A 57,196-nucleotide genomic window follows, 5' to 3' on the forward strand; every position below is an offset into this window, starting at 1 on the left:
TTTGGGAGAGCGAAAGCGCAACGAGGATGACTAAGAAAGCACGCATATGGAAGACCTAACGCTGGAGTTAAGCGGCGGCGAAGCCGTCCGCCTTGAACGAGATGTTAGACCGTTGCTGCCAGATCATTGACGCGCTGCTCTGTGAATGTCCAGTGGTCGGGGATACTGTCAGTTGTGCCAGAAGCATGAGCCCGACTGGCCCAGGCATGATGCTCGTAGAGAATTGTGTCGCCGCGACCCACGGCAGCTAACTTTAGCCATGCGCCAATCTCTTGCGGTGTGGCCAAGTACATACGTGGCAAAGCGGACAGCGCCACGTCTTTGAATTGCACTAGGCAAAAAACAGTTTTGTTGAAGTGACGAGCAAGCCAAGTGTCCACAGCACCGTGATAGTTAGCGTTGGATAGATAGGATTGAGTAAGCCCCCAAGCGCCATCTTTACTGCCCTTTACTGAAACCTTGAGCATCCGGCTCTTGTCTACCGCGACGAGGTCGTACTCTGGTTGGTTAGCGCCGTATTGCACCGAAATGTCCCAGCCGCATCGAGCAAATTGTGCTGCCGCAAATGCCTCTGCTGCCGTTGCGACGTGCCAAGAATTTTTCATTTAACGGCCTAACGCTGGAGTTAAGCGGCGGCGTAGCCGTCCGCCTTGAACGAAATGTTAGAACGCACTGCCGACCCTAGCACCACTTGCTAAGACCACAGTGAGGGCACTTGTTGGCAAGAGTGTTATACCGCAGGAGTCCAGGCTTGAAGAATTGCTTGTGACATCGTGGACATTGGAACGCGGCGCAGTACGAACTTGCCAGAGCAAGCAACGCAAACCACGACCAAGCTACAAAGCCTTCGTAGCGTGCAAACCTTGGAAACGATGCGACGAAGAGTAGAACTATTCCTGCTGCGAGCACACACCAAAAAAGCCTGTTTCGGAAGCGCAGAGCATTCCATTGAGCGGCATGCATGTCAGCTCTTCCCTTCAAGACCGCGCCCCGTTTGTTCTGCGTTCTAACGCTGGAGTTAAGCGGCGGCGTAGCCGTCCGCCTTGAACGAGTAGTTAGAGCCCATTGCCCGAGAGATAGGCCGGTGAGCGCAGCGCCGCTGAGTATTGCTCGCCTGATAGAAATGGCCAATAGGAAATGTCGCGACCGCGTGTGGCCCGATACGAATACATCCTGCCGGCGATGCCTAGTGTGAGTAAATTGGCGATGGCGAGCAGAACGGCTGCAGGGCGTGAGAGAACCGGCCAACCGTATGAAAGCCCTGACTTGAGAAATAGGATGCAACGTGCAGCGACCTCGCGCACTTGCGGAGAAAGCCGATCGCGCCCTTTGAGGCGGTACTGACGCAAATCGCAGTACATGAGCCAGAAAGCCTTGCTATAGATTTCACGAATTGCGGGATCGCTTGAGCGCGGAATGCGGTCGTCGAACTGATAGTTCGTGATGAGCCCCGCGACCAACGAGCGCGAGGCCTCCGCAAATTTTGATCGTGCCTGTACGTCAATCATGGGCTCTAACGCTGGAGTTAAGCGGCGGCGTAGCCGTCCGCCTTGAACGAACTGTTAGACCTGTGTGGTGCTAAGCGGAACCAAGCGGGCGATGGGTGGCATGGCGGTTGGAGTGCTCTGGCCGTCGATTGACCACAAGTCTAGCCCAGCTAGCAAACCATCTTGCTCAAACACATAAGCACCAAATAAGTGCCCATGCTCATCGCGCCACTGGTAGTCCGACAGGGTGCGCATGGCGGGATGGCTCGGTCGTTTGCCGTTGACCGCGAAGTCGATGCTGGCGCAGCCGCAACCACAAAGACTTGTAACGCGAGCCTGCTCAAGTTGCTCCAGGAACTTAGCGTTATCTGCGTCGCCATGCTCAAGCAGCCATTGAACGACCGAACGCTCCTCGGAGGTCAGCGGCCGATCTATCTCGATGTTCGATGATGTGTGGTTCACAGGTCTAACGCTGGAGTTAAGCGGCGGCGAAGCCGTCCGCCTTGAACGAGTAGTTAGGCATCAGCAGTGAAGCCCAGCTTGCGGAAGTCCGAAGCGCACACCACCGCCTTGACATAGGCGTGCTGCACTTGAATCTCGAAATCGATGGTGTCTGCATCTCGGACGATCATGTGGAAGTACGGTCCATTCGGGTCCACTGACTTGCAGTAAATGTAGGGGCCGAAGACTTCGCCTTGACGGAGCCACAAGCGGAACGGCCCGGCCAGCTCAGCTGCACCCAAGTCCGTAAGCAGCACCGCAATGTTGCGCTTTGTATTCGACATGCGCCCTTTCCTTGAAGCCTAACGCTGAAGTTGAGCGGCGGCAAAGCCGTCCGCCTCGAACGCCCTGTTAGGCACGTGCAGCACAATTACGGCGTTTGTAGCTTTATGGCCGACTCTCTTTGCGTGACGCCAAAGAAGTTGCCGGAATTTAGATACGTGACGTTGACCACGACACCGTCCTTGACGATGTAGGTGTACTCGATGACGCCACTGCCGCTCTTGGGCTCAATGTTGTATGTGAGGTAGTCGGAACCAGCAACACTCAGTGATTTGTCTGGCGTACCAACGTACTGAACAATCTCGTCCACAGCCACCTTGTTGAGTGGAAATTTCTTAAGGTAGGACGTTGCATGAGTGCCGAGCGTAGGACGGTAGACCCCGTTTGGACTTTTGTCTGAGGCGCTTGCTGCACCAACACCAATAAAAAGCAGCGCCAGGAACAAAACGAATTTCTTCATGAGTGCATCCCCTTGTTTGAAGCCTAACGCTAAGTAGATTTCAAATTGCAGTCTAATCCGGCAGCCTATCCCGTGTCATTGGGGCTGCTTTTGCCGTTGTATGCTCCAAGAACCAAGGCGTTAGCCTCCTGCGGGCCGTCTAACTCAGCAGCCTAATCCTGCAGTGTTTGGTTGGGCGAATCAGCGCTCAGGATGCCCTCGCTCTTCCGTCAGCCGTGTCAGTTCCGCCACCAGGTCCGCGCGCTTTGCCACGGCATCCAGCAGATAGACCTGCACGTCGTGCGCCGCGACGCTGGCGCGCAGGTGGCTGCCTTCGGCTACATCGATCGCGGCGCCGCCGAGCGCAGGCTTCCAGCGGCCGGCCTGCAGATAGTCGCTGACGTCGAATGGCGCGGTGGCGTCACCCTTGTTGAGCAGCACCAGCGCGATCTGGTGGGTGTCGCCTTGCTGGTACACGCGGTAGAACGCGGCCTGGTTGCCGACGAAGTGCAGTGGCAGCATCAGGCCGCGTTGCAGGGCGGGGGTGTTTTCGCGCAGTTGGGCGGTGCGTTTGAGCTGGCGGTAGATCGGGCTTTTCGATGCCGCGTCGATGCGTTGCTGGCCGTAGTAGTTGCGGTTGCCCTGGTGTTCGGCCTTGCCGCGCTCGAAGCCGGTTTCGGAGCCGTAGTAGATCGCCGGGATGCCGCGCGCGGTGAACAGCCAGTTGTTGGCGTCGATGAAACCGTTGTCGCTGGCGTCGAGGCGGGCCATGTCGTGGTTGTCGTAGAAGGTGACCAGCTCGTACGGGTTCTGGTACGGACCGTTGGTGAGGTACAGGCGGTCGAGCAGTTTCGCGTAGTCGCTGCCGGGGTGTTCGAACACGTCGGCGATGCGCCCGCGCAGCGGGAAGTCGAGCAGGCTGATGCCGCCGTTCTGTGGCCAGGTGTACTGGCCGATGTTGTCGGGGCTGTAGTCGAACGCCTCGCCGAACATGAAGAAGCCGGGGTGTTTCGCGCGGATGCGCGCGGCGAACTGTTTCCAGAACACGGTGGGCATGTGGCTGATGGTGTCGATGCGGAACGCGTCGGCGCCCTGGTCGGCCCATTGCATGTACGCGCCCGTGAAGTAGTTCAGCACGGCGGGGTTCTGGTCGTCGTTGTTGGACAACTGCACCAGGTCGTCGTAGGCGTGGTAGAAGCGGTGCAGCGGGTTGCGCACGGGATCGAGCCGGTACGGCGGCAGGTTCTGCTGGTCGGCGATCAGCTTGCCGTGCTTGTCGTAGATCTGGCCGAACATCGGCTGCGTCTTCGGCATCGTGAAGGCGGGCGAGCCGTGATTGGCCACGATGTCGAGTACGGTCTTCAGGCCGTGCGCGCGCATCTTCGCGGTGAACTGGGCGAAGTCGAGGCCCTTGCTGGGTAGGTGTTCGTCGAGCTTGTAGAAGTTGACGCCCCAGTAGCCGTGGAAGCCGGTCTTGCCGCGGTCGGTGAACTTCGAGCCCCAGCTCACCGGGTCGCCGCCGGTGAACGCCTCGTTCGGATTGTCCACGATCGGGGTGATCCATACCGCACCGAAGCCCATGCCGCGGATGTAGCCGGCGTTGTCCAGCACACCCTTGAAGTCGCCGCCGAGGTAGCCGATGTTTGCGCTCTCGCCCTTCGGCGCGCCGGCCACCGGGATGTCGAAGGTGCGGTGGGCGCCGCCCTGGTTGCGCTGGTCGTTCGACGGATCGCCGTTGACGAAGCGGTCGGTCATCACGAAGTAGATAGCGTTCGACGCGAACGGCGCATCGGTGCCGACGAATTCGGGCGTGGTGGCCGCTTGCGCGCAACCGCAGGCCAGCGTCAGCGCGCCGGCCAGCAGGGTCATTTTTTTGATCATGTCGGGGTTCCGGTGGCGGTGGCTGCAGACGGCGCGTAGACCGGCTCGCGCACGCGCAGGGTGAACAGGCCGGCGACCAGCAGGCAGGCACCGCCCAGCGCCAGTGCCCAGATCGGCTGGTTGTGGAAGCACAGCCGCAGCAGCAGGCCGAGCACGCTGGCGGCGAGCAGCTGCGGGATCACGATGAAGAAATTGAAGATGCCCATGTAGACGCCCATCTTCGCCGCCGGCAGGTTGTCCGACAGCAAGGCGTACGGCAGCGACAGGATCGAGGCCCAGGCGAAGCCCACGCCGACCATCGAGGCGAGCAGCCACTGCGGGTCGCGGATGACCAGGAACGACAGCAGGCCGGCGCCGCCCAGGCACAGGTTCAGCAGATGGCTGATGCGCAGGCCCCAACGGCGCACCATCAGCGGGATCACCACCGCGGCCAGCGCGGCGAAACCGTTGTACGCGGCGAACAGCACGCCGACCCAGTTGGCGCCTTCGTTGTAGAGGGCCGAGCCGACGTCGGTGGTGCCGTAGATCGTCTGCGTCACGCCCGGCGTGCTGTAGATCCACATGGCAAACAGCGCGAACCACGAAAACAGCTGCACCCAGGCCAGCCGACGCATTGCGGCGGGCATGTCGTAGAGATCGCCCATCACCTCGCGCAGCATGCCGCGGCTGCGGGTAAAGCCCAGCCAGACGAACAGCAGGCCGAACACGAGCAGGCCGCCAGCGAGCAGGTAGACCTCTTTCTCCAGCGCAAAATGCCCGATGGCGAACAGCACCGCGAGGCCGGCCACCAGCAGCGCCAGGCCGGGTCGCCAGGCTTGCGCCGCGTCCACCGCCGGCTTTTCCGCCACGTTGTCGGTGAACGATTGCAGCTGCGCGGGCGGGTATTCGCGCGTGCGCAGGATCGTCCACAGCACTGCACCCAGCAGCACCGCGCCGCCGGCGTAGAACGCGTACTTCACCGTGTCGGGGATGCTGCCGTCCGCGGCCACGTTGGCCACGCCGAACCGCGCCAGGATCCACGGCAGCGCCGAGGCCACCACCGCGCCGATGCCGATGAAGAAGCTCTGCATCGCGTAGCCGGTCGGCCGCTGCTGTGTGGGCAACTGGTCGCCGACGAAGGCGCGGAACGGCTCCATCGACACGTTGATCGACGCATCCAGGATCCACAGCAGGCCGGCGGCCATCCACAGCACCGGTGCGTTCGGCATCCACAGCAGGGCCAGCGAGGCGAACACCGCGCCGATCAGGAAGTACGGCCGGCGCCGGCCCAGCCGGTTCCAGGTGCGGTCGGAGAAGTGGCCGATGATCGGCTGCACGATCAGCCCGGTCAGCGGCGCGGCGATCCACAGCGCCGGGATGTCGTTCACGTCGGCGCCCAGGGTCTGGAAGATCCGGCTGACGTTCGCGTTCTGCAACGCGAAGCCGAACTGCAGGCCGAGGAAGCCGAAGCACATGTTCCATATCTGCCAGAACGACAGCGCCGGTTTGTTGTTCAAGAGGGTGCCGTCCTTCATGGGGTGGCGTGGCTGGTGGCGAGCGGGGCGATCAGCAGGGCGTGCACGTCGGCCTGGTTCAGGGCGCCATCGCTGCCGCCGCTGCCGCCGGTGTAGTGGGCGAAGTGGCCGAGGTAGCTCATGTTGAAACCCTCGTCGAGGGTGAACCGGCAGGTGGCGCCCGCCTTGGCGTCGAAGCGGCCCCAGGTGGACTGCTGCGTGCGCACGCTGTGCGGCATCACGATCGGCAGGCGCTGCTCGTCGCTGCCCGCGCAGCGGATCACCAGCATCTTCATCGCGGCGGTGATGCCGGTGTTGATCGGGCCGTGATCATTCGCGTAGTCGAGCGCGACGCGATAGTTGCCGCCGGCCGATGCGGTCCACGTGCGCGGCCAGTTTCCGACGACCTTCGCCACCTCGCCTACGCAGGTGGCGGGACTGTGCAGCGATTCCAGGCCGTGCGCATCCATGCGCGTGGCGCTGAGGCAAGCCAGGCCTGGTTGCCGCGCGAGATGGCCGTCACCGTCGACGCTGCCGTGAACCTGGCCGTTGAGGTAGAGCTGCACCTTGCCGTCGGTCGTGATCTTCCAGCCGTCGCCGTCGGCACGTAGCAGCGGTGCGGCAGGCGCGACGGGCGCGTACAGCGGTGCGTTGGTGCGCAGCGGCGCGTCCGGCACCTGCACGGCCTTGAGCGTTACCGTGGTGGCCGTGCCGCGTGTGCTGGTGCGATCGGCGACGAGCAGGTTGCCGGTGTATTTTTCCGGAAGCTGCAAGGTGATCCGGCGGTCGCGTAGGTCGAGCGTGATCGACCTGCGCTGGCCGAACAGCATCGGCACCAGCGCGGTGGGCAGCTTCGGCTCCACCCGGCCGTCTTCGCCGAGACCGAACACGCCTTCGGTGACCACCGCGAAATAAGCCGCCACCGACCACAGCTGCCGCGGCGAATTCACCACCGGGCCGCTGAGCTTGCCTTCGTCCACGTGCTGGCCCTGGGTGAGCAGCTCGTAGTTTTCCATGTTGGAACCGTACAGCGCGGCACCGCGCATCACCGACTCGATCTCGTGCGCGATGCGCGCAGGCTGCTCCGTCATGCGTGCGGCGCGCAACGCGTACGCGCTGACGAACGGCCAGATCGCGCGGTTGTGGTAGATCGGCTGATCGGAACGCTCGGGCCAGATCACCGGGCTGCCCGCGGGCCAGGTCGGATAGTTCGCCAGCGCCTGTCGTGCGCGTTCGCCGTCAGCCACGCCGCTGTCGATCGCCAGCGCGATGCCGAGCAGGTCGTAGCTGTCGTAAGGCGTGCCGTCGCCGCCGATGTAGCTCATGTACATGCCGCGGTCGGCGCGCCAGAAGTGCGCATTGATCGCTCTCTTCAGCGCCGCGGCCTGGCTACGGTAGCCGGCCGCCGCCTTCGTGTCGTGCCGCCCGTCGGCCCGCGTGGCGGCCAGCTGCAGCGCCTGGTAGTGCAGCACGTTGGTGGACAGCGCATAGGACTGCGCGATGAAGGTCACCTCGTCCGCGGTCCACGCGGGGTAGCTCTGCTCGCGCCAGTCGAGGAACGAGGTCTCGCCGCGGTACAGGCCGAACGTGGCGTCGAACGCATACTGGCGGTCCTGCGCCAGGGTGGCGCCGAGCGCCTTGTCGACGTCGCCGGCAAAGGCCTGGTCGCCGAGCAGGTGGCGCGCGCCGAGGAACCACACCACGCGGTCGGTGCTGATCGGCCAGCTGCCGCCGGAGCCGGTGTCCTGCATCGCGTACAAGCCCTGCGGCGCGGACGGAACGCGCACGTCGGACAGCTTGAACTTCAGTCCGTTGCGCGAGCGCGCCGGGTCGAAACGCCACAGGCCCAGGTCGATCGCGTAGGACAGGTCGCGCGTCCATACGTACGGCCACTTCAGGCCGGTCACGAAACACTGGCAGGGAATCGGCTGGCCGTGGTCGAACGCGCCGTCGCGGATCGCGCTGACCGAATCCAGCGCCAGGTCGTCCTGCGCCATCGCGAACAGGCCGTCGAACAGCACGCTGGCGGTCTCGCTGCGCAACGGCTGCGCTGCGATCACGCGCTGGCCGTACGGCCACGCCAGCGTGTAGTGGTGCTGCGCGTCGCGGCTGATGGCGACGTGCACGCCATGCCAGTCCAGCCCGTCGTGCCAGGCCGGCGCCGCTGCGCTCGCTGCCAGCGCGGCAGCCAGGACGATGCTCAACATGCGCGTGCCGCGCGTGGCCCGCGTTGGATGATGTGCTCGATCGACATGTCCCCTCCTGCAGCTGTGGTGTCACGTCAGGGTTTCGCCCTGCGGGCGCAGCATGCCTGTACATGCTGATTGGTGCGGACTACCGCATGGTAGATAGCGTCGCACTGCAGCAACCAGCCCATGCATACGTATTCATGGGCGGGTGGGCCGGCGCTGCAGTATGCCTCTCGCCACACGAGGCCATGGCCGCGTGTGCGAGTTGCGGGGTGGACAGCGCCTTGCGCCGACTTGGGCGACCTCAGCGCAGCTCGACCACCACCAACCCCTGCACCGGCACAGTAACCTCGAACTTGCCGTTGCTCACCTTCATCAATTCCGGCACGGCCAGCTTGCCGGCTTCGCGCAGCTGGGCGATCTGTTCGCGGCTGGGGGAGTCGGGGCGGCCCATGCGGTCGAACGCGGCGACGGCGTTGCCATGGGTTTCGTCCACGCGCCACACGGTGGCGTGGGCACCGGCGGGCAGGTGTCGCACGTCGATGCTGAAGTGCTTCGGCGTGCCGACGGGTTCGCCGGGCGTGTAACTGGCGGTGTTGCCGACGGGCGGAGCGTAGTTCCACAGCGCGATGACCACGCTGCCGTCGTCGCGGCGGGTGGCCAGGGCGGAGTCGGAATCCACCGCGAGGCGCTGGTCGCCCAGCTTGTGCAGCATCGCGAACGCGTTGAACGCGGGCTTGGGAATGCGGTTGGCGGCGATCAGGCCGAAGCCGCCGTAGAACGGATTGCGTACAATGCCCTGTTCCTCGAATACGTCGGAGAACGACCAGTAGCTCATCGCCTCGACCTTGCCGGCGCACAGACGAATGGTGTTGGCGAGCCACGGCCCCATGAACACGGTGTCGGTGACGTTGGGCAGGTTCGCGTAGCTGGCGTTGTACTCGCTGAAGATGAGCGGCATGTGCGGGTAGGGCGAGGCGGCGATTTCCTTGTGCACCTTGTCCACCGCACGGCAGACCATGTCGGCGCGCGGAATCTTCTCGCTGGTGCGGAACACGTTGTCGGCGGTGTCGTCGCCGTAGACATGCGTGCTGACGAAATCGACCGGCACGTTGTTCTTGTGCGTGTGTGCGAGGAAGTCGGTGGCCCACGCGGCCTGCGCGGTGGACGGGCCGCCCACGCGGATGCGCGGATTCACCGCCTTGAGCGCGCGCACGGTGTGGTCGTACAGGGTGAAGTAGGTGGACTGCTGCGGCTTGCCGGCCCAGAAGCCGATGTTCGGCTCGTTCCACACCTCGAAGTACCAGCTGGCGACTTCGTCGATGCCGTAGCGCTCGACCAGGTGTTGCGCCAGCGCGCCGATCATCGCGTCCCATTCGGCGTAGTCCTTCGGCGGCGCGACGTTCGGGCGGTACCAGAACGCCTGCAGCGCGGCCGGGTCGGAAGTCAGCTCCGGCGGCATGAAGCCGAGTTCGACGAACGGCTTGAAGCCGTGCTCGAGCAGGCCGTCGTAGATCTGGTCGACGTAGGAGAAGTTGTAGGAAATCTTCCCCTGCGCGTCGCGCTGCACCAGGCCCACGTCGTGGTCGAGGATGCCGTGGAAGCGGATGTAGCCGACGCCGGTGGCCTGGTGCACGGCGTCCAGATCCTTGCGGTAGTCGTCGCGCAACGCGAGCGAGGCGCGACCGGAGCCGAGCATGTGTTCCCAGAAATGTGGGAAGGGCGTGCCCTGCGCGCTGGCGTCGATACGCAGGCGGGTGGTGGTCGCTGCGGGCGGCGCGGCGCTGGCCATACTGGTGAACAGCAGGGCGGCGGTGCAAACGGCCAGGGCCAGGTTTCGTAACCGTGCGGAAAAAGTCATGGCGGGATCCTGTTCGACGGTCCGGAGCGGGCCGGGCGAGGCCTGCAACCATCGGGATGTAAACGTTTACATCCCGATGGAGTTTCCTACACGTCGGGGACCCGAGTCCAGCCATCCGCCGCTGGATTCCGCAGGGTCGAACGCGAGCTCGCGGCGACGGGGCGAATCCGCCCCGCCGCCATGAAACCGGCCTACTGCGCCAGGATCGCCCCGTAATGGCCATTCACCGTCACGCTGACCTGGCCGTTCTGCACGGTGTACTGGGTGCCCGAGATCAGCTCGGTGACCGTGCTGCCGTTGGTCATGCTCAGTTGCCACACCGGCACGGTGACGGTGTGCGACACGCTGTCGTTGTTCAGTGCCACCGCGATGCGGTTGGTGGCGTCGAAGCGGCCATAGGCATACAGCTTGTTGGCATCGTCGGTGAGCAGGGTCATGAACGAGCCGGTGCGCAGCGCCGGGTAGGCGTTGCGGATGGTGGTCAGCTTCTGGGTCAGCGCCACCGCGCTGTTGGTGATGCTGCCGGTGCTCCAGTCGAAGGTACGCCGGTTGTCCGGGTCGGCGCCTCCCTGCATGCCGTACTCGTCGCCGTAGTAGATCGTGGGTGTGCCGACGTAGGTCATCTGGAAGAACAGCGCGAGGTAGGTCTTCCAGATGTCGCCGCCGGCGCGGTTGCCGAAGCGGGTGATGTCGTGGCTGCTGAGGAAGTTGCTCATCGCCTGTTGCACGTTGGTCGGGTAGTTCGCGCGGGTGCCGTGCAGCCAGCTGTCGAACTGCGAGACCGGGATGCTTGCCGCGTTGCCGCCGTAGTCCTGGCCGGTGATCCACTCCGACACCGGCTGGGTGAAGCCGTCGTAGTTCATCGCGCCGTCCCACTGGTCGCCGCCGCTGGTCCACGGACCGGCATTGCCCCAGAACTCGCCGAGGATATCCGCGTTGGCGTTGACCGATTTCACCGCGCTGCGCAGCTCGGCCATGATCTGGTGGTCGGTGGCGTCGCTGCCGTTGCCGCCGCCGGCGTCGAGGTACTGCGCTGCGTCGAGGCGCCAGCCGTCGATCGAATAGGGCGACTTCAGGTAGGTCTTCACCACCGAGCTGGTGCTGCCGTAGATGGCGTTGCGCACCACCGAGCCGCTGGCACCGTAATCCAGCTTGGGCATGCTGGAGAAGCCGAAGAAGGCCGAGTAGGTGTTGGGCCAGCTCTGGAAGGTGTAGTAGCCGTAGGTCGGACTGGACTGCGACTCGTAGGCGCCGGTGATGCTGGTCCACCAGTTGTAGCGGTCGAACCACTTGTGGGTGTCGCCGGTGTGGTTGAACACGCCGTCGAGCACCAGGTAACCCTTCGGTCCGTTGCTGGTGCTGTGGATGTCGGCGCTCAGCGTCTGCAGCGTGCTGTTGCTGCCGAACGCCGGGTCCACCGTCATGTAGTCCTCGGTGTCGTACTTGTGGTTGCTCGGTGAGAGGAAGACCGGGTTGAGATAGATGATGTTGGCGCCGACCGTGTTCTTGATGTAGCCCAGCTTCTGGTCGATGCCGGCCAGGTCGCCGCCGAAGAATACGGCGGTGTTGCAGCCGCTGACGTTGGCCACCACGCTCGACCCCCAGGCATGCTTCTCGGTGGCGCAACCGGCGTAGGTGTACTGGCCGTTGCTCACGTCGTTGGCGGTACTGCCGTTGTAGAAACGGTCCGGGAAGATCTGGTACATCACGCCGTTCTTCATCCACGCCGGCGTGGTGAAGCCGGGCAGGATGAAGAAGTCGCCAGAGGACGGTTCGGCGGAAGTGGTGCCCGTGGCGTTGAGCCAGGCCACGGCGCTGCCGTCGTTGATCTGGAAGCGGTAGTACTTCTTCGAGGCGCTGGCAGGCACGGTGCCCTTCCAGTAGTCGAAGCTGCCGGTGGGGTCGTTTGCCGTCCAGCTCATCGCCACCCAGTGGAACGCGCCGTCCGCACTGTCGTAGTACTTGATGTTGGCGCTGCTGATGTCGCCCTTGAAGGTGCGCAGGGTCAGCGTGACCGCCTGGGCGGAAGTCGGCTCGACATGGTTGTCGTAGAGCGGGCCCTGGTCGTGGAACAGGCCGCTCCATTCCACGTTGTTGTCGTTGCTGGCCGCCCGCGCCTGTTCATGGATGGCCGGTAATGCATAGAGCGCCAGCGCCGCGGCGAGCGCGCACGCCAGGGTGGATTTCGAGCCGTGTCTTGCGTTGCCTTGATTGCCCATTGAACATCCCTCCGCAGGTGAGTGGATCCGGCGTGCCCGCAAGGGAACGCCGGGGTTCTTGCGCTTTCAGGAAACCTGGAACAGCCGGCCGGCCCTACATGGCGATCGTGATGTGCGCGGCGCGCGCTGCGGCCACCCGTACCCAGGTGACGTCGCCGTAGCGGTCGTGGCCGCGGGCCCAGCCTTCGCCGCCGCTGTGCTGCAGGGCGTCGAGGTCGGCGAAGGCTTTCAGCTGGCCGACGCTGGCGGCCGCGGCTCCATGGACCTTCAGCAGGTAGAAGCGCAGCGCCGGCTTGAAGCTGCCGCTGACGGCGCCGAGTTCCAGCTGGATCGCGTGGGCGCGGCGCTGCGCCGACAGCGGCTGCAGAAAGTACGCGCCGTGCTCGTAGTCGTAGCTGCTGCCGTCGTCGTCGTAGTAGTCGAACGTGCTGCGCTGCGCGGCGGGGAACACGTCGACGTCGAGCTGGGTCAGCGGCTGCTCGCCCACGTAATCCTCGGGCGGCCGGGTCGGGATGATCGCGCCGTCGCGGACGAACAGCGGGATGTCGCTCCACGTCTTGCTGTCGATCGCCAGGCGGATGCTGCGGCCACCTTCGTAGACCTTGCCGCTGAACCAGTCGGTCCAGCGCCCGGCGGGCAGGTAGATGTCCTTCGCGGTCTGGCCCTGTACCACCACCGGCGAGGCCAGCAGCCAGTCGCCGAACAGCCACGAGTCGACGTCGTTGCGCACGTTCGGATCATCCGGCCAGTCGAACAGCAGCGGGCGCACCAGGCCGACGCCGGTGGCGCGGCGCGTGTGCTCGTAGCTGTAGATGTAGGGAATCAGCGCGTAGCGCAGGCGGATCGCCGCGGTGGCGGCCTTCTCCGCGACCGGGCCGTACACCCACGGCTGGCGCTTCTGGCCGAGCTCGCCGTGCACGCGGAAGATCGGCGTGAATGCGCCGAACTGGATCCATCGCGTATAGTTCTCCGGCGTCGGCGTGCCGTCCTTGAAACCGCCGCCGTCCATGCCCCACTGCATCGCGCCCACGTTGATCGCGCTGAGCATGCGCGCGCGCTGGCCCGCCATGCTGACGAAACCGGTGGGGATGTCGCCGGACCACAGGCCATAGGCGTAGCGCTGCGAGCCCAGCCAGAAGTTGCGGTTGATCGACCACACGCGCTGGTTCGAGACGCCGCGCTGGCTGTCGTAAAGCGCGCGCTGCATGTTCATGAACTCGGTATCGCTGCCGGTGGTGTCCGCCTCGTCGTTCCACCAGCCCACGATGCCGTCGTCGTAGCCGTACTTGACCGCCAGCTTGCCGAACCAGGCGCGCGCGGCAGGTAAATCGAAGTCGATGTTCTTCACCGGCTTGTGCGAGAAATAATCGTCGCTGACTTCTTCGCCAGGCACCCAGAAACCGTGCGCGCTGGCGTAGCGTCCTTCCACCGTGTCGACGTGGATGCGCGGCTTCATGATGCCGGTCAGCTTGATCCCGCGGGCATCCATCTGTTTCTTCAAGGCGCCGCTGGGGCCGTCGGGGAATTTGGTCGGGTTCCAGCGGAACTCGCCGTAGTCGTCCTCGCCCCACGCCTTCCAGTCGAAGTCCAGCGTGATGTTGTCGATCGGGATGTGCTTGGCGCGATAGGTGTCGACGATCTGCAGCAACTCTTTCTGATCGATGCCCCACTGGCTGTTGGTGAAGCCCATCGCCCATTTCGGGAACAGTGGCGTGTGGCCGCTGAGCTGGGCCAGCGCGCCGAACAGCTGCGTCGGCGTGCCGAGCAGGATATAGACGTCCGTATCCTTGCGCGGGCTGGTTGTGCCGATCGTGCCGGGCTGCAGCGTGAACGTGGCGCCGTCGCTGTCCAGCAGCACGCCGTAGCCGGCGCTGCTCCACACGAACGGTGCGCCGGCATGGCCTTGCTCGCCGGCGCTGGCCACCTGCTCGCCGCTGCGCAGCATGCCGGCGGAAGCGTCTTCGGTGGCGTTGTAGCCGCCGATGCCGTACAGCGCGTCGTCGGCGGCGTGCTGCGCCTTCAGCTTGCCGTGGCGCAGGGCATCGACGTCGATGCGCAGCAGCGTGCGTTGCCGTGCGTCGTCGATGCGCAGCTGGCGATGCTGTCGATCCCAGTGGACCGAGGCAGCGGCGGAAGCGAGGCTCGCGCCGTCGGCGTTCTGTGTGCCGCGTACCTGCGCGAAGTGCGTCGGTGCGGCGGCGGGGTCGAGCACCAGTGCGGGCGTGCCGGCATGGCGGCCGGGTTCGAAATGCACGCGCACGATGCCGGGCGCGATGAAGTGGACGTCCAGCCGGTCGGCACCGAAGTCGATCGTGATGGCGTGGTCGGCGAGTTGGGCCATGGGAGATGCCTGTGCAGTCTGCGCGGGGACGGCCGCAGCGATGCCGCCTGCCGGAGCCAGGGCGAGGCCAAGCCACAGCCAGGCGGCCAGGGCCGGGCCGGGTTTTGCGGTGCGGGTGGGGGGGATGGTCATGGCGGGCTCCTCGCGGGTCGCGGGTTCAGTCCAGGATGGCGCTGGCGTAGGGCGGCAGTGTCAGCCGGCCGCGCCGCAGCGCGGTGCCGGCACGACTATGCCGCAGCACGTGGCGGAAACGGGTGTCACCCAGCGGCACCTGCTGCGGCTGGCCGGACAGGTTGTGCAGCACCAGCACGCGGCTGCCGGCGTCGTCGAGCTGCCACGCGGCGATGTGCGGATTGGCCAGCGGGGGTGCGGTGAGCGTGCCGTCGCGCAGCGCGCCGATCTCACGGCGCCAGCCGATGAGCATGGCGTAGTAGTGCAGCAGCGAATCGCCGGCCTGCTGCTCGGCCTCCACCGAAACGTCGGGGCCGTCGCCGGCACTGAACGTTTTCCAGCGCGTCTCGCCTGCGCCGCGCGGATCGCGGTGCCAGCGCATCGGCTCGCGCAGGTCCGGGTCGGGCTTCTTCCCGCGCATGCCCAGCTCCTCGCCGTAGTAGACGAACGGCTGGCCGGGCAGGGTGAGCAGCATCGCGGCGGCCATGCGCATGTGCTGCGCGTTGCCGCCGAGCTGGCTCATCACGCGCTCCTGGTCATGGTTGGACAGGAACGGCGCGTCCACGCCGGATTTGCCGGTGACCTTGCGGTAGACGGCATCGGTGTGTGCCAGCAGTGCGCCGAGATTGCCGGCGCGTTCGCTACGCGCGCTGTCGATCAGCTGCGTCGCCAGCGGAAAGTCGAACACCGCGTCGAGCGGCTTGAAGTACGGCGCCAGCTCGTCGGCGGAGTCGCGGGTCACCTCTCCGACGACGTAGGCGCCGGGCGCGACCGCATCCAGACCCCGGCGGAATTCGGCCCACCAGGCGAGGTTCTTCTGCAGCGTGAGCGGATTGTCGGCATCCGCCTTGAAGTCGTAGTAGATGTGCTGGGCGGCGTCGAGGCGGAAGCCGTCGACGCCTTTCCTCAACCAGTACTGGCCGAGCTTGACCATTTCCTTGCGCACCGCCGGCGTGTCGTAGTCGAGGTCCGGCATGTTGCTGGAGAAGTCGCCCAGGTAGTGTGCCGTGCCGAGCGCGTGCCAGGCCTGCGAGCCGGCGGCGTCCGCGGCGTGCAGGTCGGTGTGCGGGCCGGCCCAGCTGTACCAGTCGTGATGTGGATCGGCGGGGTCGCGCGCGGCCTCGAACCAGGGATGCCGGTCGCTGGTGTGGTTGATCACCAGGTCGATGATCACCTTGATGCCGCGCTGGTGCGCCTCGCGTAGCAGGCGCTGGAAATCGGCCATCGTGCCGTACTGCGGGTTGATCGCGTAGTAGTCGGTGACGTCGTAGCCGTGGTAGCCGGGCGAGGGATTGATCGGCATCAGCCAGATGCCGCTGACGCCGAGCGACTTGAGGTAGTCGAGCTTCGCGGTGACGCCGTTCAAGTCGCCGGTGCCGTCACCGTCGGTGTCGTACCAGCTGCGCACGAAGATCTCGTACCAGACGCCGGAGGGTGCCGCTGCGACAGGAGCGACGGGCGCGGCCGCGCCCGTCGCGGAACTGCCCAGCGCGAGCAGGGCGACGAGCAGGGATGCAGCGATGCAGCGGATCATGGCTGGCCTCCGGCTACGGTGGAACGCCGCAGCGCTCATGCGGCAAGGCCACCGGCCGCACGCGCCACGAATTCATGGTGCGGCGGTAGCGTGTTCTTTGCGCGGCCGACCAAGGTGCGGATGTCGGCGAGGAAACCGTCCAGCTGCTCCGTGGTCAGCGCGTCGGCCAGCGGGTGGTGGCGCTGCGGCTCGATGCGTTGGCCCAGCAGTACCTGCAGCCAACCGGTTTCGGTGAACAGCTCGTCGGCCTCGCGGAAGATCATGCCGGTGCGGCGGAACAGTTCGATGCGGCGCGCCAGCGCCGGCGGGATTTCCATCGCGCCGCACTGCTGCCAGAACGGCGTGTCGGTGCGCTCGGTGGCCTTGTAGTGCAGGATCAGCAAATCGCGCACGCGCTCGTACTCGAAGCGGGTCTGGCGGTTGTACTCGTCCACCAGCTGTTGCTCGCAGTGGCGGTCGGGGAACATCGCCAGCAGGCGACTGATGCCGGACTGCACCAGGTGGATGCTGGTCGATTCCAGCGGCTCCATGAAGCCGGCGGCCAGGCCCAGCGCGAGGCAGTTGCGGCTCCACGCCAGTCGACGCATGCCGGTGACGAAGCGCAGCGGGCGCGGATCGCCCAGCGCTTCGGTTTCCAGGTTCGCCAGCAGTTGGGCGGCGGCTTCGTCGTCGCTGATGAAGCGGCTGCAGTACACATGGCCGTTGCCTACGCGGTGGCGCAGCGGGATGCGCCACTGCCAGCCGGCCGTGCGTGCGCTGGCCTGGGTGTACGGGCGCATCGGGCCGCCCGGGGCGCTGGCCACCGCCAGTGCGCGGTCGCAGGGCAGCCAGTGCTGCCAGTTTTCGTAGCCGGTGTTCAGCGTGCCTTCGATCAGCAGGCCGCGGAAGCCGGAGCAGTCGATGAAGAAGTCGCCCTCGACGATCTCGCCGTTGTCCAGCTGCAGCGATTCGATGAAGCCGTCCTCGGCGTGCAGGCGCACGTCGACCACCTTGCCTTCGGTGCGCTGTACCGCGCCCGGCGCGATGTGTTCGCGCAGATACTGCGCGTAGCGCGAGGCGTCGAAATGATAGGCGTAGCGGATGCCGCCGAGCGGACTGTCCGGCACGGCTTCCAGCGGCGCGAAGCGGTTCTCGGCGGCGGCCGCGGCGTTGAGCGAGTACGCCCACAGGTCCGGCGTATCCGCGCGGCTGCGCTCCTGCACGGCGCGCAGCCAGTAGTGGTGGAACGGCGTCAGTCCCAGCGGCAGGCCGAGGTCGCCGAAGGCGTGCAGGTAGGAGTCGCCGAGGCGGCCGAAGCCGTTGAGCTGCACGCCCAGTTTGTAGGTGCCGTGGGCGAAGCGCAGCATGTCGTCCTCGTCGATGCCGAGGAAGCGGTTGATGTGGCGGATCTGCGGGATGGTGGCCTCGCCCACGCCGACGGTGCCGATCTCGGCCGATTCGACCAGGCGTATGGCAACACCCGCTCCGAGCGCCTTCGCGAGCAGCGCCGCCGCCATCCAGCCGGCGGTGCCGCCGCCGACGATCACGATGCGGCGGATGCGGGGATCGTTCATGTCATGACTCCTCGGCGTCCTGTCTTCGCTGCCGCGCCGCCGTCGCTGCGGGTGCGCGGATCATGAAAAAAAAGCCCCGCCGGAAAACACACAGCGGGGCACCCTGGGGAGGTAATGTCGATACGACTTACTGGAACTTGTACGAGACGCCGATATCGTAGCGGCGGCCGTAACGCTCCCACGTCAGCACCTGGCGCGGGTCGTCGTTCTGGTAGGTGATGAAGGTCTTGTTGGACAGGTTGGAGCCCTGCACGATGAAGGTCAGGCCCTTCAGGCTGCCGCTGTCGATGCTGTAGCTGACCTGGGCATCGTAGGTGCTGCCGCCCTGGATGGTCTGCTCGATGCGGGACGCGCTGATGCCCGACACCTCGCCCAGGAAGCTCGAACGGTAGCTGTCGCTGATGCGGGCCTCGAAGCCGCTGTGCTGGTAGTACAGCGTGGCGTTGGCGACCCACTTCGACAGGCCCGGCACGGTGATCGGCGTGCTGTTGCCGGCGAACACCAGCGAGCTATTGGTGCGGTTGCCGGTGAGGATCGTGCCGAAGCCGTCGAGTGCCGGCGTGACCAGGTTGAACGGCAGGTTCAAGGTCACCTGGCCGCCCTTCACGTAGCCGTGGCCGTCGTTGGTCGGACCGGAGACGATGCCCAGCGGCGTGCCCAGCTGGGCCTGCTGCGTCGGCGTCAGGCCGAACGGCAGGAACGAGCTGAAGTCGTACAGGAAGGCTGCGTTCGGATTGATGTAATCCTTCAGCTTGAGGTAGTAGCCCGACAGCGCGATGTAGCCACCGCCGCCGCTGCGGCAAATGTCCGAATTCTTCGCATCGCTGGCGTTGCACTCGTAGCCGTTGCCGCCGGAGAAGTAGTGCTCGTAGCTGACGTTGTAGTTGTCGGCCATGGTCGGCTTGAGCTTGGCGTTGCCGCCCGAGGCGCTGAAGTACGCCTGGCTCGGATCGGTGTTCTGCAGATGGGTGAAGTTACCGCTCACCCCCAGGCTGGCGTTCATCTGATCCATGCGCGGGCGGGCCAAAGTACGTGCGGCGCTGACGCGCAGGTCGTCGTTGTCGCCGAACCCGAAGATCAGGTTGGCGCTGGGCAGGACCTTGGTATAGCTGGTGCTGCCGACCACCGGGATCAGCGTGATCGCGTTGCCGGTGATCGCGCTGCCCGGCGCCACGCGTTCGCCGGTCGAACGCTGCGAGGTGTGCTGTGCCTGCACGCCGACGTTGCCGCGCAGGCTGACACCGCCGAGGTAGGTGTCGAGGTTGAACTGCAGGTACGGGGTCAGTGTCTTTTCGCGCACGTTCCAGTTCGGCGGCATCGCCAGCGACGAGCCGAAGGTAGGCACCTGCTGCAAGGTGCCGTTGTCGATCAGGTCGAACGGGTTGTAGCAGAGCTGGTTGGCGATGCCCATCCACGACAGCGGGGAGCACGACGTACCGCTGAACGGCGCGGTGGTGACCGCGTTACCGCCGCTGATGGTGCCACCGCCCAAAGTGAGGAAGCTCTGGTCGATGTGGTAGCTCTTGTCGCGGGTGCTGTGCGCCACGCCGAACTCCATGCTGGAGAACGGACCGCTGGAGAAGCTGCGCTCGGCGCTCAGGCGCAGGTTGGCCAGGTAGTCCACGGTGTGCGGCGCATTGATGAAGCCGGCCTGCACCACGTCGTTGCCGCCGCCCCAGCCCTGCGGATCGGTCAGCACGACGCCGTTGGTGTAGTCCAGCGACGGGGTGAGGTAGAGCAGCCCGTTGCTGCGCTCGACGAAGCCGAGGGTGTCGGTGGCGCCGTTGGCCGGAGTGAAGCCGGTGCCGGAGTAGCTTTCGAGGTTGATGTCGCGGCGGGTGGCGCGCGAGTAGTTCGCGTCGAGGTCGGCCGTCCAGTCCTCGTTGATGGTGAACTTGTTGTCCCAGTTGAAGTTGTAGACCCGGGCGCTGGTGCTGTTGTAGTCGTTGCGGATCACCGGCTTGACGCTGCCGTAGGTGCCGTTGGTGATCATGCCGTTCTGCACGGTGCCGCCCGGCTGCAGTTGCGCGGAGCCCCAGAACAGCGGGAACTCCATGCCCTTGGCCTGCTGCACTTCCTTGAAGTTGTCGTAGGTGAGGTCGACGACGCCGTTGTACCAGTCGTTCGGCTGCCACTGCACGGTGGCCAGCACGCCGCGCCGCTTCATCGTGTCGGAGATGCCGTAGTTCTTCGCGCCGCCGACCACGGCGTTGCCGTTGGCGTCGGTCGGATAACCCCATGGCGCCTGGTGCTGGATCTGCGCGGGGTTGGATTCCATGTCCACGCCCAGGGTGACGCCGAGGGTGTGGTCGGCGAACTGGTGCACCCACACGCCGTTGACATTGTAGCCCTTGTCGCTGACGCCGGGGCCACTCGCCAGCTGGGACATGTCGTTCCAGATGTAGTGGGCATTCAGCGCCGCCTCGGGGCCGCTCTTTTCCAGCGGGCGGATGGTGTGCATGTCGACGGTGCCGGTGAGGCCCTGGCCGATCAGGTTGGCCTGCGGGGTCAGGTGCACCACCACGTTGTCGAACCAGCTCGACGGGTACTGGTCGAACTGCACGTCGCGGTTGTTCGAGGTCGAAACCTGCTGGCCGCCGTTGACCAGCGCGGTGGAGAAATCCGGGCCGAGGCCGTGGATGGTCAGCACCTGCGGGCGACCGCTGACGGTCTGCACGGCGAGGCCGGGCAGGCGGCCGAGGGTATCGGCGATGCTCACGCCGGGCAGCTTGCCGACCTGTTCGGCCGATACCGCCTCGACGATGCTGCTGGCATTGCGCTTGAGCGCGGTGGAGTTCTCGATGCTGCTGACGAAGCCGTTCACCTCGACGGCTTCCAGCTTCTTCGTCTTGTGCTTGCCGTCGGTGTCTTTGCTGTTCTTGTCGGTCGACGACGGCTGGGCCTGGTCTTGCGTGTCCTGCTGCTGACTGGCCGAGGGTGCGGTCCCGGCATAAGCCGTGGCGCAGACGCCAAGGCACACCGATGCAATCGCCATCGCCAGCACGTTATGTTTCAGAACCATGTACTCCCCTCCCACAAAAGGTGTGTCGCCGTCGATCTCGGTTGTTGGACTCCCCCCGCGCTTTCGTCGGCGACGACCGTCGGCAGGTGCGCCGTCGAGATTTTCGGCGGCGTGTTTGCATGGTAGGCCGGCATTTCCGCAGCGAAGCATTTTCTGCATACGTATTCATGGTGGGCGCCCCGGCGCGCTTATCGCAGTGCAGCATCGCGTGTCCGGGAGGCGGGTACCAGCGGCGCGAGCCGCGGTGCGACTCGGCATTGGCGCGTGACGCATGAACCACCGCCGGCACACCGCGCACGCGGCATGCCGCGACTGCAGCACGAATGAATACGTATGCACATCCGTGCTGGTCGCAACGAAGCTGCGGCTAAGCTGATCGGCATTCAACGACGGGCGTCGAATGTGCCCGCCTCATGCTGCGGGGACATGTTCAAATGAGTGATGCACCCTGGTGGCGCGGAGCCGTCACCTACCAGATCTATCCGCGCAGCTTCCTGGATACCGATGGCGATGGCGTGGGCGATCTGCCGGGCATCATCGAGCGGCTCGACTACGTGGCCAGCCTCGGTGTGGACGCGATCTGGATCGCGCCGTTCTTCCGCTCGCCGATGGCGGACTTCGGCTACGACATCGCCGACTATCGCGACGTCGATCCGCTGTTCGGCACGCTGGCCGACTTCGACGCGCTGCTGGCGAAGGCGCATCGCCTCGGCCTGAAGGTGATGATCGACCAGGTGCTCAGCCATACCTCGATCGAGCATGCGTGGTTCAGGGAAAGCCGCGAGAACCGCGACAATCCGAAGGCCGACTGGTACGTGTGGGCCGACGCGCGCGAGGACGGCAGCGCGCCGAACAACTGGCTGTCGCTGTTCGGCGGCTCGGCCTGGCAGTGGGAGCCGCGCCGCGGCCAGTACTACCTGCACAACTTCCTCGCCTCGCAGCCGGACCTGAATTTCCATCATCCCGACGTGCGCGCGGCCATTCTCGACAGCGTGCGCTTCTGGCTGGACAAGGGCGTGGACGGCTTCCGCCTGGACGCGATCAACTTCTGCTTCCACGACCGCGAGCTGCGCGACAACCCGCCCAAGCCGAAGGAGAAGCGCGTGGGCCGCGGCTTCAGCCCGGACAACCCGTACGCGTTCCAGTACCACTACTACAACAACACGCGGCCGGAGAACCTGGCTTTCCTCGGCGAGCTGCGCGCGCTGATGGACGGCTACCCCGACGTGGCCACGCTGGGCGAAATTTCCTCGGAGGATTCGCTGGCGACGATGGCCGAGTACACCCGCCCCGGCCGGCTGCACATGGGTTACAGCTTCGAGCTGCTCACCGACGACTTCAGCGCCGCGCACATCCGCGGCACGGTGCAGGCGCTGGAAGCGCAGATGACCGACGGCTGGCCGTGCTGGGCGATCTCCAACCACGACGTCGAGCGCGTGCTGACGCGCTGGGGCAGGGATCGGCCCTCGCCGCAACTGGCCAACCTGCTCACCGCGATGGTCTGTTCGCTGCGTGGTTCGGTGTGCGTCTATCAGGGCGAGGAACTGGGCCTGACCGAGGCCAAACTGCCGTACGAATCGCTGCAGGATCCCTACGGCATCGCGTTCTGGCCGCAGTTCAAGGGCCGCGACGGTTGCCGCACGCCGATGCCGTGGAACGAGGCCGACGCGCATGCCGGCTTCAGCCGCGGCATGCCGTGGCTGCCGGTGCCGCAGGAACACCGCGCGCTGGCGGTGAGCCGGCAGGATGCCGATCCGCATTCGGTGCTGAACGGTTTTCGCAACTTCATGCATTGGCGCAAATCGCAGCCTGCGCTGCGCTGGGGCGAGATTGCCTTCATCGACACCGTCGATCCGGTGCTGGCGTTCACCCGCCGTCTGGACGGCCAAACGATACTGGTCGTGTTCAACCTGGCCGACGCCGAAGTCGAGATCCGCCTGCCTGCCGCATTCGGCAGTGCGCATCCGCTGGAGGGGCACGGCCTGCTTTCCGGCCATTTTCACGGCAACCAGCTGCAGTTGCCTGGCTATGGCGCCTGCTTCGCCAGCGTGGCGTGAGACTCGCCATTGCCGCGCGAACACAAGGAACCGGCGTGACGCGGTGTCGGCGCCTGCCGTGTCTTGTGGCAGCGCTGCTGCTGGCTGCGTCGGCCGGAACGACGATGGCTGCGAATCCATCGGCGCTGCCGCAGGCAAGCGCCCTCTCTCCCGGCAACGCTAGGGGGGAGAGTCGGAATGAGGGGGTGCTCCACCTTCTGCTCGATGCGCCGGCGTTCGCGCCGGAAAAAATCAAGCTCACCATCTACCTGCCGCCCGGTTACAGCCGGACCGCCCGCCGCTATCCGGTGCTGTACGCGAACGACGGCCAGGACATGGAGGCTGTCGGCCTGCAGTCGACCCTGGCGCAGCTGTATCGGGACAAGGCGATCCAGCCGGTGATCGTGGTGGCGATCAGGATGCTCGCCGATCGCGCCAGCGGCTACGGCCTGTCCGACCGCGCCGCGGCACGCAGCTTGGTCGGCGGTTCGCCGATCGGTCCGATCGGCACGCGCGCGCAGGATTATTCCGCCTGGGTCGCGACGGCGCTGGTGCCGTATGTGGACGCGCACTACCGCACGCGCCAGTCCGCGCGCGGGCGCACGATGCTGGGCTGGTCGCTCGGTGCATTGAACGCGTTCAATCTCGGCTGGCAGTATCCGGAAGTGTTCGGCCAGGTCGGCGCGTTCTCGCCCTCGTTCTGGCTCGCTGCGGATCGCGGCAGCACCACGGTGGTGCAGCACACGCGGCTGGCGCAGGCGATGGTCGATCGCGGTCGCAAGCGCGCAGGCTTGCGCATGTGGTTTGCGGTGGGTACGGCGGAGGAAACCAAGGATCGCGACGGCGACGGCATCAACGATACCGTCGACGACACGCAGGACCTGCTGCAAGGCTATCGCGGCGCCGACGGCTTTCGCCTGCGCGGGCTGAAGCAGCTTGGCTATACGGTCAACATGGATGTCGCGAAGCATCCGTCGCGTCATGCCGACGCCACGCTGTTCCTGCTGCCCGGTGGCGTGCACAACCAGGCGTCATGGAAACGGATGCTGCCGGTGTTTCTGCGCTGGGCCTACGGCCGGCACTGACTGGCCACCGTTGCTCCTCCCCCTGCACGCAGGGGGAGGAGCATGGCAAGAGCCTCGAACTTATTTCCGCTCGGCGGCGCTGGTGTCGCGGGTGCCGCGGAATTCGGAATCCTTGCCCCAGTTCGGCCACTGGTCGGAATTCGCCAGGTCGTGGCCGACGGCGTAGAGCAGTTGCAGGTCGCGCGCCATGCCGGTGAACGACCAGTTGGCCTGCCATTCGTCGTCGGGCTGGTGATAGCGTTTGGCGGTGTAGTCGTCTTCCGCCGCCTTGCCGGCTGCGAGGCCGCCGTCGATCCAGTCGTTGCCGGAGCCGAACGAGATCGCCGGTACGCCGCGCTTGGCGAACGAGAAGTGATCGGAGCGGAAGAAGTGGCCGGCCTCCGGCTTGGGGTCCGCCGAATAAACCATGCCGTAGTTCTTCGCGTCGGCGATCAGGTCGTCGAGCAAGTCCAGCTTCGCGCTGCCGGAGATGGTGAAGTTGCGCGCCGGGCCGTGCGGGTCGAGCGCGTCCATGTTGAGCACGCCCACGGTGGTGGCCAGCGGGTACAGCGGATTGGCGGCGTAGTACTCGGAGCCGAGCAGGCCCTTCTCTTCGGCGGTGACGTTGAGGAACACCACCGAACGCTCGGGTTTCGGCCCTTGCGCGAAGGCACGGCCCACTTCGATCAGTGCCGCGGTGCCGGTGGCGTTGTCGACCGCGCCGTTGTAGATGCGGTCGCCGTTGGCGTCGGGTGCGCCGACGCCGAGATGATCCCAGTGCGCGCTGTAGATCACGGTTTCGTCCGGGTGCTTGCTGCCCTCGATGCGGCCGACGATGTTGTGCGAGGTGATCACGCCGGAGTCGACCTTGAAGTTCGCCGACAGGCTCTCGCCCTTCAGCACTACCGGTTTGAAGTCGCGCGTCTGCGCCTGCTGCTTCAGCGCGTTGAAATCCAGCCCGGCGTGCTTGAACATCTGCACCGCCAGGTCGCGCTGGATCCAGCCTTCCAGTTGCGGGTGCACCGCCGCCGGGTTGTCGCGCACGATGTCGAACATGGTGTTGGTGTTGGAGTTCTTCACCGTGGCCCAGCCGTACGAAGCCGGCGCGGTTTCGTGGATCACCAGCATGCCCAGCGCGCCCCGGCGCGCGGCTTCCTCGTACTTGTAGGTCCAGCGGCCGTAGTAGGTCATCGCCTTGCCGCCGAAGTCGCCCTTGCCGGTTTCGAAATCCGGATCGTTGATCAGCACCACGGCGATCTTGCCGTGCAGGTCGATACCCTTGAAGTCGTCCCAGTTGCGCTCGGGCGCGGTCACGCCATAGCCCACGAACACCAGCGGGGCGTTCGCGATCGCCACGCTGGTGGAGCCGTCCATCGGCGCGCGCACGGCGATCTGCTCGCCCTGGGTCAGCGCTTCATGCTTGTCGCCCAGGCTCAGTTTCAGCGCGGGCGTGCCGACGATCTGGCTGCGCCGCAGCGGCACCGCCTGGGTCCAGCTGCGCTTGCCGTCCTTGAGGTCGCCGCCGGGTTGCAGCCCGGCGGCTTTCATCTGCGCCACCACGTAGTCGATGGTCTTCGCCTCGGCCGGCGTGGCCGGGCCGCGGCCCTCGAAGGCATCGGAGGACAGCATCTTCACTTCGGCGGACAGCCGCTCGGTGCTGAAGGTCGGTGTGTCGGCGGCCTGCGCGACCGAACACGCGGCCATGATCAGTGCGGAAAGGAGCAATCGCTTCACGGGCGTCACCTGTAGAGGGAAGGAACCCGTCGATAGTAGTGAGGCGAGGTGCGTCGGTCCATCCGGGCGGCGTGCCATTGGGTCCGAGGCATGTCGAGCGACAAGGCTTGCTATACGTCCGGCCGGCTTGGCGCGGCTTATGGGTTGATAGCTCGGACATCGCCAAGGGCACTTCAAATGCACCGCTTTTTGCCGTCACCCCTGCGAAAGCAGGGACCCAGTGCGTCAGGCTTCGCTGGATGGCCAGCTTCGCTGTTGCAGGGCTCCTCCTGCTTTGCAGCGGTGGCGAATTTGAGGAAGGGGTGTTCGAGGTGTCTTAAGGGTCGACTAAGGGAATACCGCTACTGTACGAAGGCAGCGTGCGCATGTCTGGCGGCGAAGAGCTCCATCCGGCGCCGCGTCATGGCGTTTCCTTTTGGCCGTCCATATGACACCGGTTACGGATGGTGCTGCGGTGCTGCGTAATGAGACGCGATCATTGCGAGGGGCGTGGGTTCATGAGAATTGCGTTAGTCCGGAGCGTGAGTGATGCCTGTCGATTTCGGGAAGGGTCCAGGAAAGGTGGGCTGTCGTAACTTGCGGGAATCTTCCTGGTACCGATCACTCGATGAATAACGTTGCCGAACTGCCACAAGGCGAGCAGCCATCCATCCATGCCAGGGTGCGGCGCGGCGATGCGCTGCGGCATCGCGCCATCACCCTGCTTTTTGGTCGCCTGTTTTCCGCCGTGGGCAGGCAGCTGTGCGAGCCTGGCCAGTTGCCGACGCGCGGCATCCATCGCGTATTGATCTGCCGGCCCAATCATCGACTCGGCAATGCAGTGCTGATCAGCCCTCTGCTGGCCGAGGTCGAGGCGCTCTATCCCGGGGCCGAGATCGATCTGGTCAGTGGTGGCGAGGCAGCGCGGATGCTGTTCACCAACCGCTTTCAGGTGCGTCAGGTCTTCTGCCTGCCGCGAAAGATCGCCAGGCACGTGTGGCAGACGATCGTGCTGCTGCGGCAACTGCGGCGCAGCTCCTACGACCTGGCGATCGATGCGTGCCATGGGTCGCAGTCCGGTCGCCTGTTGCTGGGCGTCGTCAAGGCTCGCTTCAAGCTCGGCTTTCCGGATGCCCGGGCGAATGCCGGTTCGCTGTGGCACAGCCTGTCTTGGCCGGATCATCTGGCGCATCGCAGCGTGTTTCTGCTGCGTACGGCGTACGCGGGGAAGGTGGACCGGCCGTGCGAGACGCTCAATTTGCGCCTGTCCGAGGGCGAGCGGCAGCAGGCGGGCAAGGCGCTGGCCGCCGTTCTCGGTGGAACGCAGCCAGCATCCGGACGCCCGGTTGTCGGCATATTCGCCAATGCCACGGGTGCCAAGCGTTACGGCGAGACATGGTGGACGGAATTTGTCGATGCACTGCTGGCCTCGCAGCCGAACCTGCTGATCGTGGACGTGGTGGCGGAACACGGTCAGGCACAGCTTGGCGGAGATTTTCCTTCTTACTACACGCGCGACTTGCGCCGCCTGGCCTCGATGATCGCGAACATGGACGGCTTCATCAGCGCGGACTGTGGTGTGATGCATCTGGCCGTTGCCAGCGGCACCCCGACTGTCGGCCTGTTCTCGGTGACCAGTTCGTCGAAATATCGCCCGTATGGGCGCAGCAACACGGCCATCGATACCGGCGGCATGAGCGCGGCCCAGGTGGCCGGCATGGTTTCGGCGTGGCTTGCCCTGACCTTGCCGGCCGAGCGGCAATCCACGCTGCCGCTGATGGCATGCAGCTTGTAGGGCGCGGCTGATACATGGGGAAGCGGCACGCGGGATGCGTGCTCCGCCCGCCCATGTACCGGCGTTCACTTGCCAGACTCAGTAAGTACCGACCACCTTGCCGCTGGTGGCGTCGATCTTCAGCTTGACGTGGTTGCCGGCGGGATTGTCGGCCTTGGCCTTCCACATGCCGTTCTCGAACTCCACGTCGCGCACGTGCGTATAGCCCTGGGTTTCCAGCGACGCGCGCACGTCCTGCTTGCTCAGCTGCGACACCTGCTCGTCCGGGTACACCTGACCGGTTCTCGCGTCGATGCGCAGATCCACCCGGTCGCCGTTCGCGCTCTTCGCCTCGGCGTACCACATGCCGTCCTTGAACTTCAGGTCGTGCACCTTGGTATAGCCTTGCGCGGTGAGTTGGCCCTGCACTTGCGGTTCGGTCATGGCTTGCTGCGCCGTCGCGGCGCCGGAGACTCCCAGCGCCAGCGTCCCCAGCGCCAGGGTGAAAGTCAGTGAAGCGAGCTTGTTCGTCATAGGGGAGCACCTCGTTGCCTGTGGAAGGCCCGAGTCTTGAGCAGGCCAATTCAACCTGCGGTGAACACGGACCGTCGCCGCCGGCTGCCGTTCAGGCATGTGACTTTTGCGTCAACGATTTCCGGCTTGGACGTCCTCGACCGTGCCGGGTTTTCTCCAGTTGGTTATAGTTCGGACTGGTTCGGAGGCGTGGGGTTTCGATGAGCGATCGTGGTCAGGCACCGTTCCGCTCCGGCGAACGATCTTCGGGACCGCAGGGCACCCGGCTTTTTTCCACCGAGGCATTGCGGCAGTACATCAGCGATGCCGCGGACGGGGCGGATGGCCGGATCAGCGCGCATGAACCGGTGCTGGAAGGCAGCAGCCCCGGCATCGAGGGGCGCCGCTTCACCCTTCGCCCGGGCCGGCAGGCCATCGGCCGCCGGGGCGACAACGAGATCGTCGTCGACGACCTCAGCGTATCCGGCAACCATGCCTGGATCACCAACCAGCAAGGTCGCTGCGTCATCGTGAACACGCTGTCCACCAACGGCACGTTCGTGAACGACCGGCGCATCCACGAGGCGGCCCTGCGTCACGGCGATCACATCCGGCTGGGGCAGGCGGAGTTCGTGTTCCTGACCCGTGAGCCCGGCCTGCCGAAACCCGCATTCCGGCGCTGGATCGGCGCAATCTTGCTGCTTGCCGTGCTCGGCGCTCTGGGCGTGCTGGCATGGCGGTTCCTCGGGTCGCCGTGAGCGAGAGCCCCATCCCGCAGCAGGTCGGCCGCTATCGCATCGAGGGCATCCTCGGCGAAGGCGCGATGGCTGTCGTCTACGCCGGTTTCGATCCGGGCATCGAGCGCAAGGTGGCGATCAAGTGCCTGCACCGGGAGGTTGCCGCCGATCCCGCCTATCGGCGCCGGTTCCGGATCGAGGCGCGCGCGGCCGGCCACCTGACCCATCCGCACATCGTCACGATCTTCGACGTCGGCGAGACCGACGATGGCCGCTCGTACATCGCGATGGAGCGCCTTTCGGGCGAGACACTCGCCAGCGCGGTCGCCCGCGAGGGGTTTCCGTCGCTGCCGGTGATCATCGACCTGGTGGGGCAGCTCGCTGCCGCGCTCGACTATGCGCATGCCCGTGGCGTCCTCCACCATGACGTCAAGCCCGAGAACATCATGCTGACCGATGGCTGGGGCTACGCCAAGATCAGCGACTTCGGCATCGCCGAACGCCGCGGCTCGCCGCGTGACGCCGACGGGCTGCCCGCGGAAATCGGCGGCACGCCGGCCTACATGGCACTGGAGCGCCTGCGTGGCGAACGGGCCGACGCGCGCAGCGACCTGTTCTCGCTGGGCGTGGTGCTGTACTGGCTGGTCACCGGCAAGCTGCCGTGGCCGGACATCGGCAACGTGCAACAACTGGTCAGGAAGCGCCTGCGCTCGCCGCGCCCGCCGATCCGGCCGCGCGATCCGGCGACGCCGTCGATTTTGATCAGCATCGTGCGCACCTTGCTGGCGCCCACGGCGGAGTCGCGCTACCAGCGCGGCGCGGAGGTCATCGACGACCTGCGCCTGGCGGCGCGCGAGTACGAGCGCGCGCGCGAAAATCCGTTGGCGACCCGCATCATTTCATTGCGCCTGCGCTGGGCCAGCAGCCTGGGCGCCATCCTGAGCCTGGTGCTGATGCTGGGGCTGGCGGCGATCTACGCCAAGCAGAGCGCCGCGGTGAGCGGGGTGGCGCTGGATTTCGGCAGCTCGATGGGCCGCATGATCGCCAGCGAATCGGCCGAGAACCTGCTGCTCGACGATCACGCCGCCACCCGCGCCCTGGTCACGGACGTCTCGCGCAACCAGCAGATCCACTACCTGGCGATCGCCGATCGCGCAGGCGACGTCATCGCCAGCACGCAGCAAGAGGAAGTCGGCCGCAAGCTGCCCGCTCCACAGGGAATGGAATACCTGCCGCGATCGGGCGATATCCAGAGCTATCTCAGCCGCACCGCAGGCGACCCGGCGCAGGGCGGGATGCTGCTGTTCGACGTGCCCATCCATTACCAGGCGAAGGTGGTGGGTGACCTGCGCCTGGGGATCAGCAATGCGGCCTTGCGCGCGGCGCAACGGACCACGCTGTGGGTGATCGCCATCGTGCTGGTGCTGACCCTGGCGGCCGTCGTCGGTGCGGCCTATTGGCTGTTCCGCCGGCCGCTCAATACGCTGAACCTGCTTGGCGATGCGCTGCTGCGGGTGGCGCGTGGCGACTTTCGCCATCGGATCCGGTTGACCCGCCGCGATGAATTGGGTCGGCTGTTCGCCACCTTCAACCTGATGAACGGCGCGCTGCAGGCCCGGCAACACCGGTCCGGGGAGCCGTCCGCGCCGGCAAGCGCCGGTGTGGACGTGACGCGGCCGACGCGGATCATGTCGGTGACGGCCGATGAAGGTGGTGGCGGCGAGGCCTGAGCCGCAGGTCAGTACTGCTTCAGCCGCTGCTTGAGTTCGAGTGCCCGGGTACGGTAGACGATGGCCGGCTCGTAGTCCGGCGCGATCGTCAGCACCCGATCCCACAGCGCGATGGCCTGGTCCAGTTGCTGGTCGCGGTACAGCACGATCGCGCGCTCGTGGTACGAGTCCAGCAGCTGCGTTCGCAGCGCCGTCGCCCCAGCTCCGGCCGGCTTCAATTGCGGGTCGATGGCCAGCGCCTGATCAAGGCGGGCGAGCGCCTGATCCTTGTGCCCCTGGCCGAGCAGGGACACGCTTTCGCTCTGCAGCCGGCGCGCTTCTGCCGCCGGCGATTCGGTGCCGCGCACGATCGCCGTCGGCATCGTGGTGGCGGCCGGCATCGCGCCCGCAGCCGCGGTGTCGGTTGCGGCAGACAGCGGCATGTGCAGCGTCTCGCCGGCGCGCAGCATCGAGGGATTGGTCGAGCCGTTGTAACGGGCCAGGATCAGGAACCGGCTCGGGTCGCCAAGATAGCGGCCGGCCAGGGTGCTGTAGGAGTCGCCCGGCTGCACGACGTGCGCGCGCCAGCGTTCGCCCAGCGCCTGGCGGGGATCGGCGGTGAGCTGGCGCAGCATGGCCTGCGCCGCGCGGTCGCCCGGGTGCTGTTTCAGGTACTGCCGCAACGCTGTCTCGCCCTCGGCGTAGTGGCCAAGCTGAAGCTGGTTGCGGATGATCGCAGCCAGCGAAGGCTGCCGGGACGTTCCCGCCGACGACGCAGGCGATGCCGTCGACGACTGCGACGGAGTGACCACCACCGTGGAATGCCCACCGCGCAACGGAGCGCAGCCGCCCACGCCCAGCGTAGCCAGGGCCACGGCAACCAACACCGCCCGAATTCGCGGTTGCCGGTCGCTGGCGCCAGGCGGCAGTGCGTGGATGTCGATTTGCATGTTCATCGTCCGGCAGTCCCCTGTTGCAGCATCCGTCCCGGAAGGGTGGAGCGCACCGTCGGCAGCGCAGTATAGCTTCGGTCAGCGGGACTGCTGCGGGGTGGCCGCACAGTTTGAGACACGGAGCGGCGCACCTACGACTTGCGCGTGCGCCGGGGCTTCGCCTGCGCCGCCACGATCAGCTGCTGCAGGTAGGCAATGCCTTCCTCCTCGGGGAAGAACGCCACCACGTCCGCCACGCTCAGCTCGTGCCGCTTGCGCAGTGCGAGGAACTCCTCCCGCGCCATCGCCAGCCGCTGCGCCGCCGCGGCCTTCTTGCCGAGTGGCTTGGCCGGCAGCTGCTTTTCAACCTTGCGTTCGAGCTTGGCGAGCTCTTCCTGGAACTGGCGGAAGTCGTATTTCTGGGTGGGCATGAAGTTAGGGACACTATCGATGGGTGCCCCGATTTTCGCACGTCGGCGCGCTGTGGCGCAGACGCAGCGCGTTCGGCGCCGGCGATGCCTGCGCGCCGGCAGCGGTACCTTCGTGTGGTGCCGGTGTCAGCCCGCCCGGATTCGGACCAGGACGAAACGCCGGACAGCGCGTGCGGTTGATCGGGATCGGGCAGCGGCGATGACAGATCGCGGCAAGGTGCTGCACTCGCCGCGGAACCGACGGCTCAGGCCGTCACCGGTTGCCTGTCGCGACGAGGCAACGGCGCGGGGCGTTGCCCTGCGAATCGCGTGCAGCGCTGTAGGCTTGCGAAAAAAGTGTGGCGAATCGTTCACCCGAACCCGTCGGGCGTCGCTGCGGGGATGCCGGGGCCTTCTGCACGACGCTGAGACGGAACGGCGCTATGGTCGCGGCAAGTGGTGCTTCGGCCGCGCTGACGGCGTAGCTTGCCAATGTCTTGCGGCATCTTGCGTATCGCTGCCGCAGCCGGTCGGCTAACAGCCGCTGTGTACTGCCCGCGATGTCCTGCTTGAGATCTTCATCCATGGCGGCTTCTCGAAAGAGAACCCAAAGTGGTTCGATGCATGGCAAAGCAGCATCCGTGCCAATGCCTGCAATTGTGATCATCATCACGCAATATCGCGAGTTGAGCATGGTAGCGATGCGCACTGCGCCTCGGTGCGGAACGGCCCGGGATGGTGGGTCTGGGGGCGCAGACCCCGGATTTTGGCAGGCCCGATTTTCCCGTGGCGAGCCGGTGCAGGCGTTGCCTGGATCTGCGCAGCGGAACACCATCCGCCCCTGCCGATGGATGATCGACGATACAAAAGTTGTCGACGAGTGACCCAAAACGGTCAGGTGCCACGGCCGTAACCTGCGGACTGCCGTTCGTGGCGAGTGGCTTGCCGGTCGGTCCGGCTGCATGCTGCAGGCTCGCCCATTCGTACCACCGGAAGCGGCGGCGAGAGCACGAAAGCAGACGCTCGTGCGGCCCCGCGCCAAGAAGCTCTAACTTTCTCTCGCGTAGCGACTGGGAGGCTGGCCCACGTGCCGGTTGAACGCGGCGCTGAAAGTGCTTGCCGAACTGTAGCCGACGCGTTCGGCAACTTCGGTGAGCCCGATGTCGTGGCGTCGAAGCAGATCCTTTGCGACCACCATGCGCCAAGCAAGCAGGTATTCCATCGGCGGCAGCCCCACGGTGCGCGTGAAGCGCTTGAAGAACGCCGAACGCGAGAGCGCGGCTTTTTTCGCCAGTTGGGCCATCGTCCAGGATCGCGCAACCTGTCCGTGCATCTGCTTCATTGCTGGTGCGAGTCGGGCATCGGCCAAGCCGCGCAGTAACCCCGGAGGCGCATCCTCGCCCGAAGTCGTCCGCAGCGCTTCGATCAGCAGAACCTCCACAAGGCGCCCGAGCACGAGGTCCCGGCCTGGTCTGAGTCCACTCGATTCCTCCCCGACAAGTCGTACCAGCACCGTGAGCCTCTCGACGCCGCGCACATGCACCACCGCAGGCAGCAGAGACACCAGCACACCCGCATCGGGCGAATCGAAGACGAAATAGCCGCCGAGCAGTCGGACATCCGGTTTTCCGCCGCGTGTGCCGTGACGAACTTCGCCTGTTGGTGCGGGCGTCACCTTCGGATCGATTCGCTCGGGCGTCACCGGCTCGAACCCGGACATGGTGAAGCCCGGCGTCGCCGGCAGGAGCACGAAGTCGCCTGCTTCAAGTGTGAGCGTGGGGTGGCCGTCGACGGCGAGCAGGCAACTCCCCTCGATAACGGCACAGAAGCTCGGTTGACCGAAGTTCGAGTAACGGACACCCCAACGGCCAGCGCCGCTGATGGTCTTCGAAAACACCGTGCGGGGCTGAAGCAGGGCGATGATTTCCGAGAGGGGATCATTCATGGTTGGACGCTCACGAGTGAAATTCGGACGCTTCATGGTAGAGCGTCCAGTGCGTCGCCGCTATCGTGACCATCACACCAAACCCAAGGAAACCAACGATGAAAACGGTCCTCATTACAGGCTGTTCTTCCGGCTACGGGCTCGAGATCGCCCGCTATTTCCACGCGCAGGGTTGGCAGGTAGTCGCCACCATGCGAACGCCGCGCGAAGATGCTCTGCCCCGCTCGGACCGACTCCGTGTTCTGGCGCTCGACGTCACGCAACCCGAGAGCATCGCGGCTGCGATCGCGGCGTGCGGGCCCATTGATGTTCTCGTCAACAACGCAGGCATCGGGGTCGTCGGGGCCTTCGAGGCCACGTCGATGTCCACGGTGCGCGAGGTGTTCGAGACCAACACCTTTGGCGTCATGGCGATGACGCAGGCGGTATTGCCGCAATTCCGTGCGCGGAAATCGGGCGTGGTGGTAAACGTGACATCGAGCGCAACTCTGGCGCGGATGCCGCTGGCGGCTGCTTACACCGCGAGCAAGGCGGCAATCGAGGGGTTCACCGGTTCTCTGGCGTTCGAACTCGAATACTTCAACATTCACGCCAAACTGGTTGAGCCCGGTTACGGCCCGACGACACGTTTCACGAGCAATGGCGGAGCGCGAATGGAAGGTCTGATTCCGGAAGCCTACGCCCCCTTCGCGGCCCCCATCTTTGCTGCGTTCGGGCAGCCGACGGTACTAACGAAAGAGTCCGATGTGGCCGAAGCGGTATGGTGTGCCGCGAACGATGTGTCGGGACAACTACGGTTTCCCGCCGGCGCTGACGCGGTGGCGCTGGCTCAGTCAAGATAAGCGACGGGGCGGTGCCGGGCACCGGTGTCGTCGTCCCTGCCTCGGCATATGGCAGTCTGTTCTCAGTGCAGTCGCGTGGAGCATCCCTGACAGCCCGTGCGCTGGCTCTGCGCGCACTGACGGGTGTGATGGTCTGGCGAAGGAACAGCAGCGCTACGCAACGACGCGATCGGCTTGGCACAAGGGCTGCTTGGGCACCTGCCTGCACTTGGCGGCACAGAAACGCACGGTTTACCGTTTACCAAACGTTACCCAAAGATTTTTCGTGATCGTTTCCATCGATCGTTCGTCGAGCAAGGGATGAAAAATCTGGGGCAATGGAGTGGTTTCCACATGACGCTGCCGGTTGGTTCCGGCACCCGCCTTCTATTTGAGCTTGCTCGCGAAATACCGGCATAGGGAACCGCTGATGCCAACCAACAATTCCGCTTCTTCTATAGATGGCGATTTGCCCTCTTGCAGATGCCGTCCGAAATTTGAACTCCATCCCCAAGCTTTCTCGACCACGATATCCAGTGGTGCAGGAAAAAGGTCGCGGCGTCGGGAAACAATCGTTCCCAGCGTGTCTTTTGACTCGCCAACGTCGCGCGCCACACACTCCAATGCAGCCATCGCATGTTGGATGGCTCCTGTTACATCGGGTTCTGGGCGACGCGACAAGTCACGGATGGCTTCGTGGAGTTCGTATGCAGATGTGTGCCGATTGACCGCGTTAAGTTGCTTGGCAGCATCTTGCAAGGTGTCCTCAAAGACTTCCGTACCTCGATACTCGATGATTCCGTTACTGAGCTGCCACCCCAGGCCTGAAAAACGAAAGTAACGATTGAGCTCGCCTTCAAACAGAGCGTGTCCGTGTAGACCACTGACATCCCCAAGAAAAGCGCCTATGTTCGGGTGAGTCACTAGGTATCTATAGATGATTTCGATGATGTCGTAGGCATGAAACCAATCGCAATCTCGCAAATAGCCGCGAACTTCCTCATCAATATTTGGCGTCTCGCTCCAGTTATTGGCGTCGGGTGCGAGGAAAAGAGCGTCGCACACGAGCCGCCGCAAGTCGCTGGGTTTCAAACCTGACCGATAGGCCAAGCCGATGAGCGTCGCGCGCAGAGCTTCGGGCGCCTCGTGTCTTGCGGTGATTTCAGCATCGGGCGGATACAGTCCGTTGCGTTCCGAGAAGCGTGACATAGCGATGCCAAAAAGTAAGTTGGCATCATGCTACGCCATCCGCACTCGCTGATTCATTCGAAAAGGCTCTTCTCATTAGATTTAGGCTGGGGGCTCCTGGCTAGCTGGCGGTTACGATCTAGCATGGTTGCTGCGTATCATGCGGTGATAGACCAGTGGCATAAGCCTCACAAACTTAAAGGTCCGATTTCGCCGATGACGCCACATCGGATGAGGCGGGACGCCACTGACGTCCGAGTAAGGAGGGGATGAAATGATGAAGAGCACAATGCGATGGATGGGCGTTCTCGCTCTGTTGAGTATGGCCGGATGTTCGTCGCAGAACCTGTCGGGCACGTATATGGCACGCGATGACCACGGCGCTGCGTTGCTCCAACTCACCGAGAGCCAAAGTCAGCAGGTGATGGGGAGCATGGTTCTCATCCAGGTCAAGCCCAATGGCCAGGCGGAGCGCACGGACATCAGCATCACGGGTGGGACCGTGGATGCGAACGGGCACTCGCTGGTGCTCACAATGAAAGCCAACGAATTGTTGAGTCTGGCGCGCAACGTCAGTGGCCAGGTTTCAGACGCGGGGATCGACTTGGCGATGCCCGGAGGCAATGCACATTTCTCGCCCGCTAAGTCCCAAGAGTTCGACGCAACGATAAACGCGTTGGTTGAGGTCGGGAAACAGCGGCGGCAACTCCAGGACCGGGCCAAGCAGATAGCCGAGGACGTCAAGCGCGTTTCGGAACTCACGCAGGCATTGAGCGCATACAACACTCGTATCCTATCAAGCACGCAAGGCCCCGAAATCGCGCGGCACCAGGAAGAACAACTGGTGGAGGCTGCCCGGAAAGACCATGGTCTCATGCAGGATCTGGAGGCCAAGCACCAAGATTACCCTGCAGGCCAGGTGCGCTTTCGTATCGGGCAGCTTGCCTTCCAGATGGGGCAGATCAAGTTTCAAGTCGACCAGGTGCTTCAACAGGGGAGTGAACACTTATCTGAGTTTGATAAGGGGCTCGCCAACAGCCCGTGTTCTGCCTCTGCCAGCATCGACGGATGTGATCGCCTGGCGAAGGAACGGCAACGCTACGCAACGACGCGAGCCAAGGTGGAAAGCAACCTCGCGCAACTGTCGAACGACATCCAGAAGAACGAAGCGGCGATTGACGCCATCAACAAGCAATAGGCGTCAATCGGGTCACCAAGGACATGGGGCGCCAACATGGTTGTTCATTCAATGCTGTTGCTGACTTTACTGATTTGGCCCTGGCCCTGATGCCATGACTCTGGACCAAATGCCCGTCATAACCGCTGTGCAGGAGCGCGACATCGATCTCTTGCTCCTGGAACAGCTGCACGCCAGCCCAGCATTCGTTGCTTGGTGGTGTGAACAGTTGGAACTGGACGGCGCCACGTTCGACGGTGTTTGGCACAGTGTCCACAACGCAGACGGCGAAACCGACGTCTTGCTCCGCGTGAAGGTGGGGAGTGAGCGGGTTGGTGTGCTGATCGAGAACAAGGTCGCTGCGTCGGAACAGCACGAGCAGGACCTGCGCTATCACCGCCGAGGGGCACAAGGGATCGCGGACGGGTGGTTCGATCGCTATGTCACCTGCATGTGCGCACCGCAGACTTATCTCGACGGCTTGGCTGAGCACTCGCAATACGTGGGTCGGATTGCCTACGAGCGGATCGCTGATTGGTTTTCACAACAGAATGATGCCCATTCGGCCTGGCGCAAGCGAGTCATAGATGAGGCTGTGAAGCAAGGCCGGCGCGGTTACACGAAAGTGGTTAACGATGTGGTGACCGCTTTTCATCGAGATTATTTCGCGTACCTATGCCGCACCCAACCCAACCTGCGGATGAACCCGCCCGGCGAACGAGGCGGGCAGGGCCACTGGATCATCCTTTGGGTGGAAGGGTGGCCGGCGCGTATCCGGCTGAACCACAAGATGAAGCGTGGCTCCATCGGCGGTTCCGTTGAGCTGGGTCTTTTCGGGTTCAGCCAGGCAGACATCGTGCAGCGGGTGGGGCAGCTTCCACCGGACGTCGTGCCGATCACCACGGGGCAATATGGGTCGCTGGCCATTCGGGTGCCCCCACTGGATTATAAGACGCCTTTAGCGCCGCAGATCGCAGCATTAGATGAAGCCTTTGCCACCATGCAGCGGCTTGGCGTATATGCCAAGTTTTTCACCTGATGAAATGGCCGTCTAAATGCGCTGTCGGCATGTTCGAGCACAGGTTTGCAGAGCGTCAATATTCGTCGAGCATTCGTCGAACAGGGGATTATTACGCCCAGCAGGGGCTAATTCGTCGAGCGGGGAAAAAATTTCGTCGATCACTTTTAAGTCCCCAGTCAGCTGTTTTGACCGTAACCCAAACGTAACCCACAAAAGAAAAGGCCCACTTTCCGAAAATTCGAGAAGTGGGCTAAATCTTTGTTTTATCGCCATAAAAATGGTGGCCGGGGACGGAATCGAACCGCCGACACGGGGATTTTCAATCCCCTGCTCTACCAACTGAGCTACCCGGCCGGGAACCTGGCGATCAGGGACGACCGCGAGGGTTGTCGATGATGCGTGGAGCCGCGCATTAGACCGAATGCGCGGCGTTTCGTCAAGACTCGTGGTCGGGCGGAGTGAAGCCGGCGGCCTGGGCGAAGTCGCCGCCGAACAGGAATTTCTCCATCTGTTCGCCGAGGTATTTGCGCGACTTCGGGTCGAGCGGATTGAGCCGGTATTCGTTGATCAGCGTGGTCTGGTGGGCCAGCCACTGTTGCCATGCGGGCTTGGATATCTCGGCGTAGATGCGCTGGCCGAGCGGGCCGGGCCAGGGGGCGAAGTCGAGGCCTTCGGCGTCGATGCCGAGCTTGGCGCAGTGGATGGTACGGCTCATGGTTCGAATCCTGGTGGGGGCACCGTAGTGGTGAGTGCAGCTTGCGGATCGGCTCAGGCGTTGTCGTTGATCTGCAGCAAGAGGCTGCGCACCGGTGCGGGCAGGCCGAGTGCGTCGAGTTCGACGGCGCTGCACCAGCGCAATTGCGGATTATCGGCGATGCCGCGCTGTGCTGTCGCGCGATCGAACAGCAGCGGCTCGATGTCGAGCCGGTAATGGCTGAACACGTGGGTGAATGAGGCGAGCGCCTGCGCGTCGTCGATCTGCGCGTGCTGCTGCGCGATGCGCCAGGCGCCGTCCGGGTCGCTCGCTTCGGGCAGGCTCCACAGGCCGGACCACACGCCTTGCGGACCGCGTCGTTCCAGCAGCACGCGGCCGTGGCGGTCGCGCAGGATCAGCATCACGGTGGCGCGGGTGGGAATGGATTTGGGCGGCTTGCGGCTGGGCAGTTGCGTGGTGAGGTCGTCGCGATGGGCGATGCAGTCGGCGGCCAGCGGACAGTCCGCGCAACGTGGGCGCGAGCGCGTGCATAGCGTCGCACCGAGATCCATGATCGCCTGGGTGTAGTCGGCGACGCGGACCTCCGGCGTGTGCGCTTCGGCGTGTTGCCACAGTTGCTTCTCCACCGCGCTTTCGCCGGGATGGCCGTGGATACCGTGGTAGCGGGTCAGCACGCGCTTGACGTTGCCGTCGAGGATGGCGAAGCGCAGGCCGTGCGCCTGCGCCAGGATCGCACCAGCGGTGGAGCGGCCGATGCCGGGCAGCGCGATCAACGCGGCGAAGTCGCGCGGCAGTTCGCCGCCGTGCCGTTCGACGCAGAGCTGCGCGGTGCGATGCAGGAAGCGCGCGCGGCGGTAATAGCCGAGCCCGGACCACAGCGCCAGCACGGTGTCCTCGTCGGCGGCGGCAAGGTCGCGCAGGGTGGGCAGCGCGTTGACGAAGCGCTCGAAGTAGCCGACCACGGTGGCAACCTGGGTCTGCTGCAGCATCACCTCGGACAGCCACACGCGATAGGCGTCGCGCCGGCCATCATCGAGCGCGTGTTGCCACGGCAGGTCCTTGCGGCCGTGCCGGTCGAACCAGCGCAGCAGGCGGGTGGCCAGGGGCGCGCTCATGGTTGCTTGCTGGCGGCGGGTTTCGCCGGTGCGGCTGCCGTGCCGGCCGGTGCGGGCACGGCGTCGCCGGCGCGGATGGTGAGACCTTCGATGCTGATGCCGCCGGCTTCGAGCTTGGCGATTTCCGCGTGGCCGCTGCCCGGCGGCACGCTCAGTTGCGGCCCTTGCGGATCGCCCAGCTGGCTCCACCAGTGGGCCAGCGCCAGCGGCGGCAGGCGCAGGTCGGCGTGGTTGGCGGGGCCGTCGAGTTTCAGCGCGAGCAGCAGCGGGTTGCTCTGGTCGGCGGGGGTCAGCAGCAGCGAGATGTCGTATTGGCCGGCGCTGGCCTGGTCGAGCTTGCCGGCAAGGCTGGCGGCGGCATCGGCGGCGCCGTGCCAGCGCGCATTGCCGGTGAGCGCGAGCGTCATCGCGCTGCCTTGCGACAGGTGCAGGGTGATGTTGTTCAACTGCAGCGCGTTGCCTTCGATGCGCGGCGTGGCGGACAGCCGCAGTTGCAGCGGCGTGCCCGCGGCGGTGACGGCGGACAGGCCGAGCGGGAATGGCCGGCCGGAAATCAGGCTGCCGGCTTCGAGCGAGACGTTGCCGAGCAGCACCTCGTTGCCGCGCACCACGCTGCCGTGGCTGATGCTGACGCCGGTGTCGATGCGCGGGATGTTCGGCGGCGCGTCCTCGGGTTGCGCGGGCAGGGCGGCGAGCCATTCCTGCAGCGCGTCGAGGTCGACCCGGGGCGATTCGATCTGCAGTTGCGAGATCACCGTGGGGCCGCCAAGCACGGTATGCCATGGCAAGACCAGCTGCCCGTGCGCGGCCAGCAGGATCGGCGCACCGGCGCCTTCGGCATTGAGTGTGATGCCATCCAGGTCCAGCGCCGGCCGCGGGAACAGGGTCGGGCTGGCCGGGCTGGCCAGGTTCAGTTCGAGCCCGGCGGTGCGCGCCTGGGTCTGCAGCATGCGGGTGAAGCGCTCCGGCTGCAGCAGCAGGTAGACGGCGACCACCGCCGCGAGCACCACTGCCAGCACGAAGCCGCCAAGTGCCAGCAGGATCAGCCGCAGTCGGCGCGACATGCGTTCAACCTCGCCTGCGTGGTTCAGTCATGGCCTTGCGCCTCGCCGCCGAGGCTGGCCGGCAGCAGGCCGTCGACGAAGGCCGCCGCCTCGAACGCCCGCAGGTCGGTGGCGGTTTCGCCCAGGCCGACGAAACGGATCGGCAGGCCGAACTCGCGCGCCAGCGCAAACACCACGCCGCCCTTGGCGGTGCCGTCGAGCTTGGTCACGACCAGGCCGGTGACGCCGACGATTTGGCGGAACTGGCGCACCTGGTTGATCGCGTTCTGGCCGGTGGTGCCGTCGATCACCATCAGCACCTCGTGCGGCGCGTCGGCGTCGAGCTTCTTCAGCACGCGGGCGATCTTGCCCAGTTCGTCCATCAGGCCGCCCTGGGTATGCAACCGGCCGGCGGTGTCGGCGATCAGCACGTCGGTGCCGCGCGAGCGCGCCGCCTGCAGCGCGTCGAAGATCACGCTGGCGGAGTCGGCGTCCTGGCCTTGCGAGATCACCGGCACCTGGTTGCGTTCGCCCCAGGTCTTCAGCTGCTCGACCGCGGCGGCGCGGAAGGTATCGCCGGCGGCCAGCATCACCGCGCGCCTTTCGTCGCGCCAGCGGCGGGCCAGCTTGCCGATGGTGGTGGTCTTGCCGGCGCCGTTGATGCCCACCACCAGCACCACGAACGGCTGCTTGCCGCGCACGTCGAGCGGCTGCTCGACCGGCTTCAACAGCGCGATCAACTCCTGACGCAGGGCGGCCAGCAAGGCGGGGGCGTCGGCGAACTCGCGCTTGTGCATGCGCTTGCGCAGACCCTCGACCAGCTCGGTGCTGGCCTCGACGCCGACGTCGGCGGTGATCAGGGTGGTTTCCAGTTCGTCGAGCAGGTCGTCGTCGAGCTTGGGGTTGCGCACGAACAGCGAGCCGAGGCTGCGCGCGAATACATTGCCGGACAACCGTTCGCGCCAGCCGCGTATGGTCGGCGCCGGTTCTTCGGCGACGGGTTTGCTGACCGGCGCCACGAAGCGCTCGGTTTCGGGCTGGGTTTCGGCGGGCGCGGGAATTTCCGCCAGTGCTTCGTGCAGCGTCGGGTCGCCGCTTTCCGGCACGCTGGCGTCGGCAGGTGCCTTGGCGTCGGCTTGCTGCGCTTCCTTGCCGGCAGGTTTTTTCTTCCAGAATTTGAGCATTGCGGCCGTGATTCAAAGACAATGGGCGGCATGCTAACACTCCAATCTGTACTGGCCGCTGAGGGTCCGGTCGCTGGGGCCGCGGCCGCATGAGCGGCGGGCGCAAGACCGCGGCGGGGCGGATCCGCATCATCGGCGGCAGCCTGCGCAATTCGCGGCTCGACGTGCCGGAGCTGCCGGGTCTGCGGCCCACCCCCGAGCGGGTGCGCGAGACGTTGTTCAACTGGCTGGCGCCGGTGATCGACGGCGCACGTTGCCTGGATCTGTGCGCGGGCACCGGCGCACTCGGCGTCGAGGCGCTGTCGCGCGGCGCGGCCGGCGTGCAGTTCGTCGAGCGCGACGCGCGCGCTGCGCAGGCGCTGCGCGCGAACCTGGCGCGACTCAAGGCCGACGCCGGCCAGGTGACGGCGCTCGACGCGGGCCTGTTCCTGCAGGGCGCGGCACAACCGTACGACCTGGTCTTCCTCGACCCGCCGTTCGCACTGGACCTGTGGCCGGCGCTGGCGCGGCAGCTGGAGCAAGGCGGCTGGCTGACTGCGCAGGGGTGGGTCTACGTGGAATCGCCGCGCGGCGATGCGCCGGTGCTGCCGCCGAACTGGCAGTTGCACCGCGAAGGGCAGGCCGGCGAGGTGTGTTTTGCGCTCTATCGGCGCGCGCTTCCGTTAAGCTAGGGTCAATACCATCCGCCGTGTCTGTCTCGTGAGCAAAACTTTGGGCAATCCGCGCCTGGCTGTCTATCCGGGAACCTTCGATCCGATCACCAACGGTCATACCGACCTGGTGACGCGGGCCGCGCCGCTGTTCGACAAGGTGGTGGTGGCGGTGGCCGACAGTTCCAGCAAGGGACCCGGCTTCAGCATCGGCGAGCGGATCACCCTGGCGCGGCTGGCGCTGGCCGACCTGCCGAACGTGGAGGTGCGCGGTTTCGACTGCCTGCTGGCCACCTTCGTCGAGCAGATCGGCGCCGGCGTGATCATTCGCGGGCTGCGCGCGGTGTCGGACTTCGAATACGAGTTCCAGCTGGCCAGCATGAACCGGCATCTGATCCCGCAGGCGGAGACGCTGTTCCTGACGCCGGCGGAACAATACAGTTTTATCTCCTCGTCGCTGGTGCGCGAGATCGGCCGCCTCGGCGGGGATATTTCCGGTTTCGTGCATCCGGCGGTACAACAGGCCATGCGGCAGCGCTGGCAGAAGGGCCGGACCGGCCACAACAAGCAACCCGAAACGGAAGGTGATAACCATGCGTAAGTTCGCTCTCATTGCTGTCGTCGCGCTGGTCGCCAGCCTGGCCCTGAGCGCCTGCGGCAAACACGATGACAGCCAGCAGGCGGGCCAGCAGGCCAGCCAGCAGGCGACCAAGCCGACTGATCCGAACGACACCAAGGCGTGGAACGCCTATCTCGGCCAGATCGTGCAGAACAACATGCAGGGCATGAAGGCCGACCGTCCGTACCCGTACCTGGTGCCGGCCGGTGATTCCGAGGAAGCCGTGGCCGGTCGTGGCCGCCAGTTGTCGAACGTGCAGGACACCGTCGCGCGCGGCGTGCTGCCGGGCAACATGCTGGTGTTCGCCGGTCCGGATTCGGCCAAGACCGCCGACCTGGTGGCCGAGGCGTTCAAGGATGCCAAGCCCGGTTCGTTCAAGGACGTGATCATCCTGTTCATCGGCGACCAGGCCGACCAGCAGCGTGTCGACGACGTGCTGAAGCCGACCGGCGCCACGGTCCGTTTCGTCGCGATGTAAGCGCGGTCGCCGCGCCGGCGGCGCCGGCGCAGCTCCGCAGCAGCGCCCTCGGCCTTGCACGAGGGCGCTGGATGCTTGGTCGCTGCGAGGTCGCCAGCGCACCGGCACGCTCTCCCCAGGCGTCGCACCCCAGCATGTAGTATCGACCGATGTCCCTGAAAATCCTCGACACCTGCGTCAATTGCGACGTCTGCGAACCGGCTTGCCCGAACAAGGCAATCTCGCTGGGCGAGGAGTTTTACGTGATCGACCCCGCGTTGTGCACCGAGTGCGTCGGTCATCATGACGAACCGCAGTGCGTGGTGGTGTGCCCGGTCGAATGCATCATCAGCGATCCGGACCACGTCGAATCGCGCGAGCAGCTTGAACTCAAGTACCGCCACCTGATGGCGAAGGAGTCCGCGGCATGAGGTTTTCCATGAGCTGGCGACGGCCGTTGTCGGGCGTTTTGTCGTTGAGCCTTCTTCTGGTCGGCGGCGCCGCATTTGCCGCCGATGGCGCGCCGAAGACGGCGCCGGCTGCAGCGACCCGCGCCGCGCAGCAGCGTCCCGGCCATGCGGCCATCGCCAGCGCGAACTTCCATGCCACCGAAGCCGGCCTCGAAGTGCTGGCCAAGGGCGGTAACGCGTTCGATGCGGCAGTCGCGGTGGCGGCCACGTTGTCGGTGGTGGAGCCGGAGAGTTCCGGCATCGGCGGCGGCTTCATGGCGGTGCTGCACCGGGCAAAGGACGGCCGCAATGTCTTCATCGACGCGCGCGAGACCGCGCCGGCTGCGGTGAATCCGAAGGATTACCTCAACCCTGACGGCAGCCCGAATCGCGATACCGCGCTGAAGGGGCCGCTGTCGGCCGGCATTCCGGGCCAGCCGGCCGGCCTGGTGCTGATCGCCAAACGCTACGGCCGCCTGTCGCTGCAGCAGTCGCTGGCGCCGGCGATCCGCATCGCCCGCGACGGCTTCGAACCGGATGCGCGCCTGCGCGGCGCGATCGCCAGCATGCAGAAGGACCTCTCACGCTGGCCCGCTTCGGCGGCGAAGTATCTGCCGAACGGCAAGCCGCCGGCGGAAGGTGCGATCTGGCGCGACCCGGACCAGGCACGCACGCTGGAACTGATGGCGGCCCACGGCGACGACGGCTTCTATCTCGGCGAGACGGCGCAGAAGCTGGTTACCGCGGTGCGTGCGGCCGGCGGCAACTGGACGCTGGCCGATCTGGCGAACTACCGGGCGAAAGAGCGCACGCCGATCAGCGTGGACTATCGCGGCTACAAGATCATCACCGCGCCGCCGCCGTCGTCCGGCGGCGTGGCGATTGCCGAGATCCTCAACATCCTGTCCGGCTACGACCTGACCAAGATGGACCAGGCCACGCGCGTGCACTACATCGTCGAGGCGATGCGCCGCGCGTTCCGCGACCACAACGATTACCTGGGCGACCCGGATTTCGTGCAGATGCCGCTGGACATGCTGTTGTCGCCGTACTACGCCGACGGCCTGCGCCAGGGCATCCTGCACGACAAGGCCACGCCGTCGTCGATGCTGCCGCGCGCCGAGGCGCCCGAGCCGGGCATGCACACCACGCATTTCTCGATCATCGACGCCGACGGCAACATGGCCGCGGTGACCTCGACGGTGAACTACACGATGGGCTCCAGCTTCGTTGCCGCCGGTACCGGCGTGCTGCTGAACGACGAGATGGACGATTTCGCGCTGGTGCCGAACAAGCCGAACGTGTACGGCCTGCTCGGCAGCGTGGCGAACGCGCCGAAGGGCGGCAAGCGCATGCTGTCGTCGATGTCGCCGAGCATCGTGATCGGCGCCGACCGCACCGCGGTGATCGGTTCGCCCGGCGGCTCGACCATCATCACCCAGGTGCTGGAAGGCATCCTGCATTTCATCGACGGCGAGAGCGCACAGCAGATCGCCGCGCACAAGCGCTTCCATCACCAGTACCTGCCGGACGTGGTGAACGTGGAAGAGGGCACCTTCGACGCCGCCACCAGCGATGCGCTGACGAAGATGGGCTACACGCTGAAGCCGCGCGAATCGTGGGGCTTCATGAACGTGGTCACCTGGGACCGCAAGACCAACCAGCTCGACGCCGCCAGCGACCCGCGCCGGCCGTCGGGGCTGGGCAAGGTGCAGTAAGGTCAGACCATGGAACTGTTCTCGCTACTCGGCAATTCGCAGCAACTGGATGGCGGCGCCATGTTTGCTCGGCCCATCCATGGGCCTCGCCCTGCGCTGCGCGCAGGGCCGCCTGCGGCGTCCGGATTCGTTCCAGACGAATCCGTGGCAACGGGATACTGATTTCGTCATGAAACTATTCTCGCTACTCGGCAACTCGCAGCAACTCGATGGCGGCGCCATGTTTGGCAATGCTCCGAAGGCGCTGTGGTCGCGCTGGATCGCGCCGGATGCGGAGAACCGGATTCCGCTGGCCTGCCGTTGCCTGCTGGTGAAGGATCTGGACGGCCGCAACGTGCTGTTCGAGACCGGCATCGGCGCGTTCTTCGAGCCGGCGTTGCGTGAGCGCTATGGCGTGGTCGAGTCGCGGCATGTGCTGCTGGACTCGCTGGCCGAGGTCGGGCTCACTCACGAAGACATCGACGTGGTGGTGCTGTCGCACCTGCACTTCGATCACGCCGGCGGCCTGCTGGCGGCGTGGGAGGAAGGCCAGCCGCTGCGGCTGCTGTTTCCGAATGCGCGCTTCGTGGTGGGCGCGGAGCATTGGCGTCGTGCGCTGAAGCCGCATCCGCGCGACCGTGCCTCGTTCGTGCCGGAACTGCAGCCGTTGCTGGAAGCCAGCGGCCGGCTGGAACTGGTCGACGGCGAATATTCGCGGACGCTGGGCGAGTCGGTGCGCTTGTTCTTTTCGGACGGCCATACGCCGGGCCTGATGCTGGCCGAAGTCGGCGGCGTGGTGTTCTGCGCCGACCTGATCCCGGGCCGCTTCTGGGTGCACCTGCCGATCACCATGGGCTACGACCGCTGGCCGGAGAAGCTGATCGACGAGAAGCGCGTGTTCCTGGAAGACAAGCTGGCGCGCGACGTGCGGTTGTTCTTCACGCACGACCACGCTTGCGCGCTGGCGCGGGTGACGCGCGACGAGCGTGGCCGTTTTGGCAGCACCGACGAGCAGCGCACGCTGCAAGGTGTTCCGCCGTATCACCAGGCTGGAGCGGCTTGATGGACTTGCGCCAGGGAATATCCATGCGTGGGCTGGGGTTGAACGTCATCGGCGCCCTGCTGGTACTGGCCGGGATCGGCCTGGTGGCGATGACCGCCCGCAGCCTGCTGAACTACCGCGCGGTGGCCAGCCTGCATGGTGGCGAGGTGATCGATCTTGGGGCGAATGCGCAGCCGGGGGCCGGGCAGCACGGCTCCATGGTGCGCGTGGTCGGCACGCCGGCCGTGGTGGAGGCGCCGCACGATCCGGATTTCAACCTGCGCGCGAATACCCCGGTGCTGGTGCGTCACGTGGAGATGTTCCAGTGGCGCGAGGTGCGTGTCGGCAGCAACGTGCATTACGAACTGGACTGGGTCGACCACCTGCTCGATGCCAATCACTTCGAGGACCCGAAGGGGCACGCGAATCCGGTCGGTTTCCCGGTCAGCGGCAAGCAGTTCGATGCCGGCCTGGTGCAGATCGACGGGTTCAAGCTGGGGCCCGTGCTGCTGCACGCGATACCGGGTACGCAGCGGATCACGCCGGATCCCGGCTCCTTGCCGGAAAACCTCGCGGCGAGTTTCAGCCGTTACCAGGATTACCTGGTGACCAGCGCACGGCCGGGCGATCCGCGGCTGGGCGACGTGCGGGTGAGCTGGAACGAAGTGCCCCTGCAGGTGCTGACCGTCGTCGGGCGCATCGACGGCGACCGGCTGGTGGCGGCCACCGACGCCGCCGACGGCAAGGGTTACGTCGTGCAGGTCGGCGACGTGCCGGTACTGGACATCTTTCCGGATTTGCCGGTTCCACCCGAGTTCGTGTTGAGCTGGCGGATTCTGGCCGTGCTGCTGGCCTCGCTGGGCGCGTTCCTGCTGCTCTCGGCCCAGCGCGACCGGCGCGATCCGCAGCTGGCCCTTGGGCTGGGCGCGCTGGCCGTGGGCATCGTGGCCAGCGTGTTGTGGCTTGGCGACGATGCGCGGACCATGTACGGCTGGCTGGCGTTGACGGTATTCGGCCTCTTGCTTACCGGATGGCGGCTGCGCCGCGCACGCTAGCGTGCGACCGGCAACCCGGCTCCGCGCTTGCCTTTACGCCGTAGCCGGCTTTCCACTGGCGGAGGCGAAGACCTGATCGGCCCACTGCGTGGCCCCCAGGTAGATCGTGGCCATTCGCTGGATGCGCTGCGGCATGGCGTGTTCGCTGGTCAGCTCGCCGGCTTCCCAGGCGAGGATCTGTTTCAGCAATGGCGCAAACGGGCCGCCGCGGCCGGTCAGCGCGTCGCTGATTTCAGGTACCAGCCGCAGATGGGTCAGCAGGAATTCCATCGGTGCGCACATCAAGGTGTCGAGCAACGAGAACAGGCCCACGGTGAAGGCCATCTCCGGATGGCCGTTGGGCATGCCGCTGGCCAGCTTCTCGCACATGTGGGCACGGATCAGTGCGGCGCGCAGGAGCTCCGGTGGGCGATCGTCCATGCCGCACATGGACATGGTGTCGATCCAGTTGCGCATGCGCGTGACGCCGAAGAAGATCGCGGCCTGCTGCACCGACTTCAGTTGCCGCGGCAGCGCGAAGTAGGCCGAGTTGACGCAGCTGAGCAGCTTGTAGCTGAGCACCGCGTCGTCGCGGATGATGTTGCCCAGTTCCACCGGCCCGGGATTGCTTTCCTGCAGCACGCGCATCAGGCGCAGCATGCTCAACCGGTTGGCGGTAAGCACGGGCACCGCGACCGGTTGCGGGATCAGCAGGTAGCGTCCCTGGATCGCCTCAAGCGGCAATTCCATGCAGCGTTCGTAGGTCGGGTGGTCGTTGACCTGGCCGGCAATCACCTGGATCCCGCGCAGGCGCAGGTGCTCGGCATGCTCTTTCAGCCGCTCCGGCGTCAGGCGGCTGGCATCCAGACGGACCAGCTGCACCATCTGCAGCAGCATTTCGAGCGGCAGGCTGCTTTCCAGGTCGGCGCCGGTCGCGTCGAGCATGAATTGGCAGCCACGCTGCGCCATCTGCTGCAGACGCTTCATCAGCGGCGCGTCGGTGGCCACGTGCGGCTGCAGCACCACGCCGAGCCGCGGCTGGTGCAGCAACACGTCGGAATCTTCCGGCAACAATTCGGCCGGCATGTTCAGGAACGCGCGATTGCCACGCACCAGCCGGGTCAGCGCGCCGTCAGTGATGGTCGACAGCACGCATTGCAACAGGGTCTGTTCGTCACCGGGTTCGCGATGGAACACGATCTCGTAGGCGAACAGCTGGCGTTCGCGGTCGAGCATCGGTACGCGCAATACCGGCAGCGGGGCCGACGTCGGCATGCCATCGTGACTTGGTGCGCCGGTGGAGGGAGCGGCAGCGGTGGAGGCGTTGAGGTTGCTCATGATCAGTCATCGCGGTTAACGCGAAGGCATGCCAGGGGGCGGCTGCTTCGCGGTCAGTGGGAAGATCATCTGCGCGGGCAGGTGGCCGTGCCGTCTCTCATTTCGATGTCATACCGCAGCCAGAACTTGCGAGCGCAAGCTGGCATGCAACTCGCCGGAGCGGCCGTACAGTTCGCTTTCGCCGGTGTGTCCCGTCAACACCGCCAGCGCCCGGCGCGTCTGGCTCAGCCGCTGGCTGACCACGCTGCCGTTGCGCTGGTTGAGCAGGTGGCAATACTGCAGCCTCTGCACGACCTTGCTCCAGGTCGACGTCGACGCCGCCGCTACGGCCGGTTGTTCGCATGCCAGCTGCTGGCGTTCGGCGTCGAGTTGTTCCAGTTGCAGCATGAGGGCCTGCTTGCGCGTGCCGGCCTGATCCAGTGCGTCGCTGTCGCGCGCGTCCAGTGCCGCACGTTCGGCTTCAAGCACCTGGGCGAGCTGGTCGACCGCTTGCTGCATGTCGCCCAGTACGGCGGCGAGCGCATCGTTCAGTTCGTGCTGCAGTGGCCGGCTCATGCCTTGCCTGTACCACCGAGCTGCTGTTCCAGTGCGAGCATGCGATCGGCGATGCGGCCGGCATCGACCTTGTAACTGCCGTCGGCCACTGCCTGGCGCAGTTGCTCCACCCGCTGCGAGTCGATCGCGGAAGTGTCGCCGGTGCGGGCGGCTTCCTGCAGCGCAAGGGCCGAGTCGGTCAGCTTGAGCTGGTCGTCGGCCTTGGGCGCGGTGGCGGCGGAATCCGCCGGATTGGCAGCCGTCGTGGCCGGGCCGTTGCCCGAACTGCCGGTGGCCTGCGTGAATTTCGGCAAGCCGTTGTTGGGAATCGTTGTATTCATGGGTCCGTTCTCGCTGGGGTGTGGCCCTGTAACTGTCAGATCGGCCGGTTTCGCGGAAACTTTAGCGGCGATTGGCGAAAGTAGCGGCGTCAGGTTTGCGGGTTCATGGCAGCGCGACCACCATGCCGGGGGCGCTGACCATCGCGTCGACCACCTTGCCCGAGCTTTCATTGCGCACCCGCAGCCGGGCACCGTTGTCGCCGCTACCCATCGCCACGCCGGCCGCGCGCACTTCGATGCCGTCGAGCCTGGCCACCATTTCCACGCGGTCGCCGGCGCGCACCATGCGCCGGCCGCCCAGGGCGCCGGGCGAAAGCACGCTGCCGCTGGCCAGCGAGCGGGTCAGCGTGCGGCCGGCCACCTGGGCGAGATTCTCTATGTAGCCGTAGCCGAGCCGGGTGACGTCCTGCTCTTCGGCGCGCACATCCGCGGCGCTCAAGCCGTCGCCACGCTGCAGCGGCCGGCTGGCCACCAGCACGCTGCGGAACAGCTGCAGCTTCAGCGGCACCCGCACGGTCCAGCCGCCGGCTTGTGGGCACTGCACCCGTACCGTCATGCGGGGAGATGCCGCCACGTACTGGGGAACTGCGGCACGCAGCGGCTCACGACAGGCGACCAGATGCAGGCGCAGGTCGAGCGGCGCGGAGCTGACCACGACGCGACTGCCTGGCAGCGCGTAGTGGTCGCGCACGGCCTGTTCGGCCACGGCACGCACGTCATCGAGCGATTGCGTCGCGGCCGATGCGCCGTCGGCGTGGGCGCTTCCGGGCCATGGCGCGCCGAGCCACAGCATGGCGGTCAGCAAGCCGGCGGCGATGCTGCGGCGTTCCTTCATGCGTCCGCCAACAGGGCGCCGAGTTGCCCCAGCAGGGCCTCGCGCCCGGACTCCATCTGCTGCGACAACGCGGTGGCCTGTTCGAGTTGGCCATCGCACAGCAGCGTGACGAAGCGGCTGCCCTGTTCGCACAATCGGGCGCCGCTGTCGTTCAGGCCTGCGCTGGCGGGGTGGCCCTGGTACAGGGCGCCCAGCCGGTCGATGCTGCGGTTGATCGTGTGGGTATCGAACCAGCGCCGGTCCAGCGCGCCCGGTTCCAGCAGCGCCAGTTCCATCGCCTGGCGCAGGTTCACTGCCGCCTCGCGCAGGGTCAGGCTGAGGCTGGCCGGGTCGCTGCCGCTTTCGCCTTCCAGCCAGTCCAGCCCCAGCCGGTGCGCCAGCAAGGCGGCGCGGTGCAGCGAGTCGGACTGGCGGCGCGCCTCGTTGCCGCGGCGCTGCAGGGCGCCGAGCGCGGCCTGGGCCGCGGTGGCGCGTGCATGTTGCACGTCGTGGTTCTGCTGCAGCTTGTGGATGCGTCCGCTCGCCGCGCGCAGGACTTCGCCGCCCTCGCGCAGGGTGACGCCGGACTGGCCGACCCCGGTCTGCGCGCGTTCGAGCTGTTGCAGGCCGTGTTGCACATCGCCGTCCAGTTGCAGCGAAAAGTCGCCGATCGAACCGGTGACCGTCTCGATTTCAGTGGTGGTGAGCGTGGTTTTTTCCGCCAGCTGCTTGACCTCGTCGGCCACCACGGCAAAGCCGCGGCCCGCTTCGCCGGCACGCGCGGCCTCGATCGCCGCGTTCAACGCCACCAGGTTGGTCTGGTGCGCGATCTCCTGCACCACGCCGGTCAGCTTGCGGATCTGCGCGACCTGCTCGGCCAGCTTGCTCTGGTTGCGGTTCATCGCCGACAGCGCGCTGCGCAGCAGCCGCAACTGGCCGTCGAGCTCGCTGACGCTGTGTTCGCCGGCCTGTCCGGCCTGGCTGGCCTGGTCCAGGTCGGTGCCGATCTGCTGCAGCGCCGTCGAGATACCGGCGCTGCCATCCGTCAAACGATCGACGCTGCCGCGGCCTTCGCCGGCGGCCTTCTCCAGCGCCGCCTGCTCGCGCGACAGCTGCTGTACCGCACCGAGCACCAGGCTCTGCTGTTCCACGGTCTGCAGTGCCACGGAGGCGGGCGGGCGGCTGGCGACACGGGCAAGCAGCGGCGCCAGCGCCCGCGCCGTGCGCGGGTACCTGCGCCGCAGCGCGGCGACCTGGGCATCGTCGCCTGCGGCAGCGGCCTCCACCAGGGCAATGAGGTGCTGGTTCCAGATCAAGCTCATGGGGCGGACATCACCTTGTGTATGGCGCGGGAGTGCAACCGCTGCATCGACAGAAACCTTCGGAACTTGAGAAAGCAAGTCGCATGCCATCGAGACTGCACGGCAATGGCCGCTCAAGCTTGCCGGATCGCGGCCGATAGCCATCGCGTACAGCCGCCACGGCGGCAACGCACTCGAGGAGTCCGCATGGGCGGCACGTTGCTGGAAAAAGTGGAGCAGCACACCCGGCTGGCCGGGCACAACCGCGTGGCGATGCTGCTGTTCCGGCTGGGCGACGAGCAGCTGTTCGGCATCAACGTGTTCAAGGTGCGCGAGGTTCTGCGCCGCCCGCCGCTGGAACGCATGCCGGGCGTGCATGCCTTGTTGGCCGGCAGCTGCGACTATCGCGGGCAGACCATTCCGGTGATCGATCTGGCCGCCGCACTGGGCTACGCGCCGCTGCGCGATGTGGAGTCGGCACACCTGATGGTGACCGAGTTCAGCCGCTCGGTGCAGGGCTTCCTGGTGGCGGACCTGCAGCGCATGGTGCAGTGCGCAGGTGAAACGCTGGTGGCGCCGCCCAGCAACCTGGGCTTCGGCGCGCGGGTCAATGCGGTGACCCGGATCGACGGCGCGCTGATGGCGGTCGTCGACGTGGAGCATGTGCTGGCCAGCATCGACGCGGCGCCGGCCGAGCTGTCCGTGCAGATGCAGCGCGTGGCCGGCGCCCGTTCGCTGGCTCCGCGACGGGTGATGCTGGTCGACGATTCGCTGATTGTCCGTCGTCGGCTGGTGAACCTGTTCAAGCAGATGAATATCGAATGCGTGGTGGCGACGGATGGCCGCGAGGCGCTCGACCGCCTGCTGGAACTTGCCGCGGCCGATCCGGTCGACGGAGTCAGGCTGGTGGTGTCGGACATCGAGATGCCGCGACTGGACGGCTATGCGCTGACCCGCGCGATCCGCGAGGCGCCAAGCCTGCGCCAGCTCAAGGTGGTGCTGCACAGTTCGCTCAGCGGCATCTTCAACGAGGCGATGGTGAAGGAGGTCAAGGCCGACGGCTTCGTCGCCAAGTTCCAGCCGGATCTGCTGGCGCAAGCGGTGCTGGAACTGTTGCCCGAGCCGGCGCCGGCGGACTGACGTTCCGGCGGCCCGCTCCGCCCGGCGTCAACAATCCGTCTTTCGCCGCCGCCGCTGCGGTGGCGGCACCGTTGGTCGCTGCGCCAACCCAGCAGCCGCAAGGGTTTCCACCCGCTGGCATGCAATTTGCCTCCAGCTCCGTGCGGCAACTGCACGCGGAGCGAAGCGATGTCCCTGACCCCTGACAACCTTTTCGGCATTCATACCCGGGCACTGGACCTGTGGCAGCGCCGTACCGAAGTGCTGGCCAACAACCTCGCCAACGCCGACACGCCGGGCTATCTGGCCCGCGACGTCGATTTCCGCAAGGTGTTGGCGGACGCGGGCGGGGGTTCGGACAAGCTGCCGTTGCAGACGACCGCGCCCGGCCAGATCGGCGCCGCCGGACAGACGGCGGAAGGGCTGGCGTACCGCGTGCCGACCCAGCCGAGCATGGACGGCAATACCGTCGATGCGCAGGCCGAACAGGCCGCCTTCGCCGCCAATGGCGTGCACTACCAGGCCAGTCTGTCCTTCATCACCGCACAGATCCGCATGCTGCGCACCGCCATCAACGGAGGCCAGGGCTGATGTCGCTCTTCTCGATTTTCAACGTGGCCGGTTCCGGCATGGCGGCGCAGTCGCTGCGCCTGAACACGGTGGCCAGCAACCTCGCCAATGCCGACAGCGTGGCGACCACGCCGGAAGCGGCCTACCGCGCGCGCGAACCCCTGTTCGCCGCCGTGAAGAGCCGGCTGGACGGCGGCGATGCGCCGGGCGAAGGCGTGCAGGTGCTCGGCGTCACCGAGAGCCAGGCGGCGATCCCGAGCCGCTACGAACCCGGCAACCCGCTGGCCGACGCCGACGGCTATGTCTACAGCAGCAACGTCAATCCGGTGGACGAGCTGGTCAACATGATCTCCGCCTCGCGTTCGTACCAGAACAACGTCGAGGTGATGAATTCGACGCGCCAGCTGATGCAGAAGACGCTGGATCTCGGCAAGTGAGGCACGCACAAGTGAGGTGCATGCGAATGAAACCCCGGCAGATGAGGAGCGCGGCATGAGCGACATGGGTATCGCAGGCATCGGTTCGAGTGCTGCCAAGGCAGCCAGTGCGGGCAAGGACAAGACCCTGAGCCAGGCCGACTTCCTGAGCCTGCTGACGCAGCAGATGCGCAACCAGGATCCGACCAAGCCGATGGATTCGTCGCAGATGCTCAGTCAGTTGGCGCAGATCAGTCAGGTCTCGGCCACGCAGTCGCTGCAGACCTCGTTCGACAGCCTGAGCCAATCGTTGCAGGGCAATCAGCTGCTGCAGGCCAGCGGCATGGTCGGACGCAACGTCACCGTGCCCTCGGCGGCGGGCCAGCTGCAGGCCGGTGGTCTGGACGGCGCGGTCAACGTGCCCGCCGACGGCGGCACGGTGCTGGTGCAGGTCACCGACGCCGACGGCAACGTGCTGCGCACGCTGGACCTGGGCACGCCCACGTCGGGACTGGTGGCCTTCCATTGGGATGGCAAGGGCGACGACGGCACAGCGCTGCCGACGGGAACCTACGGACTGAAGGCGCAGGCGGGCACCACCGCCGTGGCCACCTATGTCAGCGGCAAGGTCAACGGCGTGGGCATGACCGGCAGCGATGGCACCTATCTGGATGTGGACGGTTTTGGCGGGGCCCTGCTGAGCCAGGTCGCACAAATCAACTGACGGCCCCACGGGGCTTCACATAGAGGAATTACTCCGATGCCTTTCAACATTGCATTGAGCGGTCTCAACGCGGCCTCGAAGGATCTCGAGGTCACCGCCAACAACATCGCCAACACCGCCACCACCGGCTTCAAGGGCGCGCGCGCCCAGTTCGCCGAACTGTTCAGCGCCGCCGGTCCCAACCTCAGCTCCAGCCAGACCGGCAGCGGCGTGCGACTGACCAACGTGGCGCAGCAATTCACCGCCGGCAGTGTCGAGACGACCAACAACAGCCTGGATTTCGCCATCAGCGGCGATGGCTTTTTCACCTTGCACGACGGCAAGGGCTATTCCTATACGCGCGCCGGTGCTTTCCAGAAGGATCAGGCCGGCTTCGTGACGAACGCCAACGGCCAGCGGCTGCAGGTGTTCCCGGCGCTGTCCAACGGCACGTTCGACAACAGCACGCTGACCGACCTGCAGCTGCTCACCTCGCAAAACGCAGCCAAGGCGACCAGCGCCGTGCAGATGTCGCTGAACCTGCCCTCCGATGCCGTGGCACCCGCCACGCCGTTCGACCCGCTCAACGATCCGACCAGCTACAACCAGGCCACGCCGTTCACTGCCTACGATTCGCTCGGCGCCACCCACAGCGGCACCGTGTATTTCGTCAAGGATCCGGCCGCCAACGTGTGGAACGCGAACCTGTACGTCGACGGGGTCTCGACTGGCCCATCGCAGTCAGTCACGTTCAACAGCAGCGGCGCGCTGGTTGCGCCCGCCAACGGCAAGCTGGCCTTTCCGGCCGTGACGGTCAGCCCGGGCTCCAACCCCATGCAGCTGACTCTGGACATGAGCAAGGCAACCCAGTTCGGCAACACCTACGCCGCCAGTGCGATCAATACGGACGGCTATCCGACCGGCATCCTTTCCAGCATCGACGTGTCGCGCGAGGGCGTGGTGCAGGCGAAGTATTCCAATGGCCAGACCACCTCGCTGGGCCAGCTGGCGATGGCGCAGTTTTCCAACGAGCAGGGCCTGCGCCAGCTGGACAACACCAACTGGGCCGCTTCCTTCGATTCCGGCACGCCGGTCATGGGCGCCGCCGGCAACGGCACTTACGGCAGCGTGCAGGCCGGTGCACTGGAGGCCTCCAACACCGCGGACCTTACCGCGCAGCTGGTCAACATGATCAAGGCGCAGCGCAACTATCAGGCCAATGCGCAGGTGATCTCCACCGACAACCAACTGACCCAGACCATCATCAACATCCGCAACTAAAGACAAAACGCTACCCGCTCCATCCCCTTCCAGAGGCGTCATTCCCGCGAAAGCGGGAATCCATTTCGCTCTGGAACGCAAGGTCAAGATGGATTCCCGCTTTTGCGGGAATGACGTCTGGAAGGGTGGCAGTCCGCTGAAGAATCGAGGCTTTCCATGGATCGTTCGCTTTACGTAGCCATGACCGGCGCCACGCAGATGATGCGCGAGCAGTCGGAGGTGGCGCACAACCTGGCCAACGCCGACACGGTCGGTTTCAAGGCACAGCTGTCGGCCTTCCAGCCGCTGGCGGTGCAGGGCCCGGGCATGCCCACACGGATCAACGGCGTGGCGCAGGGCCTGGGCGTGGACATGCGCGAGGGCGGCCAGATCGAGACCGGCCGCCAGCTGGACGTGGCCGTGCAGGGAGCGGGCTGGATCGCGGTGCAGGGTGCCGACGGCAGCGAAGGCTATACCCGTGCCGGCGAGTTGCGGCTGACTCCGGATGGCCTGCTCACCGACGCCCGCGGCAACCTGGTGCTTGGCGACGGCGGTCCGATCAGCGTGCCGCAGAGCGCGCAGATGAACATCGGCGCCGACGGCACCGTGTCGGTGGTGCCGATGGGGCAGGGCCCGGAGACCATTGCCGCGGTCGGCCGCATCAAGCTGGTCAACCCGGCGTCCGACCAGCTCGCGCTGGGCAGCGATGGGCTGATGCACCTGAGCGGCGGCGGCACGGTGGACACGGACCCGGCGGTCACCCTGAAGTCCGGCGTGCTCGA

Annotated in this window: 51 protein-coding genes and 1 tRNA gene (1 of these 52 cut by a window edge); 21 read left to right on the forward strand and 31 right to left on the reverse strand. The window is 65.8% G+C overall.

What is annotated here, in order from left to right:
• Positions 1-104 precede the first annotated feature (104 nt).
• From ASG75_RS16055 to ASG75_RS13250, 14 genes are all read right to left on the reverse strand, one after another.
• Positions 105-605 (reverse strand): hypothetical protein, encoded by a 501-nt coding sequence (locus ASG75_RS16055; RefSeq protein WP_082547612.1) that lies wholly within the window; start codon positions 603-605, stop codon positions 105-107.
• 450 nt (positions 606-1,055) lie between these two features.
• Entirely contained in the window at positions 1,056-1,508 is a 453-nt protein-coding gene (locus tag ASG75_RS16385; RefSeq protein WP_157616977.1) for a hypothetical protein, read from the reverse strand.
• Positions 1,509-1,562: 54 nt separating this feature from the next.
• Complete coding sequence (locus ASG75_RS16390) at positions 1,563-1,949, reverse strand: hypothetical protein (RefSeq protein ID WP_157616978.1); 387 nt, start codon at positions 1,947-1,949, stop codon at positions 1,563-1,565.
• Between the two features lie 53 nt (positions 1,950-2,002).
• A complete protein-coding gene (locus ASG75_RS13200) occupies positions 2,003-2,272 on the reverse strand; it encodes a hypothetical protein (RefSeq protein ID WP_056390265.1) in 270 nt (89 codons plus the stop codon).
• 86 nt (positions 2,273-2,358) lie between these two features.
• Positions 2,359-2,730, reverse strand: coding sequence for a hypothetical protein (locus tag ASG75_RS16395; RefSeq protein WP_157616979.1), 372 nt, complete (start codon positions 2,728-2,730; stop codon positions 2,359-2,361).
• 180 nt (positions 2,731-2,910) lie between these two features.
• Positions 2,911-4,590 (reverse strand): alpha-amylase family glycosyl hydrolase, encoded by a 1,680-nt coding sequence (locus tag ASG75_RS13210; RefSeq protein ID WP_056390271.1) that lies wholly within the window; start codon positions 4,588-4,590, stop codon positions 2,911-2,913.
• Positions 4,587-6,104, reverse strand: a complete 1,518-nt coding sequence (locus ASG75_RS13215; RefSeq protein ID WP_056390273.1) for an MFS transporter — start codon at positions 6,102-6,104, stop codon at positions 4,587-4,589. Before ASG75_RS13215 ends, ASG75_RS13210 begins: the two co-directional genes overlap by 4 nt.
• Entirely contained in the window at positions 6,101-8,290 is a 2,190-nt protein-coding gene (locus ASG75_RS13220; protein WP_056390276.1) for a hypothetical protein, read from the reverse strand. The genes ASG75_RS13215 and ASG75_RS13220 overlap by 4 nt, the downstream gene beginning before the upstream one ends.
• Positions 8,291-8,576: 286 nt before the next feature.
• Positions 8,577-10,133 (reverse strand): glycosyl hydrolase family 39, encoded by a 1,557-nt coding sequence (locus ASG75_RS13225; protein WP_056390685.1) that lies wholly within the window; start codon positions 10,131-10,133, stop codon positions 8,577-8,579.
• Between the two features lie 191 nt (positions 10,134-10,324).
• The gene (locus ASG75_RS13230; protein ID WP_056390279.1) at positions 10,325-12,352 is read right to left on the reverse strand and encodes a glycoside hydrolase family 13 protein; all 2,028 of its coding nucleotides are present in this window, start codon (positions 12,350-12,352) and stop codon (positions 10,325-10,327) included.
• Between the two features lie 94 nt (positions 12,353-12,446).
• Positions 12,447-14,825 carry a TIM-barrel domain-containing protein gene (locus ASG75_RS13235; protein ID WP_157616980.1) on the reverse strand — a complete coding sequence of 793 codons (2,379 nt, stop codon included), beginning with the start codon at positions 14,823-14,825 and terminating at the stop codon, positions 12,447-12,449.
• 25 nt (positions 14,826-14,850) lie between these two features.
• On the reverse strand, positions 14,851-16,398 hold the full coding sequence (locus tag ASG75_RS13240; RefSeq protein WP_056390285.1) for an alpha-amylase family glycosyl hydrolase: 1,548 nt from the start codon (positions 16,396-16,398) through the stop codon (positions 14,851-14,853).
• Between the two features lie 35 nt (positions 16,399-16,433).
• Positions 16,434-17,951: a tryptophan halogenase family protein gene (locus ASG75_RS13245; protein ID WP_056390289.1), complete on the reverse strand. Its 1,518-nt coding sequence runs from the start codon at positions 17,949-17,951 to the stop codon at positions 16,434-16,436.
• Between the two features lie 127 nt (positions 17,952-18,078).
• The gene (locus tag ASG75_RS13250) at positions 18,079-20,973 is read right to left on the reverse strand and encodes a TonB-dependent receptor (protein WP_056390293.1); all 2,895 of its coding nucleotides are present in this window, start codon (positions 20,971-20,973) and stop codon (positions 18,079-18,081) included.
• Between the two features lie 434 nt (positions 20,974-21,407).
• Here ASG75_RS13250 and ASG75_RS13255 point away from each other — a divergent pair, with 434 nt between their 5' ends.
• Positions 21,408-23,030, forward strand: a complete 1,623-nt coding sequence (locus ASG75_RS13255; protein ID WP_056390297.1) for an alpha-glucosidase family protein — start codon at positions 21,408-21,410, stop codon at positions 23,028-23,030.
• A 185-nt stretch (positions 23,031-23,215) separates the two neighbouring features.
• Positions 23,216-24,094, forward strand: a complete 879-nt coding sequence (locus tag ASG75_RS13260) for an alpha/beta hydrolase-fold protein (RefSeq protein ID WP_235580235.1) — start codon at positions 23,216-23,218, stop codon at positions 24,092-24,094.
• 60 nt (positions 24,095-24,154) lie between these two features.
• On the opposite strand, the gene ASG75_RS13265 is transcribed toward ASG75_RS13260, so the two are convergent.
• Entirely contained in the window at positions 24,155-25,807 is a 1,653-nt protein-coding gene (locus ASG75_RS13265; RefSeq protein WP_056390301.1) for a M28 family metallopeptidase, read from the reverse strand.
• A 661-nt stretch (positions 25,808-26,468) separates the two neighbouring features.
• Between ASG75_RS13265 and ASG75_RS13270 the strand changes: the two genes are divergently transcribed.
• Positions 26,469-27,581 (forward strand): glycosyltransferase family 9 protein, encoded by a 1,113-nt coding sequence (locus ASG75_RS13270; RefSeq protein WP_235580236.1) that lies wholly within the window; start codon positions 26,469-26,471, stop codon positions 27,579-27,581.
• 78 nt (positions 27,582-27,659) lie between these two features.
• On the opposite strand, the gene ASG75_RS13275 is transcribed toward ASG75_RS13270, so the two are convergent.
• The gene (locus ASG75_RS13275; RefSeq protein ID WP_056390306.1) at positions 27,660-28,094 is read right to left on the reverse strand and encodes a PepSY domain-containing protein; all 435 of its coding nucleotides are present in this window, start codon (positions 28,092-28,094) and stop codon (positions 27,660-27,662) included.
• A 284-nt stretch (positions 28,095-28,378) separates the two neighbouring features.
• On the opposite strand from ASG75_RS13275, the gene ASG75_RS13280 reads away from it, so the two are divergent.
• On the forward strand, positions 28,379-28,831 hold the full coding sequence (locus ASG75_RS13280; protein ID WP_082547613.1) for an FHA domain-containing protein: 453 nt from the start codon (positions 28,379-28,381) through the stop codon (positions 28,829-28,831).
• Positions 28,828-30,540: a serine/threonine-protein kinase gene (locus ASG75_RS13285; RefSeq protein ID WP_056390312.1), complete on the forward strand. Its 1,713-nt coding sequence runs from the start codon at positions 28,828-28,830 to the stop codon at positions 30,538-30,540. Before ASG75_RS13280 ends, ASG75_RS13285 begins: the two co-directional genes overlap by 4 nt.
• Before the next feature lie 8 nt (positions 30,541-30,548).
• Here ASG75_RS13285 and ASG75_RS13290 read toward each other — a convergent pair whose 3' ends face one another.
• The 4 genes from ASG75_RS13290 to ASG75_RS13300 form a co-directional block, all read right to left on the reverse strand.
• A complete protein-coding gene (locus tag ASG75_RS13290) occupies positions 30,549-31,475 on the reverse strand; it encodes a LysM domain-containing protein (protein ID WP_056390315.1) in 927 nt (308 codons plus the stop codon).
• A gap of 128 nt (positions 31,476-31,603) precedes the next feature.
• Positions 31,604-31,882, reverse strand: coding sequence for a hypothetical protein (locus ASG75_RS13295; RefSeq protein ID WP_056390319.1), 279 nt, complete (start codon positions 31,880-31,882; stop codon positions 31,604-31,606).
• Positions 31,883-32,135: 253 nt separating this feature from the next.
• On the reverse strand, positions 32,136-32,570 hold the full coding sequence (locus tag ASG75_RS16400) for a hypothetical protein (RefSeq protein WP_157616981.1): 435 nt from the start codon (positions 32,568-32,570) through the stop codon (positions 32,136-32,138).
• 339 nt (positions 32,571-32,909) lie between these two features.
• Entirely contained in the window at positions 32,910-33,806 is an 897-nt protein-coding gene (locus ASG75_RS13300) for an AraC family transcriptional regulator (RefSeq protein ID WP_200935709.1), read from the reverse strand.
• A 98-nt stretch (positions 33,807-33,904) separates the two neighbouring features.
• Here ASG75_RS13300 and ASG75_RS13305 point away from each other — a divergent pair, with 98 nt between their 5' ends.
• Positions 33,905-34,648: an SDR family oxidoreductase gene (locus ASG75_RS13305; protein WP_056390328.1), complete on the forward strand. Its 744-nt coding sequence runs from the start codon at positions 33,905-33,907 to the stop codon at positions 34,646-34,648.
• A gap of 366 nt (positions 34,649-35,014) precedes the next feature.
• On the opposite strand, the gene ASG75_RS16060 is transcribed toward ASG75_RS13305, so the two are convergent.
• Positions 35,015-35,836 carry a hypothetical protein gene (locus ASG75_RS16060; protein ID WP_082547614.1) on the reverse strand — a complete coding sequence of 274 codons (822 nt, stop codon included), beginning with the start codon at positions 35,834-35,836 and terminating at the stop codon, positions 35,015-35,017.
• A gap of 253 nt (positions 35,837-36,089) precedes the next feature.
• Here ASG75_RS16060 and ASG75_RS13315 point away from each other — a divergent pair, with 253 nt between their 5' ends.
• Both ASG75_RS13315 and ASG75_RS13320 read left to right on the forward strand, forming a co-directional pair.
• Positions 36,090-37,013 (forward strand): hypothetical protein, encoded by a 924-nt coding sequence (locus ASG75_RS13315; RefSeq protein WP_056390333.1) that lies wholly within the window; start codon positions 36,090-36,092, stop codon positions 37,011-37,013.
• Between the two features lie 94 nt (positions 37,014-37,107).
• The gene (locus ASG75_RS13320; protein WP_056390336.1) at positions 37,108-38,031 is read left to right on the forward strand and encodes a PD-(D/E)XK nuclease family protein; all 924 of its coding nucleotides are present in this window, start codon (positions 37,108-37,110) and stop codon (positions 38,029-38,031) included.
• Between the two features lie 260 nt (positions 38,032-38,291).
• Here ASG75_RS13320 and ASG75_RS13325 read toward each other — a convergent pair.
• The 5 genes from ASG75_RS13325 to ftsY all read right to left on the reverse strand — a co-directional run bounded on the left by ASG75_RS13325 (position 38,292) and on the right by ftsY (position 42,070).
• Positions 38,292-38,367, reverse strand: a tRNA-Phe gene (locus ASG75_RS13325).
• Positions 38,368-38,449: 82 nt separating this feature from the next.
• The gene (locus tag ASG75_RS13330; RefSeq protein ID WP_056390339.1) at positions 38,450-38,728 is read right to left on the reverse strand and encodes an oxidative damage protection protein; all 279 of its coding nucleotides are present in this window, start codon (positions 38,726-38,728) and stop codon (positions 38,450-38,452) included.
• Positions 38,729-38,781: 53 nt separating this feature from the next.
• Entirely contained in the window at positions 38,782-39,843 is a 1,062-nt protein-coding gene (gene mutY / locus ASG75_RS13335; RefSeq protein ID WP_056390341.1) for an A/G-specific adenine glycosylase, read from the reverse strand.
• Positions 39,840-40,907 (reverse strand): AsmA family protein, encoded by a 1,068-nt coding sequence (locus ASG75_RS13340; protein ID WP_056390343.1) that lies wholly within the window; start codon positions 40,905-40,907, stop codon positions 39,840-39,842. Before ASG75_RS13340 ends, mutY begins: the two co-directional genes overlap by 4 nt.
• A 23-nt stretch (positions 40,908-40,930) precedes the next feature.
• Positions 40,931-42,070 carry a signal recognition particle-docking protein FtsY gene (gene ftsY / locus ASG75_RS13345; protein ID WP_082547615.1) on the reverse strand — a complete coding sequence of 380 codons (1,140 nt, stop codon included), beginning with the start codon at positions 42,068-42,070 and terminating at the stop codon, positions 40,931-40,933.
• A gap of 89 nt (positions 42,071-42,159) precedes the next feature.
• Here ftsY and rsmD point away from each other — a divergent pair, with 89 nt between their 5' ends.
• The 7 genes from rsmD (at position 42,160) to ASG75_RS13380 (ending at position 48,039) form a co-directional block, all read left to right on the forward strand.
• Entirely contained in the window at positions 42,160-42,741 is a 582-nt protein-coding gene (rsmD, locus tag ASG75_RS13350) for a 16S rRNA (guanine(966)-N(2))-methyltransferase RsmD (protein ID WP_056390346.1), read from the forward strand.
• Between the two features lie 28 nt (positions 42,742-42,769).
• A complete protein-coding gene (coaD, locus tag ASG75_RS13355) occupies positions 42,770-43,321 on the forward strand; it encodes a pantetheine-phosphate adenylyltransferase (protein WP_235580237.1) in 552 nt (183 codons plus the stop codon).
• A complete protein-coding gene (locus tag ASG75_RS13360) occupies positions 43,314-43,817 on the forward strand; it encodes a hypothetical protein (protein WP_056390351.1) in 504 nt (167 codons plus the stop codon). The genes coaD and ASG75_RS13360 overlap by 8 nt, the downstream gene beginning before the upstream one ends.
• 149 nt (positions 43,818-43,966) lie before the next feature.
• A complete protein-coding gene (locus ASG75_RS13365; RefSeq protein WP_056390353.1) occupies positions 43,967-44,227 on the forward strand; it encodes a YfhL family 4Fe-4S dicluster ferredoxin in 261 nt (86 codons plus the stop codon).
• Positions 44,224-45,963 carry a gamma-glutamyltransferase gene (gene ggt, locus ASG75_RS13370; protein ID WP_056390356.1) on the forward strand — a complete coding sequence of 580 codons (1,740 nt, stop codon included), beginning with the start codon at positions 44,224-44,226 and terminating at the stop codon, positions 45,961-45,963. Before ASG75_RS13365 ends, ggt begins: the two co-directional genes overlap by 4 nt.
• A 169-nt stretch (positions 45,964-46,132) precedes the next feature.
• The gene (locus tag ASG75_RS13375) at positions 46,133-47,005 is read left to right on the forward strand and encodes an MBL fold metallo-hydrolase (protein WP_056390688.1); all 873 of its coding nucleotides are present in this window, start codon (positions 46,133-46,135) and stop codon (positions 47,003-47,005) included.
• Complete coding sequence (locus ASG75_RS13380; protein ID WP_056390359.1) at positions 47,005-48,039, forward strand: TMEM43 family protein; 1,035 nt, start codon at positions 47,005-47,007, stop codon at positions 48,037-48,039. Before ASG75_RS13375 ends, ASG75_RS13380 begins: the two co-directional genes overlap by 1 nt.
• Positions 48,040-48,072: 33 nt before the next feature.
• On the opposite strand, the gene ASG75_RS13385 is transcribed toward ASG75_RS13380, so the two are convergent.
• The 5 genes from ASG75_RS13385 to ASG75_RS13405 form a co-directional block, all read right to left on the reverse strand.
• Positions 48,073-49,356 carry an HDOD domain-containing protein gene (locus ASG75_RS13385; RefSeq protein WP_056390362.1) on the reverse strand — a complete coding sequence of 428 codons (1,284 nt, stop codon included), beginning with the start codon at positions 49,354-49,356 and terminating at the stop codon, positions 48,073-48,075.
• 108 nt (positions 49,357-49,464) lie between these two features.
• The gene (locus tag ASG75_RS13390; RefSeq protein WP_056390365.1) at positions 49,465-49,911 is read right to left on the reverse strand and encodes a flagellar protein FlgN; all 447 of its coding nucleotides are present in this window, start codon (positions 49,909-49,911) and stop codon (positions 49,465-49,467) included.
• A complete protein-coding gene (flgM, locus tag ASG75_RS13395; protein ID WP_056390367.1) occupies positions 49,908-50,231 on the reverse strand; it encodes a flagellar biosynthesis anti-sigma factor FlgM in 324 nt (107 codons plus the stop codon). Before flgM ends, ASG75_RS13390 begins: the two co-directional genes overlap by 4 nt.
• A 103-nt stretch (positions 50,232-50,334) precedes the next feature.
• Entirely contained in the window at positions 50,335-51,066 is a 732-nt protein-coding gene (gene flgA / locus ASG75_RS13400; RefSeq protein WP_056390369.1) for a flagellar basal body P-ring formation chaperone FlgA, read from the reverse strand.
• Positions 51,063-52,367, reverse strand: coding sequence for a methyl-accepting chemotaxis protein (locus ASG75_RS13405; RefSeq protein WP_056390372.1), 1,305 nt, complete (start codon positions 52,365-52,367; stop codon positions 51,063-51,065). Before ASG75_RS13405 ends, flgA begins: the two co-directional genes overlap by 4 nt.
• Positions 52,368-52,553: 186 nt before the next feature.
• Between ASG75_RS13405 and ASG75_RS13410 the strand changes: the two genes are divergently transcribed.
• From ASG75_RS13410 to flgF, 6 genes are all read left to right on the forward strand, one after another.
• Positions 52,554-53,486 (forward strand): chemotaxis protein, encoded by a 933-nt coding sequence (locus ASG75_RS13410; protein ID WP_056390378.1) that lies wholly within the window; start codon positions 52,554-52,556, stop codon positions 53,484-53,486.
• A gap of 168 nt (positions 53,487-53,654) precedes the next feature.
• On the forward strand, positions 53,655-54,056 hold the full coding sequence (gene flgB / locus ASG75_RS13415; RefSeq protein ID WP_056390379.1) for a flagellar basal body rod protein FlgB: 402 nt from the start codon (positions 53,655-53,657) through the stop codon (positions 54,054-54,056).
• The gene (gene flgC, locus ASG75_RS13420) at positions 54,056-54,472 is read left to right on the forward strand and encodes a flagellar basal body rod protein FlgC (protein ID WP_056390382.1); all 417 of its coding nucleotides are present in this window, start codon (positions 54,056-54,058) and stop codon (positions 54,470-54,472) included. Before flgB ends, flgC begins: the two co-directional genes overlap by 1 nt.
• Before the next feature lie 55 nt (positions 54,473-54,527).
• Positions 54,528-55,175 carry a flagellar hook capping FlgD N-terminal domain-containing protein gene (locus tag ASG75_RS13425; RefSeq protein WP_056390385.1) on the forward strand — a complete coding sequence of 216 codons (648 nt, stop codon included), beginning with the start codon at positions 54,528-54,530 and terminating at the stop codon, positions 55,173-55,175.
• Between the two features lie 36 nt (positions 55,176-55,211).
• Positions 55,212-56,435: a flagellar hook protein FlgE gene (flgE, locus tag ASG75_RS13430; protein ID WP_056390388.1), complete on the forward strand. Its 1,224-nt coding sequence runs from the start codon at positions 55,212-55,214 to the stop codon at positions 56,433-56,435.
• A gap of 156 nt (positions 56,436-56,591) precedes the next feature.
• Positions 56,592-57,196, forward strand: the 5' portion of a protein-coding gene (gene flgF, locus ASG75_RS13435; RefSeq protein ID WP_082547616.1) for a flagellar basal-body rod protein FlgF. It continues 136 nt past the right edge of the window; only the first 605 of its 741 coding nucleotides appear in the window; it begins with the start codon at positions 56,592-56,594; its stop codon lies off the right edge, out of view.

This window comes from Rhodanobacter sp. Soil772, assembly GCF_001428385.1.
In the GTDB taxonomy this organism is placed as follows: domain Bacteria; phylum Pseudomonadota; class Gammaproteobacteria; order Xanthomonadales; family Rhodanobacteraceae; genus Rhodanobacter.

Coding starts and splice junctions, on each gene's coding strand:
- ASG75_RS13315 (WP_056390333.1), top strand. CDS start 36,090: ATGATGAAGAGCACAATGCGATGGATGGGCGTTCTCGCTCTGTTGAGT.
- ASG75_RS13255 (WP_056390297.1), top strand. CDS start 21,408: ATGAGTGATGCACCCTGGTGGCGCGGAGCCGTCACCTACCAGATCTAT.
- ASG75_RS16385 (WP_157616977.1), bottom strand. CDS start 1,508: ATGATTGACGTACAGGCACGATCAAAATTTGCGGAGGCCTCGCGCTCG.
- ASG75_RS13410 (WP_056390378.1), top strand. CDS start 52,554: ATGGGCGGCACGTTGCTGGAAAAAGTGGAGCAGCACACCCGGCTGGCC.
- ASG75_RS13300 (WP_200935709.1), bottom strand. CDS start 33,806: ATGAATGATCCCCTCTCGGAAATCATCGCCCTGCTTCAGCCCCGCACG.
- ASG75_RS13365 (WP_056390353.1), top strand. CDS start 43,967: ATGTCCCTGAAAATCCTCGACACCTGCGTCAATTGCGACGTCTGCGAA.
- ASG75_RS13210 (WP_056390271.1), bottom strand. CDS start 4,590: ATGATCAAAAAAATGACCCTGCTGGCCGGCGCGCTGACGCTGGCCTGC.
- rsmD (WP_056390346.1), top strand. CDS start 42,160: ATGAGCGGCGGGCGCAAGACCGCGGCGGGGCGGATCCGCATCATCGGC.
- ASG75_RS13305 (WP_056390328.1), top strand. CDS start 33,905: ATGAAAACGGTCCTCATTACAGGCTGTTCTTCCGGCTACGGGCTCGAG.
- ASG75_RS13220 (WP_056390276.1), bottom strand. CDS start 8,290: ATGTTGAGCATCGTCCTGGCTGCCGCGCTGGCAGCGAGCGCAGCGGCG.
- ASG75_RS13375 (WP_056390688.1), top strand. CDS start 46,133: ATGAAACTATTCTCGCTACTCGGCAACTCGCAGCAACTCGATGGCGGC.
- flgB (WP_056390379.1), top strand. CDS start 53,655: ATGTCCCTGACCCCTGACAACCTTTTCGGCATTCATACCCGGGCACTG.
- ASG75_RS13225 (WP_056390685.1), bottom strand. CDS start 10,133: ATGACTTTTTCCGCACGGTTACGAAACCTGGCCCTGGCCGTTTGCACC.
- ggt (WP_056390356.1), top strand. CDS start 44,224: ATGAGGTTTTCCATGAGCTGGCGACGGCCGTTGTCGGGCGTTTTGTCG.
- ASG75_RS13215 (WP_056390273.1), bottom strand. CDS start 6,104: ATGAAGGACGGCACCCTCTTGAACAACAAACCGGCGCTGTCGTTCTGG.
- ASG75_RS16395 (WP_157616979.1), bottom strand. CDS start 2,730: ATGAAGAAATTCGTTTTGTTCCTGGCGCTGCTTTTTATTGGTGTTGGT.
- ASG75_RS13340 (WP_056390343.1), bottom strand. CDS start 40,907: ATGTCGCGCCGACTGCGGCTGATCCTGCTGGCACTTGGCGGCTTCGTG.
- ASG75_RS13405 (WP_056390372.1), bottom strand. CDS start 52,367: ATGAGCTTGATCTGGAACCAGCACCTCATTGCCCTGGTGGAGGCCGCT.
- ASG75_RS13385 (WP_056390362.1), bottom strand. CDS start 49,356: ATGAGCAACCTCAACGCCTCCACCGCTGCCGCTCCCTCCACCGGCGCA.
- ASG75_RS13245 (WP_056390289.1), bottom strand. CDS start 17,951: ATGAACGATCCCCGCATCCGCCGCATCGTGATCGTCGGCGGCGGCACC.
- ASG75_RS13380 (WP_056390359.1), top strand. CDS start 47,005: ATGGACTTGCGCCAGGGAATATCCATGCGTGGGCTGGGGTTGAACGTC.
- ASG75_RS13235 (WP_157616980.1), bottom strand. CDS start 14,825: ATGACCATCCCCCCCACCCGCACCGCAAAACCCGGCCCGGCCCTGGCC.
- ASG75_RS16060 (WP_082547614.1), bottom strand. CDS start 35,836: ATGTCACGCTTCTCGGAACGCAACGGACTGTATCCGCCCGATGCTGAA.
- ASG75_RS13360 (WP_056390351.1), top strand. CDS start 43,314: ATGCGTAAGTTCGCTCTCATTGCTGTCGTCGCGCTGGTCGCCAGCCTG.
- ASG75_RS13250 (WP_056390293.1), bottom strand. CDS start 20,973: ATGGTTCTGAAACATAACGTGCTGGCGATGGCGATTGCATCGGTGTGC.
- flgE (WP_056390388.1), top strand. CDS start 55,212: ATGCCTTTCAACATTGCATTGAGCGGTCTCAACGCGGCCTCGAAGGAT.
- ASG75_RS13390 (WP_056390365.1), bottom strand. CDS start 49,911: ATGAGCCGGCCACTGCAGCACGAACTGAACGATGCGCTCGCCGCCGTA.
- ASG75_RS13425 (WP_056390385.1), top strand. CDS start 54,528: ATGAGCGACATGGGTATCGCAGGCATCGGTTCGAGTGCTGCCAAGGCA.
- ASG75_RS13200 (WP_056390265.1), bottom strand. CDS start 2,272: ATGTCGAATACAAAGCGCAACATTGCGGTGCTGCTTACGGACTTGGGT.
- ASG75_RS13330 (WP_056390339.1), bottom strand. CDS start 38,728: ATGAGCCGTACCATCCACTGCGCCAAGCTCGGCATCGACGCCGAAGGC.
- ftsY (WP_082547615.1), bottom strand. CDS start 42,070: ATGCTCAAATTCTGGAAGAAAAAACCTGCCGGCAAGGAAGCGCAGCAA.
- ASG75_RS16055 (WP_082547612.1), bottom strand. CDS start 605: ATGAAAAATTCTTGGCACGTCGCAACGGCAGCAGAGGCATTTGCGGCA.
- ASG75_RS13230 (WP_056390279.1), bottom strand. CDS start 12,352: ATGGGCAATCAAGGCAACGCAAGACACGGCTCGAAATCCACCCTGGCG.
- flgM (WP_056390367.1), bottom strand. CDS start 50,231: ATGAATACAACGATTCCCAACAACGGCTTGCCGAAATTCACGCAGGCC.
- ASG75_RS13295 (WP_056390319.1), bottom strand. CDS start 31,882: ATGCCCACCCAGAAATACGACTTCCGCCAGTTCCAGGAAGAGCTCGCC.
- ASG75_RS13240 (WP_056390285.1), bottom strand. CDS start 16,398: ATGATCCGCTGCATCGCTGCATCCCTGCTCGTCGCCCTGCTCGCGCTG.
- ASG75_RS13320 (WP_056390336.1), top strand. CDS start 37,108: ATGACTCTGGACCAAATGCCCGTCATAACCGCTGTGCAGGAGCGCGAC.
- flgC (WP_056390382.1), top strand. CDS start 54,056: ATGTCGCTCTTCTCGATTTTCAACGTGGCCGGTTCCGGCATGGCGGCG.
- ASG75_RS13290 (WP_056390315.1), bottom strand. CDS start 31,475: ATGAACATGCAAATCGACATCCACGCACTGCCGCCTGGCGCCAGCGAC.
- ASG75_RS13275 (WP_056390306.1), bottom strand. CDS start 28,094: ATGACGAACAAGCTCGCTTCACTGACTTTCACCCTGGCGCTGGGGACG.
- mutY (WP_056390341.1), bottom strand. CDS start 39,843: ATGAGCGCGCCCCTGGCCACCCGCCTGCTGCGCTGGTTCGACCGGCAC.
- flgA (WP_056390369.1), bottom strand. CDS start 51,066: ATGAAGGAACGCCGCAGCATCGCCGCCGGCTTGCTGACCGCCATGCTG.